The organism is Virgibacillus siamensis, from assembly GCF_900162695.1.
Lineage (GTDB): Bacteria > Bacillota > Bacilli > Bacillales > Amphibacillaceae > Lentibacillus > Lentibacillus siamensis_A.
In genome coordinates, this window is sequence record NZ_FUIH01000006.1 from 402,732 (window position 1) to 460,402 (window position 57,671).

52 protein-coding genes and 1 riboswitch (2 of these 53 cut by a window edge) are annotated in these 57,671 nt (G+C 42.8%); of the genes, 34 read left to right on the forward strand and 18 right to left on the reverse strand.

The genetic code is table 11. The features are described from left to right. On the forward strand, positions 1–199 hold the 3' portion of the coding sequence (locus B1K71_RS02965; RefSeq protein WP_077324505.1) for an excisionase family DNA-binding protein. 32 nt of this gene lie to the left of the window's left edge; only the last 199 of its 231 coding nucleotides appear in the window; its start codon lies off the left edge, out of view; the stop codon is at positions 197–199. 163 nt (positions 200–362) lie between these two features. Here B1K71_RS02965 and B1K71_RS02970 read toward each other — a convergent pair whose 3' ends face one another. From B1K71_RS02970 to B1K71_RS02985, 4 genes are all read right to left on the reverse strand, one after another. Continuing rightward, on the reverse strand, positions 363–1,511 hold the full coding sequence (locus B1K71_RS02970; RefSeq protein ID WP_077324506.1) for a PTS transporter subunit EIIC: 1,149 nt from the start codon (positions 1,509–1,511) through the stop codon (positions 363–365). A gap of 504 nt (positions 1,512–2,015) precedes the next feature. After that, entirely contained in the window at positions 2,016–2,993 is a 978-nt protein-coding gene (locus B1K71_RS02975; protein WP_139343281.1) for a DmpA family aminopeptidase, read from the reverse strand. A 314-nt stretch (positions 2,994–3,307) separates the two neighbouring features. Further along, positions 3,308–4,606: an alkaline phosphatase gene (locus tag B1K71_RS02980; protein WP_245799136.1), complete on the reverse strand. Its 1,299-nt coding sequence runs from the start codon at positions 4,604–4,606 to the stop codon at positions 3,308–3,310. A 334-nt stretch (positions 4,607–4,940) separates the two neighbouring features. Further along, positions 4,941–5,954 (reverse strand): DUF2804 domain-containing protein, encoded by a 1,014-nt coding sequence (locus B1K71_RS02985; protein WP_077324509.1) that lies wholly within the window; start codon positions 5,952–5,954, stop codon positions 4,941–4,943. A 309-nt stretch (positions 5,955–6,263) separates the two neighbouring features. On the opposite strand from B1K71_RS02985, the gene tapA reads away from it, so the two are divergent. The 12 genes from tapA to B1K71_RS03045 all read left to right on the forward strand — a co-directional run bounded on the left by tapA (position 6,264) and on the right by B1K71_RS03045 (position 17,647). Then, the gene (tapA, locus tag B1K71_RS02995; protein ID WP_077324511.1) at positions 6,264–7,208 is read left to right on the forward strand and encodes an amyloid fiber anchoring/assembly protein TapA; all 945 of its coding nucleotides are present in this window, start codon (positions 6,264–6,266) and stop codon (positions 7,206–7,208) included. Then, entirely contained in the window at positions 7,205–7,834 is a 630-nt protein-coding gene (gene sipW / locus B1K71_RS03000) for a signal peptidase I SipW (RefSeq protein ID WP_245799129.1), read from the forward strand. Before tapA ends, sipW begins: the two co-directional genes overlap by 4 nt. 74 nt (positions 7,835–7,908) lie before the next feature. Further along, entirely contained in the window at positions 7,909–8,520 is a 612-nt protein-coding gene (locus tag B1K71_RS03005; protein ID WP_077324512.1) for a TasA family protein, read from the forward strand. A gap of 35 nt (positions 8,521–8,555) precedes the next feature. After that, positions 8,556–9,383: a TasA family protein gene (locus tag B1K71_RS03010; protein ID WP_175631807.1), complete on the forward strand. Its 828-nt coding sequence runs from the start codon at positions 8,556–8,558 to the stop codon at positions 9,381–9,383. A gap of 68 nt (positions 9,384–9,451) precedes the next feature. Beyond that, positions 9,452–10,075 (forward strand): LPXTG cell wall anchor domain-containing protein, encoded by a 624-nt coding sequence (locus tag B1K71_RS03015; RefSeq protein WP_077324514.1) that lies wholly within the window; start codon positions 9,452–9,454, stop codon positions 10,073–10,075. A gap of 343 nt (positions 10,076–10,418) precedes the next feature. Then, on the forward strand, positions 10,419–11,555 hold the full coding sequence (locus B1K71_RS03020) for a PAS domain S-box protein (RefSeq protein ID WP_077324515.1): 1,137 nt from the start codon (positions 10,419–10,421) through the stop codon (positions 11,553–11,555). A 163-nt stretch (positions 11,556–11,718) separates the two neighbouring features. After that, positions 11,719–11,865: riboswitch (FMN riboswitch) on the forward strand. A gap of 158 nt (positions 11,866–12,023) precedes the next feature. Next, a complete protein-coding gene (gene ribD / locus B1K71_RS03025; protein ID WP_139343285.1) occupies positions 12,024–13,112 on the forward strand; it encodes a bifunctional diaminohydroxyphosphoribosylaminopyrimidine deaminase/5-amino-6-(5-phosphoribosylamino)uracil reductase RibD in 1,089 nt (362 codons plus the stop codon). Position 13,113: 1 nt separating this feature from the next. Next, positions 13,114–13,764, forward strand: a complete 651-nt coding sequence (ribE, locus tag B1K71_RS03030) for a riboflavin synthase (protein WP_077324516.1) — start codon at positions 13,114–13,116, stop codon at positions 13,762–13,764. 13 nt (positions 13,765–13,777) lie between these two features. Then, positions 13,778–14,977, forward strand: coding sequence for a bifunctional 3,4-dihydroxy-2-butanone-4-phosphate synthase/GTP cyclohydrolase II (locus tag B1K71_RS03035; protein ID WP_077324517.1), 1,200 nt, complete (start codon positions 13,778–13,780; stop codon positions 14,975–14,977). A gap of 19 nt (positions 14,978–14,996) precedes the next feature. Continuing rightward, positions 14,997–15,467, forward strand: coding sequence for a 6,7-dimethyl-8-ribityllumazine synthase (ribH, locus tag B1K71_RS03040; RefSeq protein WP_077324518.1), 471 nt, complete (start codon positions 14,997–14,999; stop codon positions 15,465–15,467). 116 nt (positions 15,468–15,583) lie between these two features. Further along, positions 15,584–15,754, forward strand: coding sequence for a hypothetical protein (locus B1K71_RS19780; RefSeq protein ID WP_175631808.1), 171 nt, complete (start codon positions 15,584–15,586; stop codon positions 15,752–15,754). A gap of 12 nt (positions 15,755–15,766) precedes the next feature. Continuing rightward, positions 15,767–17,647, forward strand: coding sequence for an ABC-F family ATP-binding cassette domain-containing protein (locus B1K71_RS03045; RefSeq protein ID WP_077324519.1), 1,881 nt, complete (start codon positions 15,767–15,769; stop codon positions 17,645–17,647). A gap of 40 nt (positions 17,648–17,687) precedes the next feature. Here B1K71_RS03045 and B1K71_RS03050 read toward each other — a convergent pair whose 3' ends face one another. Further along, on the reverse strand, positions 17,688–19,409 hold the full coding sequence (locus B1K71_RS03050) for a Yip1 family protein (RefSeq protein ID WP_077324520.1): 1,722 nt from the start codon (positions 19,407–19,409) through the stop codon (positions 17,688–17,690). A gap of 84 nt (positions 19,410–19,493) precedes the next feature. On the opposite strand from B1K71_RS03050, the gene B1K71_RS03055 reads away from it, so the two are divergent. From B1K71_RS03055 to B1K71_RS03065, 3 genes are all read left to right on the forward strand, one after another. Continuing rightward, complete coding sequence (locus B1K71_RS03055; protein ID WP_077324521.1) at positions 19,494–20,546, forward strand: C45 family autoproteolytic acyltransferase/hydolase; 1,053 nt, start codon at positions 19,494–19,496, stop codon at positions 20,544–20,546. A 152-nt stretch (positions 20,547–20,698) separates the two neighbouring features. Then, positions 20,699–21,370 (forward strand): TerC family protein, encoded by a 672-nt coding sequence (locus B1K71_RS03060; protein WP_077324522.1) that lies wholly within the window; start codon positions 20,699–20,701, stop codon positions 21,368–21,370. Between the two features lie 112 nt (positions 21,371–21,482). Beyond that, positions 21,483–22,151, forward strand: coding sequence for a hypothetical protein (locus B1K71_RS03065; protein WP_077324523.1), 669 nt, complete (start codon positions 21,483–21,485; stop codon positions 22,149–22,151). 115 nt (positions 22,152–22,266) lie between these two features. Here the strand turns inward: B1K71_RS03065 and B1K71_RS03070 are convergent, their stop codons facing one another. The 5 genes from B1K71_RS03070 to kynU form a co-directional block, all read right to left on the reverse strand. Then, positions 22,267–23,616: a CoA-disulfide reductase gene (locus tag B1K71_RS03070; RefSeq protein WP_077324524.1), complete on the reverse strand. Its 1,350-nt coding sequence runs from the start codon at positions 23,614–23,616 to the stop codon at positions 22,267–22,269. Between the two features lie 106 nt (positions 23,617–23,722). After that, the gene (locus B1K71_RS03075) at positions 23,723–25,066 is read right to left on the reverse strand and encodes a sodium-dependent transporter (RefSeq protein WP_077324525.1); all 1,344 of its coding nucleotides are present in this window, start codon (positions 25,064–25,066) and stop codon (positions 23,723–23,725) included. Positions 25,067–25,130: 64 nt separating this feature from the next. After that, positions 25,131–25,967, reverse strand: a complete 837-nt coding sequence (gene kynA, locus B1K71_RS03080) for a tryptophan 2,3-dioxygenase (protein ID WP_077324526.1) — start codon at positions 25,965–25,967, stop codon at positions 25,131–25,133. Continuing rightward, positions 25,960–26,610, reverse strand: coding sequence for an arylformamidase (kynB, locus tag B1K71_RS03085; RefSeq protein WP_077324527.1), 651 nt, complete (start codon positions 26,608–26,610; stop codon positions 25,960–25,962). Before kynB ends, kynA begins: the two co-directional genes overlap by 8 nt. Beyond that, entirely contained in the window at positions 26,610–27,881 is a 1,272-nt protein-coding gene (gene kynU, locus B1K71_RS03090; protein ID WP_077324528.1) for a kynureninase, read from the reverse strand. The genes kynB and kynU overlap by 1 nt, the downstream gene beginning before the upstream one ends. 494 nt (positions 27,882–28,375) lie before the next feature. Here kynU and B1K71_RS03095 point away from each other — a divergent pair, with 494 nt between their 5' ends. From B1K71_RS03095 to B1K71_RS03125, 7 genes are all read left to right on the forward strand, one after another. Then, positions 28,376–29,956 (forward strand): Na+/H+ antiporter NhaC family protein, encoded by a 1,581-nt coding sequence (locus B1K71_RS03095; RefSeq protein WP_077324529.1) that lies wholly within the window; start codon positions 28,376–28,378, stop codon positions 29,954–29,956. Between the two features lie 101 nt (positions 29,957–30,057). Further along, positions 30,058–31,239 carry an LL-diaminopimelate aminotransferase gene (locus tag B1K71_RS03100; RefSeq protein WP_077324530.1) on the forward strand — a complete coding sequence of 394 codons (1,182 nt, stop codon included), beginning with the start codon at positions 30,058–30,060 and terminating at the stop codon, positions 31,237–31,239. Beyond that, positions 31,236–32,909 carry a thiamine pyrophosphate-binding protein gene (locus B1K71_RS03105; RefSeq protein WP_077324531.1) on the forward strand — a complete coding sequence of 558 codons (1,674 nt, stop codon included), beginning with the start codon at positions 31,236–31,238 and terminating at the stop codon, positions 32,907–32,909. The genes B1K71_RS03100 and B1K71_RS03105 overlap by 4 nt, the downstream gene beginning before the upstream one ends. Before the next feature lie 21 nt (positions 32,910–32,930). Further along, positions 32,931–34,427: an aldehyde dehydrogenase family protein gene (locus B1K71_RS03110; RefSeq protein ID WP_077324532.1), complete on the forward strand. Its 1,497-nt coding sequence runs from the start codon at positions 32,931–32,933 to the stop codon at positions 34,425–34,427. Between the two features lie 117 nt (positions 34,428–34,544). Then, the gene (locus B1K71_RS03115; protein ID WP_077324533.1) at positions 34,545–35,717 is read left to right on the forward strand and encodes a saccharopine dehydrogenase family protein; all 1,173 of its coding nucleotides are present in this window, start codon (positions 34,545–34,547) and stop codon (positions 35,715–35,717) included. 386 nt (positions 35,718–36,103) lie between these two features. After that, positions 36,104–36,868, forward strand: a complete 765-nt coding sequence (locus tag B1K71_RS03120) for an IclR family transcriptional regulator (protein ID WP_077324534.1) — start codon at positions 36,104–36,106, stop codon at positions 36,866–36,868. Between the two features lie 20 nt (positions 36,869–36,888). After that, positions 36,889–37,200: a DUF3870 domain-containing protein gene (locus B1K71_RS03125; RefSeq protein WP_077324535.1), complete on the forward strand. Its 312-nt coding sequence runs from the start codon at positions 36,889–36,891 to the stop codon at positions 37,198–37,200. A 79-nt stretch (positions 37,201–37,279) separates the two neighbouring features. On the opposite strand, the gene B1K71_RS03130 is transcribed toward B1K71_RS03125, so the two are convergent. From B1K71_RS03130 to mreBH, 5 genes are all read right to left on the reverse strand, one after another. Further along, positions 37,280–38,728 carry an NAD-dependent succinate-semialdehyde dehydrogenase gene (locus tag B1K71_RS03130; RefSeq protein ID WP_077324536.1) on the reverse strand — a complete coding sequence of 483 codons (1,449 nt, stop codon included), beginning with the start codon at positions 38,726–38,728 and terminating at the stop codon, positions 37,280–37,282. 14 nt (positions 38,729–38,742) lie between these two features. Next, positions 38,743–39,933: an acyl-CoA dehydrogenase family protein gene (locus B1K71_RS03135; RefSeq protein ID WP_077324537.1), complete on the reverse strand. Its 1,191-nt coding sequence runs from the start codon at positions 39,931–39,933 to the stop codon at positions 38,743–38,745. A gap of 11 nt (positions 39,934–39,944) precedes the next feature. Continuing rightward, positions 39,945–41,105, reverse strand: a complete 1,161-nt coding sequence (locus B1K71_RS03140) for a CaiB/BaiF CoA transferase family protein (protein WP_175631809.1) — start codon at positions 41,103–41,105, stop codon at positions 39,945–39,947. A 239-nt stretch (positions 41,106–41,344) separates the two neighbouring features. After that, positions 41,345–41,698, reverse strand: a complete 354-nt coding sequence (locus B1K71_RS03145; protein WP_077324538.1) for a DUF1428 family protein — start codon at positions 41,696–41,698, stop codon at positions 41,345–41,347. A 296-nt stretch (positions 41,699–41,994) separates the two neighbouring features. Continuing rightward, the gene (mreBH, locus tag B1K71_RS03150) at positions 41,995–43,002 is read right to left on the reverse strand and encodes a rod-share determining protein MreBH (protein ID WP_077324621.1); all 1,008 of its coding nucleotides are present in this window, start codon (positions 43,000–43,002) and stop codon (positions 41,995–41,997) included. 433 nt (positions 43,003–43,435) lie between these two features. Here mreBH and B1K71_RS03155 point away from each other — a divergent pair, with 433 nt between their 5' ends. The 6 genes from B1K71_RS03155 to B1K71_RS03180 all read left to right on the forward strand — a co-directional run bounded on the left by B1K71_RS03155 (position 43,436) and on the right by B1K71_RS03180 (position 47,931). After that, positions 43,436–44,212: a CAP domain-containing protein gene (locus tag B1K71_RS03155; RefSeq protein WP_077324539.1), complete on the forward strand. Its 777-nt coding sequence runs from the start codon at positions 43,436–43,438 to the stop codon at positions 44,210–44,212. Positions 44,213–44,542: 330 nt separating this feature from the next. Then, on the forward strand, positions 44,543–45,538 hold the full coding sequence (locus B1K71_RS03160) for a glutaminase (protein ID WP_077324540.1): 996 nt from the start codon (positions 44,543–44,545) through the stop codon (positions 45,536–45,538). A gap of 18 nt (positions 45,539–45,556) precedes the next feature. Beyond that, complete coding sequence (locus B1K71_RS03165; RefSeq protein ID WP_077324541.1) at positions 45,557–46,225, forward strand: SOS response-associated peptidase; 669 nt, start codon at positions 45,557–45,559, stop codon at positions 46,223–46,225. A 54-nt stretch (positions 46,226–46,279) separates the two neighbouring features. After that, positions 46,280–46,750 carry a low molecular weight protein-tyrosine-phosphatase gene (locus B1K71_RS03170; RefSeq protein WP_077324542.1) on the forward strand — a complete coding sequence of 157 codons (471 nt, stop codon included), beginning with the start codon at positions 46,280–46,282 and terminating at the stop codon, positions 46,748–46,750. Positions 46,751–46,771: 21 nt separating this feature from the next. After that, positions 46,772–47,080, forward strand: a complete 309-nt coding sequence (locus tag B1K71_RS03175; protein ID WP_077324543.1) for a YtxH domain-containing protein — start codon at positions 46,772–46,774, stop codon at positions 47,078–47,080. Between the two features lie 20 nt (positions 47,081–47,100). Further along, a complete protein-coding gene (locus B1K71_RS03180; protein ID WP_077324544.1) occupies positions 47,101–47,931 on the forward strand; it encodes a YihY/virulence factor BrkB family protein in 831 nt (276 codons plus the stop codon). Between the two features lie 140 nt (positions 47,932–48,071). Here the strand turns inward: B1K71_RS03180 and B1K71_RS03185 are convergent, their stop codons facing one another. Both B1K71_RS03185 and B1K71_RS03190 read right to left on the reverse strand, forming a co-directional pair. Beyond that, entirely contained in the window at positions 48,072–50,003 is a 1,932-nt protein-coding gene (locus tag B1K71_RS03185; RefSeq protein ID WP_077324545.1) for a heavy metal translocating P-type ATPase, read from the reverse strand. 186 nt (positions 50,004–50,189) lie between these two features. After that, complete coding sequence (locus B1K71_RS03190; protein WP_077324546.1) at positions 50,190–51,359, reverse strand: MFS transporter; 1,170 nt, start codon at positions 51,357–51,359, stop codon at positions 50,190–50,192. A gap of 142 nt (positions 51,360–51,501) precedes the next feature. On the opposite strand from B1K71_RS03190, the gene B1K71_RS03195 reads away from it, so the two are divergent. The 5 genes from B1K71_RS03195 (at position 51,502) to mbcS (ending at position 56,960) form a co-directional block, all read left to right on the forward strand. Further along, positions 51,502–51,894 carry an OsmC family protein gene (locus tag B1K71_RS03195; RefSeq protein WP_077324547.1) on the forward strand — a complete coding sequence of 131 codons (393 nt, stop codon included), beginning with the start codon at positions 51,502–51,504 and terminating at the stop codon, positions 51,892–51,894. A 63-nt stretch (positions 51,895–51,957) separates the two neighbouring features. Beyond that, the gene (locus tag B1K71_RS03200) at positions 51,958–52,755 is read left to right on the forward strand and encodes a YfkD famly protein (RefSeq protein WP_077324548.1); all 798 of its coding nucleotides are present in this window, start codon (positions 51,958–51,960) and stop codon (positions 52,753–52,755) included. Between the two features lie 210 nt (positions 52,756–52,965). After that, positions 52,966–54,276 (forward strand): Na+/H+ antiporter family protein, encoded by a 1,311-nt coding sequence (locus tag B1K71_RS03205; protein ID WP_077324549.1) that lies wholly within the window; start codon positions 52,966–52,968, stop codon positions 54,274–54,276. A 54-nt stretch (positions 54,277–54,330) separates the two neighbouring features. After that, on the forward strand, positions 54,331–55,125 hold the full coding sequence (gene pdaA / locus B1K71_RS03210) for a delta-lactam-biosynthetic de-N-acetylase (RefSeq protein WP_077324550.1): 795 nt from the start codon (positions 54,331–54,333) through the stop codon (positions 55,123–55,125). A 260-nt stretch (positions 55,126–55,385) separates the two neighbouring features. Further along, a complete protein-coding gene (gene mbcS, locus B1K71_RS03215) occupies positions 55,386–56,960 on the forward strand; it encodes an acyl-CoA synthetase MbcS (protein WP_077324551.1) in 1,575 nt (524 codons plus the stop codon). 51 nt (positions 56,961–57,011) lie between these two features. Here mbcS and B1K71_RS03220 read toward each other — a convergent pair whose 3' ends face one another. Continuing rightward, positions 57,012–57,671, reverse strand: the 3' portion of a protein-coding gene (locus tag B1K71_RS03220; protein ID WP_077324552.1) for an LCP family protein. The gene runs 348 nt beyond the window's last position; only the last 660 of its 1,008 coding nucleotides appear in the window; its start codon lies beyond the right edge, outside the window; the stop codon is at positions 57,012–57,014.

Sequence of the window (57,671 nt, forward strand, 5' to 3'; positions counted from 1 at the left end):
TCTTGAACTCGATGAAGCTAAAATCCGGGCATTTGTGCTTCAGGGAAAAATCCGTGCTGTTTATGACGGCAAGCAGTACCTCATCAATAAGGATCAGTTCAGCACTCATCTGGAACAAATGGAGAAGTACCGCGAAATGATTCAGGAATATTTGCGTGAACCACTCCCGGAAGATATTGATGTGAAAGATGAGGATTGAGTCGGCTTACCGGGATGGAGCATTTTCAATTTTTCCTTTGAAGGTATTTTCTATTATAAAACATTTACATTAAGCGGGCGTTTTTCTACTTAGAAAGGTGCCCGCTTCATATACAGGGAAAATTTTTTATACACTCATCTCCCTAACCGTGGACGGCTAACTTTTATTTTGTCATATACATAGGGTCGTAATTGTTAACTGTCCGTTTACTTTCATACCCGAAAAGGTACGTTAAAACAAACCCCAAAGCGAAGGCAATTCCAATGCCAAACAGATATTGCAGGATGGGCGAAAAGGCCGGGATTGACAGTACACTCGGAAGCACAAAATCATTCATAACGGTGCCCAGGCTGCCATTGATCGCACCGCCAACAGCTCCTGCAATGGCAGCATAAACCATGGTCCGTTTATAACGCAGTATAATTCCGTAGTTTATTGCCTCCGTTGTTCCCGCCAGAACACCGGGTACAACTCCACTTGCAGCAAGTGCTTTCAGCTGTTTATCCTTTGTTTTTAGTAAAACGACAATTCCTATTCCAACCTGTGCAAACGGTGCTGCTGCCGCCATTGCAATTATTGGATCTGTACCGGTTGATAGATTTGCAATCGCAAGCGGTATGACAGCCCAATGTAACCCCATAATTGTAAGGAATGTCCAAGCGCTTCCCAATACAGCACCAGCCAAAAGACCGCTTTGATCACTTAGGAAACTAATAAGAGAACCAAGTCCTTCACCAAGCATTGATCCTATAGGACCGAATATGAGCATGGTCATCGGGACAATAATCACTAGTGAAATCATTGGGTTAATAAACAGTTGAAGGTCTTTATGTATGGTTCTTTTCAACAATTTATCCAAGCCTGCATAAACAAACATTGCGATGAAAATTGGAAAAACAGTAGAAGAATAGTTTGCTAATAAGACAGGAATGCCTAAAAAGTCAATCGACTCTACACCACCCTCTGCCAGTTTCACAATGTCCGGTGCTAGGATCGAGGCCCCGATAGCCCCTCCGACGTATCCGCTGGCACCAAGTTTAGTCGATATTGAAATACCGAGGAAAACAGGAAGAAAATAGAAAACTGAATCTCCGGCTGCAGATAAAATGATATAGGTACCGCTTTCAGGAGACATCCAACCTAACGTGGATAACACCGATAACAATGCCTTTAAAAGTCCAGCTCCCGCAAGCAGACCGATAATAGGTGCAAAACTTCCTGAAATGACACCTAAAACTTTGGATAATGCTGATTCATTCTCTTCATTTGGCAATTTTGTTTCCCGGGTATTATCTTGCTTTTGATTACTCATAGCTGTTCACCTCTGGATTTATATTTTTGCGAATAATGCAAGGGGGAGGGGAAGTTTAGTTATTCTTCACCAAGTTTTGTTCCTTCTTGTGTTTCATTTTTAGCGCTTTCATTTTGGTAGTTATTAGTTTGTTTGATAAACAAACTAATAACTATATAATATATGTAAGCGTTTTTAATTTCAAGTATTTTTTTAGATTTGTGGATCTAATTGGAGAAAAACTGCTTTAAATGGTTTCAACTTATTCAGGTCATGTTTATCATTGTGGCCTTTTCATGGCTGGATTAAAAGTATTTCTGCTGCGAAAATATGGTGTTGATGGATACGATGAGTTGTTAATTTACAGATAGATTGCCGGGTGGTTTTTCGGGATATTCATCATGGGTATGTACTTTTATACAAATGTTCCCATACAAAAACATTTGGGGAAGTATTACGGGAAACAGCATGACAAGAAGAACTCTGCCCCCGGCTGAGTAAGCATTTAAACTTTCAGGCACCTGCTCACTGGAGCGGTGCCTTTTCTACGATTCTCCCATTTCTTCCTTCTGTTGTCTCTGCACATTTCAGCGATCGGATAACCGCCTCTTCTGTTGATTCAATAACTGCCTGGAAAAGTTTATTCATAACGGGATGATCATCACGAATAAAAGAAAGTGTGCCGGTTGGGGAATCCGATTGATGCGCATATGTATTTGCTGTGGAAAATGCGATTGCAATGTCGCCGCTACCGTTATCAATATGGCTTCCGGTCCTGCCAAGTCCGGCCGCACATCGTTTGGCAAGCCGCTTTAATTGGCGGTCGTATAACGGAGCATCGGTTCCGATTACCATCATAATGGATCCGTCCGGTGTATCCATCTTTACCTTTCCGAAATCCGCAAACAAAGCCTGTTCCCGTTTTCCAAAATTACTCAGGACAAGGCAGCCGACTGTATACCCTTCCACCATTCGGGATGCTGTTCCAATCCCACCTTTATATCCGTAGCAAATCATTCCTTTACCAGCACCAACCGCACCTTCCTGAACAGGTGCCCGACTGGAGTTTTCAATCGCTTTGACAGCATGTTCCGGTTTTACAGCTTGCAGCCGCATGGAGTTTAAGTAACTGTCGTTGCATTCTCCAACTACAATATTCAACGAACTTGCCGTGTCGCCAATTTCTGCGTTCTGCTGCAGCATGTACTGTAAAGTTCCTTGAAGCACAGCACCGACACTAAATGTATTAGTCAGCATGATTGGGGATTCAAGCATTCCCAGCTCATCCACTTGCACCAGTCCCGCTGTCTTGCCATATCCATTTATCACATGACTTGCTGCTCGGGTTTTATGACGAAAAAGATTACCTTCATGCGGCAGAATGGCGGTCACACCGGTACAAATGGTTTCCTTGTCATTTATTTTTTGATAAAGGGTGACGTGCCCGGCCTGTACACCGTCAACATCAGTAATACAGTTGAATTTTCCTTTTTGCAATGCCATGTGAACATTCCTCCTAATGATTGTAATTATAGTATAGCAAACATTGGTTCCTGTATGATGAACAGGGTGGTTGGTTGATATTTCATCCTGGTTGGTTGATTCTTTGCTGATGAAGGTTGATTAATCTCCAGTGAAGGTTGATTTATTCGCCGCACTGGTTGATTATGTGTACTAAGGGTTGATATCTTGTCCACTACGGTTGATAACTCCGGAACGGTTGATATCGGAAACAACAATTAATGTGCCATTCACAGGAGTTTATATAAAAAAGCAGACTGCCTTTACTCAGCAGCCTGCTCCTACATACTTATCGCTTATTTCAAAAAGTTAAAGACTTCATTGGCAATATCGGTATTGTCAATTAATCCGGAGAAGACTTCACTTTTCGGTCCATATGCATAAACCGGAACATCCACACCAGTATGTCCGCCGGTTGTGAACCCTGCACCAGCACGCTTGTTGAATACCTCTGAAATTGTGCTGTACAGTTTGTCAAAGTCATCGGTATCAGCCGCTTGCTCAATGGTGGCCATTTCGTCATCTGTAAATTCGAAGTTTACATATTCGTTTAATACTTCTTCAGTATCAGCACCGTCTATGATCTCCTGTGCCATAAATTCCGGAGTGCGTTCAGCCGCTTTGATTGGTTCAGGATTGAAATTATATTCGCCATCCCGGCCGATGGAGAACCCGCCGGTTGAGTGATCAGCTGTCAGAACAACCTGGGTATGTTTATCCTTTTTGGCAAATTCAACTGCTGCTTCAAATGCCTTCGCAAAGTCTTCCATTTCGCTCATTGCACTTGTCACATCGTTTGCATGACCCGACCAGTCAATCTGGCTTCCTTCCACCATCAGGAAAAATCCGTTTTTCTCCTTATCCAACTGCTCAAGTGCTGCTTTCGTCATTTGTTCCAGGGAAGGGTCGGATTCCGGGCGGTCAATGGCTTTAGGCAAGCCAACCGGGGCGAATAGGCCAAGCATTTGTTCACTGTCGTTTTCCATCATTTCTTCAGTGGAAGTTACATAGTTATAACCGTCACTCTTGAAATCCTTGATAAGATTTCTGTCTTCGCGGTCAAAATAGCTTGTCCCGCCACCAAGCATAACATCCACTTTATGTTCACCATTAATCATGTCGTCAAAATAATCATCAGCAATATCATTATAATTATTTCGTGATACATCATGCGCTCCAAATGCAGCCGGAGTTGCATGATTTATTTGGGAAGTAGCCACAAGTCCGGTTGCCATCCCTTTTTCTTTCGCAGCTTCCAGTACCGTTCCTACGGGCTTGCGATCATTATCGACCGAAATTGCACCATTATAGGTTTTAATACCTGCAGCCATGGAAGTTGCTGCTGCGGCGGAGTCTGTTACATTTTCTTCCTTGTCCTCGGGGTTGGTGCTTGCCATCCCGACAAAATAATTATCAAATGCAGTGCGTTCCATTTTTGGTGTGGAAGGGTCATCATTCATGTAGCGGTATGCTGTTGTATACGCTGGCCCCATACCATCACCAATCATTACGATCACGTTTTTCACTTTTCCATTGTTGGGAGAATTGAACTTGTTCCCAGCGTCTGCGGTGGTGGATTCGGTCCCGCCAGTCATGGTCAAGACACTTCCTGCGATAAGTGCACAAATTCCTAAAACAGCCAAAAGCCTTTTGTACATGTTTCTCCTCCTCAAAAATTTTTTGTTAATCTACTTCAAGCTTAATGGAAAGGGGTTTTTAGATAAATAGTCGAATAGGTTGATATTTTGTCATATAAATTAGTAGGTTTGGAGAATTATAAAGAAAAGGTAAAAAAATAGGAGGAAGGTAGGGATAAAGTTAGATATATCTTAAAAAAGGACTGTATACTGCTGTAAAAACAGTACTTAGGTTGGGGGACGGAAGTATGGTGAGTCAAGTGAAGGCAGACCTTTTAAAAGCCTGCCTTTATTACCATGTGGCGGTGTGGTCCTCAATACATCCGAGCAGTTTATCGATCACAAGGGTATCATCATGACGAAGGGTTATTTCACCATAAAAGTGACCAACTATCTGGTACATGTTTGATTTGATTGCAAGTGCATTGAATGCGGACGTTCTTTTGTAAAATGGCTCAAAGGTCAGCCGTACCTGGTTCGATTGGATGGACCATGGCTGCATTAAATCATGGCGATTATAAATAAAGTCAACATCTTCACTTATTTTTGTAATTACCCCGTTTCGGACTGCAGCATTCTCGGTTGATCCTGTGCCATCGGTCCATTTACCGCCGAAGTTTAACCCAATGACATCATTTCCTTGGCGTCCGGAAGCCATGCCCCAGTTCCATGTACTTTTCCGCGGCCATATCCCGCGTCCAAAATCCAGAACACCGAAGTCCGTCTCAGGATTACATGAAAATGTCTTCGTTCCGATTGAGAAGGATCCATCAGCGGGCAGACAGTGGTGTTTGGCAGTGAACTGAAATTGTTTATCACTCCACGGAACTATCACGTTTAACGTCTCCATGTCTTCAGGATAATGGATGTTAATATCCGCTTTTAATTCTGCTCCCCCAAAGTCTGTACAGTGAATTTTAAGATTCATATAGTCGTTATTCCATATAAAAAATATACCTGTATCTTTACTCATAGCATTGACAGAGTCCAGAATCTCTTCCGGCATTTGAATATCTTTATTAAACGGAATAATAAACGTTTTTTCATGAAATTCCTTTGTCTCATATTCCAAATAATATATGAAGCATACAGCCGCATAATCAAGATGACTGATTGTTGCAGATAACAGTGCTTCCCGGCTGAATACACACCAGTAGTTCCATTTCTTTTTCCGCAGAAAATGACCGGACAGGTTTGCTGTGATGATCGGTTTTTTGGCCCAGCCGACACTGTCATAATTGAGATTTCCGGATTTGTCACATAATAACACAGGTTCTGTTATTTCACGTTCCATATTAACTGTCATGAAAATCACTCCTTTGTAATACCATTCGGGATTCAGCAGAAAAATCCTGCACACGTTTGTTCTATATTGAGCACAAGGATGTTCTTTAAAAAATACAAAATAATAAGTAAAATCGAGTAATTTCTTGATAGCGAACGAAAATGGGGGGTAAATTGGATATTCGGCTGTTTTTGGGGTTTTTCAAAATAGTACTTCTGGCATATACTCTACCTAAGTTCATTATAAAGAACAAAACAAAGAGTGACTTACAACATATTTTTTTACCAATATTGTTCATTAAAAAGAACAAATGTGGAAGGAGGGTTATTCATGCGGAAATCGCGTTTAAGAAAGTTCCGTAATAACTTCAAGCTCATTGTTAACGGTTCACAAATTTTTATGATCTGGTGTTGCCTTTTGATTGCCGGTACTTATTTTAATACGTACACCAATGCCAGTTTCAATGATATTGAAGAAGTAACCGGAAAAATCCATGTTGATTGGGAGCAGGAAATAGAGGATCCGCCTGGTGACGGACAGTGGGATAAAAGTTCATTGGAATCACTTACAGGAAGCGGGGACTATGGTTTCTCTTGTAAGAACGGCGTGTTTGAACTTTATTCCTATATAAAGAACAAGAATGGAAGCGAGCCAATGGCTGGACCATCGAAATTTGAGGTTCAATATGCTCCAGATGGTCAAAAAGGACCGAATAAGCCGCATCCCGGCGAAATTATTTTTGAAGGAGTAATTCCTGCGCTGGATAGCGGGGAGAAGGCAAAATTGGTTTTTGAAACGGATAACCTGCAGCCTGGAAAATATGTTTTTAAAGCCTATCAGCGGCCGGGTCACCCCGGTAAAAGCACACCATGGGGCGGAAAGATAGAGATCACACAGGAAGAAATTGATGCATGCTTTGGTACGCCTGAAACGGAGTCACAAGAAAAGAATAAAACGAAGACCACTAAGCCTGTAACGTCAGATAAACAGGATAAGGCCAAAGCCGAAAAGGAATCATCCAAGAAACCTGCTTCTGAGAAAAAGACGGAAAAGCCAAAAGTGAAAGAAGAAACGGAAAGTCAAAAGTCAAAAACTGACAAACAAGAAGAGCAGCATGATTCACCAGATACAAAAACTGATGTGAATGAAACAGTGAAACCTGAAAAAGAACAAAAGGAAAGTGAACAGACTCCAGAAAAAAAGAAGAATCAGTCAGTGGAGACCAGTAAGCAAGATGAACAAAAGGACTCTGCAAAGGAAGGTGATGCGAAATGACAAAACAAGAAGGAGGCGAACAGAAAGAAGTGAAGCGGATGACAAAGCGAAAAGTTATGAAATTTATCAGCAGCACAATTTCGACACTTCTCATCATTGTATTGGTTGGCATGACATTTCTAGTTATTTCTGCAAGAGCATCAGGTGGAGAACCGCAATTGTTCGGTTATCAGGTGAAAACCGTTTTGTCGGGATCTATGAGTCCCGAATTTGAAACCGGGTCCATCATCCTCGTTGAAAAGCTGAAACAGACGGAAAATCTGCAAAAGGGTGATGTGATTACATTCAAAGAGAACAGCGATCATCTTGTCACACACCGGATAGTCGAAGTGGTTCAACAGGGTGATGCAGTTCAATACCGAACAAAAGGTGATAATAATGAAGCCCCTGATATGAATCTTGTACTGCCGGATAACGTGGTCGCGCAGTACACCGGCTTTACAATCCCGTATGTCGGTTATCTGCTGAGCTATGCAGGGTCGCCAATGGGAGTAGCAGTACTGTTGATTGTTCCGGGATTATTTCTTCTCGGATATTCCATCATCACCATTCGTCAGGCAGTTAAGGCGGTGGAGGAGAAGGCAAAATCAGGAAGTCTGTCAGAAGAGGAAAAGCCAATTTCCTAAGATTGTTTCCCTAATAGTAGGGTTCAATATATATACATACCCAAACAGGGTAAAAAACTAAGGAGGAATCAGAAATGGAATTGAAGAAAAAAATGGGCACAGGTATCTTAGCAGGAGCATTGGGTCTATCACTCATCGCAGGAGGTACATTCGCAGCGTTTAACGATGTGGAAGCAGTCGGTAACTCGTTTGCTGCAGGGACATTGGATTTGGAGACTAGTACAGATGTTCTGTTTGATCTTAGCAACTTGAAGCCGGGTGATCATTTCACGAAGACATTGACACTTTCGAATAATGGAACGCTCGCAATTGATGAGGTTCTATTAAGTTCAGCTTCTGAAGGATGGGTAGACGCCCTTCATCAAAATCTGCCGGATAATGGTGTAAATACCGAAGCGGACTTTTTAAAGCAGTTTGAAGTAGAAGTAATGGGAAGTACTTTCAACTTAAATCAACTTGTTAACTTGCCAGAATCACAAAAAATCTCAACTGAAGGTGCAGGGGTTGCAGCTTTACAACCCGGTGATTCAATGGATTATCAAGTGAAAATTACTTTTAAAGATGATCCGACTAGATATCCTAATTCAAGACTCTTCATACAAAACAAGTACCAAGATGAAGGTACATCAGTTAATCTGAGTTTTGAAGCTACACAAATGCCTGGTGAAGATCGGAGCAATGATTAAGGAAATTATTTAAAAATCGGATGGGGGAAAGTACAATGAAAATTAAAAAGCGATTGGCATCGGGTGCAGTTACTGCAACGCTTGGGATATCCCTTATAGGGGTGGGGACATGGGCAGCTTTTAACGATGTTGAACAGGTTAATGGCAGTGTGGCAGCAGGAACACTGGATCTGGTTTTAAATGAAAGTGGAACAGCAACGAACTTTGACATATCCAAATTGAAGCCCGGCGATCACATGACACGGAATATTGAACTGACGAACGAGGGAACTTTAGCTATTAAAGATGTTCTCCTTTCAATTGAAACAGTAAGCTTCCAGGATTATACCGGTACGGAAGGTGATGGCAACTGGGGAGACAACGATGTACTTGATTATCTGAATGAGTTTACCGTCACAGTTGCAAAGGTTGGAAATGAAGGAAGCGGTGACGGTGAGTTTCCGAAAGAAATTGTTACAAATGTCAGCTTAGGGGACTTTTATTTGGCGTCTGGCACTATGGAAGGGAATCGCGCAGGGGCATCTGCAGCTGAAATTAATGCAGCCCGTCAAAGAGTATGGGGCAGTGTTGATCCGGATTATATAGATACAGCCTCCAATCGTTTGAATGTGGCAACGGTTAACCCGAATGAGTGGACTGGATTGCCGGTGGACCCTCGGGATCCGGACATCTTGCAAATATCGATTGAATTTACGGATGATCAAGCGAAAAATGATGACGGAACCTATGTTCAAAACAAATTCCAGGGAGATTCAGCAAGCATTGAATTTATGTTTGAAGCCCGGCAGTGGGACGGTCAGGACGTTTCGGATGAGGAAGGATATATTGAATCAAACGAACAAGCGGACAATGGCAATTTTTAAGAAAAATCAAAGGTAGAGAGCACTCCTCTCTACCTTACTAGTTCAATCTTGCTGGGGGGGTAGGTTAAATGAAAAAGGTTGTGTTAGCGGTATTAAGTATATTTTTGGTGATCGGTTTTGCTGCAGCAGTTCAGGCCGACGGTGGGGATGGTGCTGATCATACCGATATCCATCTATCAACCCATCCCAGCAAGGTGTTCTTTCATATCGACAATATCAAACCGGGGGATTATGTCATAAAAGATTTGGAAGTAATGAACAAAGGGGATCAGGCATTCAACTATAATTTTACAAATAAATACCTTGATGGATCTCAGAAACTTTATAATGAGCTGCAGGTGGCGATCAAAGCAGGGGGCACTGTTCTTTTTATAGGGAATTTAAAAGACTTTGAGAAAATTGATCCCAGGAATTTGGATGTTGGTGAATCTGAAAAACTAAATGTCCGAATTGACGTGCCATATGAGCTGGGCAATGAATTTCAAGGACTGAGCAGCGAGTTCCAATTTAAATTACAGGCCGACAATGCGGCGGCCGGTGTTCCCACATTTCCTGCTGGGAAACAACTTCCAAACACTGCAACAAACATGTTTGCTTTTATCTTCTTTGGAATTGCTGTATTGTTAGCCGGGTTAGGGCTTTACGGATACAGCCTGCTGAAGGGAAGACGGGACACCAAGGTTCATGATTGAATGCACAATCCTTCATAAAAACATTCCTACACTTCCGAATCCGCTCCACGCCGGAGCGGATTTTTGCATCTTCTCATTGTTTTTGAAAGCGCCCAGTTTGCAATACATATAATAACAAATTTCCGGGTCAGAATGGGGTTAATTGAATTACTACACAAAATACTGAGGCAGAGCAGGTAATCAAATATTCCGAACAGTCCTATTAGTTGAAAAACAGGCGTATTTATACTATCATTAGGAAATAAGTACTAGTTCGCATCTTTTATAATGATTGGAATCTCAACACGACACATATAAAGATATATGTATCATTTGGTTACTTTCGAATAAGGAGAGGTGAGATATGCAGACAACTTTTAATTTGGATAATCCCTCATTATTTATCCATGCTTTTGATCGTGCTTCAATTGGCATGGCTATCGTGGCAACTGATGGGACTCCGTTAAAGGTGAATCGGTCATTATGTGATATTCTGGGTTATCCTGAATCAAAATTACTTTCGATTAAATTTAAGGACATAACACATCCGGATGACATAGAAAGTAATTTATCCCTCATGTACGAGGCACTTAAAGGGATAAGAAAGTCCTACCAGATGGAAAAACGTTTTATACATAAGGATGGCTATCAAGTTTGGGCTCTGCTCAGTGTATCTTTAGTGAGGGATGATCATGATCAACCTCTGTATTTTATTAGCCACATTCAAGATATAACAGATTGGAAATTTGCTGAAGAGAAGTCCGGCGAGGGTGAAAAAAGATTAAACAGTTTGGTTGAGGAGACACCGGAACTTATGTTGAAATTTGAAAAACTGACGGTTGCTGGACAATTGGCCGCAGGGATTGCACATGAGGTTAGAAACCCCTTAACTGCCATTAAAGGATTTCTTCAACTCATGCAAAGTAACCCGACAGACAACAAAGAGTACTCGGAAGTAATCTTCTCAGAGCTGAATCGTATTGAAGAACTCTTAAGTGAACTGTTGGTATTGGCAAGACCACAAAAGGTTAAATCTGTAAAAAGGGGTTTGAAAGTTCTTTTAGCCCAAGTCATTTCTTTAATTGAGACACAAGCTAAACAAAATGACATTAAAATAGAGAAATATATTGAATCAGATTTACCGGACATAAATTGTGATGGAAATCAAATTAAACAGGTGTTTATCAATCTTCTAAAAAATGCAATCGAAGCAATGCCAAATGGTGGAACGATATTCATTTCATTAAAAAAACATAATGCAGATACACTTTTAATTCGAATCGAAGACCAGGGTTATGGGATACCGGATCATCTATTAAGTAAAATAGGGAATCCGTTTTTTACAACAAAGGATGATGGGACAGGTCTGGGAATAATGATTTGTCATCAGATTATCGAAAAGCATAAAGGTGTAATGAAAGTTGCAAGCAGTTCGGAAGGTGCGGTTGTAAAGGTGTATTTACCATTAATCCAGGCATCTTCCAATCGATGTTCATGTTAGCCTTGGCCGAGTCGATTAAAGATCTGTCAATATGATAATGGTTGTCGATTTGTTGAAAAAATTCGGCATAACTAGTAAAATTAGTTCAGCTTATCCTACATAAGCTGAATTGGTTGCGATTCTATCGTGATTAAGGTATAACAAAAATACAATATTATAATGCAAGTTCCTTCGGGGTCGGGTGAAATTCCCAATCGACGGTGATGAAGCGTATGCTTTTTAGTCCGTGACCCGTGCGGTATTATGCCAAGCGGTGGATCCGGTGCAACTCCGGAACCGACAGTTAAAGTCTGGATGGGAGAAGGGATTTATAAGGATTTTTTATGTTGCTGGATGGTTTGTGCAGGTATTTTTACTGTATGCAAACCAGCTTTTTAATCATACGCGTATACCCTTATAAAATTCTGCCCTTGGCCTCTGAAGCTGATTCAGGGGTTTTTTTAATTGGTTAAAGGGAGTGAAATTAATTTGGATGATGAATATTATATGCAAATAGCCTTGAACCTTGCCCGAGCTGTTTCCGGCCAGACCAGTCCCAATCCGCCTGTTGGTGCGGTTGTTGTTAAGAATGGGGAGATTTTAGGTTTCGGTGCACATCTGAAAGCCGGTGAGGCGCATGCAGAAGTACATGCGTTACAAATGGCCGGGGAAAGATCCGGCGGTGCAACCATTTACGTCACACTGGAGCCGTGCAGTCATCATGGGAGAACACCGCCTTGCGCGGATTTGATTGTGAAAAATGGTATCAGCCGGACGGTTGTTGCGGCGACTGATCCGAATAAGAAAGTTGCAGGTCAGGGTTTGGAGAAGCTGCGGAAGGCCGGCATTGAAGTGAAACAGGGTGTTCTGGAAAAAGAAGCGAATGCGGTAAACGCTGCATTTTTCCACTTTATCCAAACGAAAAAACCATACGTAACTGTAAAGTCTGCTGTCAGTTTGGATGGGAAAACGGCAACACATACTGGCGACAGCAAATGGGTAACCGGAGAGGCAGCAAGGCTTGATGTCCACCAGTATCGTCATATGCACGATGCAATTCTGGTTGGTGTAAACACAGTTATCACCGACAATCCAAGTCTGACTGCCAGGCTCCCAAATGGCAGAAAGAACCCAATACGAATTATTTTAGATACATCACTTAAAACGCCGTTGGATGCAACAATTCTGAATGACGGTAAAGCGGAAACATGGATTTTTACAAAAAGTGTCGTGTCGGATGTAGCAGAAAAATCGTACGCTGAAAAAGAGAGTGTTACCATTGTCCGGCTGGAGAAACTGGACGTTGAAAGTGTTTTGCAATATTTGGGGCGTCACGGTATCATGTCTCTCTTTGTCGAAGGCGGCGCTGCAGTGAACGGGTCATTTTTGGAAAGTGGATACATTAATCAGCTGATTACCTACATGGCACCGAAACTAATCGGCGGTCAAGCTGCCCCGACATCGTTTGCCGGAAATGGTTTTTCGTATATGAAAGATACCCTTGAAATGGTAATCCGGCATGTTGAGATGATTGGCAATGATATTAGAATTGTTGCGGAACCACGAAAGGACGATTGACATGTTTACAGGAATCATTGAAGAAAAAGGTATTGTAAAAAAAATGAAGCGTGTATCTGAACAATCAGTTGAAATGACAATTGGTTCGGAAAAAGTTGTGGAAGATGTTCGTCTCGGCGACAGTATCGCTGTCAACGGAATCTGCCTGACCGTCACGAAATTTTCTGCAGCTGATTTTCAAGTTGATGTGATGCCGGAAACAATTAAAGCCACCTCACTGGACTCCTTAACAGCGGGTTCCAGCGTGAACTTGGAAAGGTCGATGCCTGCGAATGGCCGGTTTGGTGGGCACTTTGTGTCCGGACATGTTGATGGAAAAGGCAAAATTATACGAAAAGAAGCAAATGAAAATGCTATTTATTACGATATTGAAATTCCGGAAGAACTGGTTAAATACTTTATGTTAAAAGGTTCGGTAGCTGTTGATGGCGTCAGTTTAACCATTTTCGATGTGATGCCGAATGTATTTACCATCTCACTGATTCCGCATACAGTGTCGGAAACGATTCTGGGTGATAAAAAAGATGGGGATGTTGTAAATATTGAGTGTGATATGCTCGCCAAGCATGTTCATAATATGATTCAAAATCAAAGTATCGGCCAAAAAGAAGGTATTAACCAGGCGTTTTTGAAAAATAACGGATTCATGTGAAGGAAGTGGGACAATGTTTGATACGATAGAAGAGGCAGTTAAGGATTTAAAGGCAGGAAAACCGGTCATCGTGGTCGATGATGAGGACAGGGAAAATGAAGGAGATTTGGTTGCACTTGCTGAGCAGGCAACACCGGATGTTATCAATTTTATGATCACCCATGGAAAAGGTCTTGTCTGTACGTCGATAACGGAGCGGCTGGCGGAAAAGCTGAATCTTCCATTGATGACCAGCCGCAGTACAGATCCGTTTGGTACAGCATTTACCGTAAGTATCGATCATAAGGATACGAAAACTGGAATTAGTGCAGATGAACGTTCCAGGACCATTCAGGCATTGCTGGATCCTGAAGCAAAGGAAATTGATTTTAAACAGCCGGGTCATGTGTTTCCGCTTATTGCCAAAGACGGCGGAGTACTGACGCGCTCCGGTCACACAGAAGCATCGGTTGATCTGGCCATGTTAAGCGGTGCATTTCCGGCAGGGGTGATTTGTGAAATCATTAAGGAAGATGGAACAATGGCACGGGTTCCGGATTTAGAAGCGATGGCAAAAACATTCGATTTGAAACTGATTTCGATTGCTGACTTGGCAGCACATCGCAAACAACACGAAATTCATGTCAGTCGTGTAGTTGAAACAACGCTGCCAACCGAGTTTGGTACATTTAAAGTCTATGGTTACACCAACGATTTGGATGATAAGGAACATATTGCATTGGTGAAAGGGGACGTTGATGCAGCGGATGCAGTTCTGACACGAATTCATTCGGAATGTCTGACTGGTGATGTGTTTGGGTCCTACCGGTGTGATTGTGGTCCTCAGCTGCATGCGGCACTGCAAAAGATAGATGAAGCGGGTGCAGGTGTGTTGGTTTACATGCGTCAGGAAGGCCGTGGTATTGGTTTACTTAATAAGCTTCGGGCATATCAGCTGCAGGATGCCGGTATGGATACTGTCGAAGCGAATGAGCAGCTTGGATTTGCACCTGATCTGCGCGAATACAATTTGAGCGCACAAATATTAACAGATTTGGGTATTAAAAAAGTAGACTTGCTGACCAACAATCCGAAAAAAGTGACAGGACTTGCATCGTATGGAATTGATATCGGTTCGCGTATCCCAATTCAAACTGCTACACGAAAAGAAAATGAAAAATATATGCACACCAAGCTCGATAAAATGGGACACTTATTGAACTTTCATCAGTGATAAAAGGAGATGAAGCAAAATGGGAAAAACGTTTGAAGGAAATCTGGTTGGGACAGATATGAGAATAGGCATTGTAGTAGCGCGGTTTAATGAATTTATTACGAGTAAATTACTTGGTGGTGCCACAGACACTTTAAAACGGCACGGGGTGGATGAAGAAAACATTGATGTTGCCTGGGTTCCCGGCGCATTTGAAATTCCATTGATTGCCCAAAAAATGGCAACTTCCGGCGGTTATGATGCAGTTGTTGCTTTGGGCACCGTAATCCGCGGGTCGACATCACATTATGATTATGTGTGTAATGAAGCGGCAAAGGGTGTATCCAATGCATCCCTTCAATCAGGTAAACCAGTTATTTTCGGTATTTTAACGACTGAAACGATTGAACAGGCTATTGAACGTGCAGGTACTAAAGCAGGCAACAAAGGGGCAGAGGCAGCTGTTGCTGCGATTGAAACTGCGAATGTTGCCAAACAGCTGGAATGGTAAAAAGACCGAGGGGCGGTAGATTGATAAACTGTCCCCGGTCTTTTTTTGATGGAAAAACGAAGCCCTTTAAGATAAACTTGTAACAGAAGGAACAGGAAGATTTGGGGGCAAGGCTTATGAAGTTTTTCGGATATCAGATTCTGGCTATAGGCGTTATTTGGCTTGGGATGACGATCTTTTTTTCAAAGATGGACCAGCTTAGCACGTATATCTACTATGGTGTGACATCATGGTTGTTATTTTTGATTGTTCTTTTTGTAAAGCAATATCTCAGACAGCGGAAATAGGAAGGAAATTATATGCTCACAATAGAGAATTTATATAAATCCTACGGGGAAAAAGTTTTGTTTCAAGATGTAACATGTACCATTAAAAAACAGGATCGAATCGGACTTATTGGTGTAAATGGCACGGGGAAATCCTCATTTTTGAAGGTGCTGGCCGGAATTGACCCGGCGGAGAGCGGCACGATGAATCATCCCAAAGATTACCGGATTGAATATTTGGCTCAGGATCCGGATCTGGATTCAGACAAAACGGTCATCGAACAGATTTATTATGGCGATGCAACCATTATGAAGGTTATGCGTAACTATGAACAGGCATTGCATCGGCTGCAAGATGAATCCAATGATGAACAGGCACAGGAACATCTTCTGAATATGCAGCAACAGATGGATCAGCATGAAGCATGGGAGGCAAACGCTGCAGCTAAAACAATTCTTACAAAGCTTGGCATTACCGATTTTAATAAAAATACAGCGGAACTTTCCGGCGGACAGAAAAAGCGGGTTGCGATTGCCAAAGCACTGATTCAGCCGGCAGATCTCTTGATTCTCGACGAGCCGACTAACCACCTGGATAATGAAACAGTGGAATGGCTCGAGAACTTCCTGGCAACATTTCAAGGGGCCTTGCTGCTTGTAACACACGATCGTTATTTTTTAAACCGGGTGACCAATCATATTTTTGAATTGGATAAAGGCAATTTTTATGTCTATGAAGGCAACTACGAGTTATTCCTGGAGAAGAAGGCTGAACGCGAGGAACTGGAAGCGCAGAATGAACAGAAACATCAAAATACATTGAAACGGGAACTCGCCTGGCTGAAGCGCGGGGCAAGGGCCCGTTCCACCAAACAGAAGGCCCACGTTGAGCGGGTGCATGCTTTACAGGAGAAGAAATTCGATACAAAGCAGCAGAATGTAGCATTCCAGGCAGGGTCAACACGACTTGGGAAAAAGGTAATGGAATTACAGGGAATCCAGAAAACATTTGCGGGAAAAACATTGCTTCATGATTTTGATTTTCTGATTGTGCCTGGTGACCGCCTTGGTATCATCGGGCCGAACGGTTCCGGGAAAACAACTCTGCTGAACATGATGGCAGGACGAATCCAACCGGATCAGGGTGAAATGGAAGTCGGTGAGACGGTAAAAATCGGTTACTACACACAGGGTGATGAAGAACTTGATCCTGATTCCATGGTAGTGGATTACATCAAGGAAGTTGCTGAAGTCATTCACACGAAAAACGGTGAAACGATAACAGCTGAACAAATGCTTGAACGGTTTTTATTCCCGCGTTCGGAGCAGCGGACCTACATCGGCAGGCTTTCCGGCGGGGAAAAGAGACGGCTTTATTTATTGAAAGTCCTAATGCGCGAGCCGAACGTGCTGTTTTTGGATGAACCGACCAATGATTTGGACACGCAAACATTGAGTGTCCTGGAAGAGTACCTTGACCAGTTTCCAGGGGTTGTTATTACAGTTTCCCACGACAGGTATTTCCTGGATCGGGTCATTGACCATTTGCTTGTTTTCAAAAACAACGATAAGATCAAGCATTTTTACGGTAACTACAGTGAATATCTGGAACAGGAAGTCAAACAGGATACCGTGAAGAAAAAAGCGCCGGTTAATGAAAAAACAACAAAATCTTCCCACCGTAAAAAAATGTCATACCGTGATAAAAAGGAATGGGAGACCATTGAGGATGACATAACGGCGCTTGAAACAGAACTGGAAGCATTGCAGGGAAGGATTGAACAGGCTGGAAGTGATCTGGAAAAAGTGCAGGATTACTATACCGAGCAGGAACAGCTTGAAGAAAAACTGGAACAGAAATTGGAACGCTGGGAAGAGCTTTCCGAACTTGCCGAAAGCCTGCGTGGTGAATAAAAAACGTCCTGGAAGGTATAACCCTCCAGGACGTTTTCAGTTATTTCGTCAATCCTTTTATTTCGATTGTCTCGACGATTCCTGTCCCATTCTCACGGACGAGCGCCTCAAATGTTACTTTATCACCGGATTGCAGGAATAGTGCAAGCGGTTCTTTTCCGGCATTAATTGTATAAATGGTCTGGTCATTTTTTAGAATGAATTGGATGACCTGACCGGTTTTTTGGGTGGATGTTACAAGTACACGATTGACGGTTCCTTTTATTTTTTCCAGATTCGATTCACCGCTGGATTCTACATTTCCCGGATCCTGTACAAGCTGTAGACGGTATGCTTCCAGTGTTTCTTTTGCTGTATCTCCAAACACAACAAAGTCAGCATCTCCTGCTTTGATATAGGCGTATTTTTTAAACAGGCCATTCGGGTCAAGTACGTTTACGACCCAGGTTGGATTGCCGTCAATGTTGTACAGTACCGGCATGGAACCTTTCCAGTTCTTTTCCGGGAATTCTTTGTTCACAATTTCCTTTGCACCTTTGCTGTCCATAATTCCGTTGTTTTTCTTGCCGTTATAATACGTCAGCTCCCCGGTGCGGGCGTTGATCATTGTGTATCCGAGTGCTGAATCAATGTTTTCTTTTGGTGATGCCATGTCGGTAAAGTAGTACATATCCCCATTATCATCAAAAATAGGAGTTACACTGCTCTCCGTACCAGATTCATTTGGTATTTTTACATCTTCTTTTCCGAATAGGGAATTGAGCCAGCCGTGCACATATTTTCCAAAGTACTCGTTTTCAGCAGTTGCCATCTCCGAACTGACTGAGCCGTTAATAAATTCGGGTGCATTCTCGGTTTTATATTTGCTGACTTCGCCTGTGACCGGATCAACAACAGCTGCATAAAGATCGCTCATGTCCGGTTTGTTAGTTACTCCAATTGGCTGGTATAACGTTTGAACATACCATGGTTTTCCGTTTTCATCCACTTCAATTTGCGGATCGCCGCTTTGAATATATGTTGGATATGCATTATAAATGGTACGCTGGACATTATCGTTGAAGTAGCTGGAACTGGTATATTTCATCTTGCTTTTGACAAATTCCGGCTGCGCATTAATATTCGTTGCGGATATCGTGAAATAGCCTTCTGTTTCCTTTCCGCGAAAATATTTCCAGAAGCCGGTGAATTCAACCGGCGCAACAAAAACAACCTCATCATTTATCTTCTGCACCTGCAGTTTTCCCAGGTCATAATATTGCGTGTTGGGAACGACACTCATCGATTTTTGCATTTTATTCCGGGCAAATTCCGGTGATACAACAATTGGTGTTGTATCTTTATCCAATGGCTTTGCCTCTTCAACATCTTTCTTAGCAATGGATTCATAGGTGTTATCCAGTGACAGGATCCCCATTATAAAAATTCCCGGTACAGCAATAACTGCCAATAAGATTAAAAACCCTCCAGCAGCCTCATAGGTGCCGCGGACCTTCTTTTGAAATTTGGTGGCGGTCATTCCGTACAATAAAAAGGTTCCAATGGCGGCCATTACAATATTTGCGATCACCATATTCGGGATTGTGATCGGCAGCAGAATAATATAGTTGAGGATACCCCCAATGATAAAAAGGACAATAAAAATAAGCCCTGCTATTTTTGAAGTACGGCTTTTTGCTGTTTTACTGCTGGCAATGATAATGCCGGCAAAAACAGCATACAAAATGAACGATAGGATGGTTGTAAGTAAAATTCCTGTCATGCTTTCAGCTCCTAAGATATGATATGTTACATGTATACATACGTTTAAAGATGGAAATTGGTTTCAGGAATGGGAGAGGTTTTTTTGAAGAACATATATAGTGACATCGTACAGTTCAGAGGATCACACTATGATTTTGGGTATTTGCAGGGGGAATTATTAAAAGATTCCTTTACGATACAAAACCGCAAGAAACAATGGCGCATCAGAAGGCCGCGCTTTACCATTGACCAGAGGGAAGCAAAAGATGCTATCACCAGGGTATCACCGGGTGTTTGGGATGAACTTACAGGTATCGGTGATGCGCTGGAATGGGACATGGATGCAGTACTCCAGGATTTCGGCGGTTACCGTTTGGAATACGTACGGAGCGGTTGTTCCATACTGACGGGAAATGATTATATGGTCCGGAACTATGATTATCACCCAAAAACATATGAAGGACGGTATACATTTTTCCAGCCCAGTGATCAGGGTTACGCCGTTATCGGGCCATCACAACGGATAACCGGCCGAATGGATGGAATGAATGAAAAAGGCTTAGCCCTGGGATATAACTTCATGCACCGGAAAAAGCCCGGCGATGGATTTATCTGTAATATGATTGGAAGACTTGTACTGGAAACATGCGCGGATGTTGGGGAAGCTGTTTCATTGCTTAAGGAAATCCCCCATCGGCATTCTTTCAGCTATATTTTGCTGGACCGTGATGAAGAAACGTATGTTGTTGAAGCGACGCCGCGTGGGGTAATGGTCCGGCAATCAAACGTTTGTACAAATCATTTTGAACTGATGCAAGATGAGAACCGTCACCATTTGACCGATTCGTATAAGCGGCTGGATGCTATGGAGAAGCAGCGGCACTATGTGACAGAGGCATATCAGGCGTTTCGTTTGCTGAATGACACGGACAAAGGGGTTTTTTCCGACCAGTACAAAAATTGGTCCGGAACGATTCACACAGCAGCTTATTTGCCAAAACAGCAAAAAGCCTGGTTTGCACTTGGCGGAGACCGGGATCCCGTCATTTTTGACTTTGGGGCATGGCTGCGCGGCGAACAGGTTTACACAAAGCGAATAATAGGTGAGGTGGATACGGAATTGCCCTTTGTCCACATGGATAAAAATGTGCGATAAGCGTAATAGTAGCAGTATCCAGCGAACAAACGATTATGTCATAAGGTAAATTCGCATCGCCATTTCAATTGTCAGGTTTTATCATTTCTACGAAGACTATCAGAAGTGGTAAAATAGTAATGTTGAGGTTTTTTTGGAAAGGTGGCAGTAACATGTCAGGTTTTGAATTTTCTGCGGAAGCAATATTTGCCTTATTGAATATTATTGCGATTGATATTGTATTATCCGGCGACAATGCGGTTGTCATTGCGATGGCAACACGGGCATTACCGAAACACCAGCGGAATAAAGCGATACTTATCGGTACCGGCGGGGCGGTATTATTACGAATCATATTTGCGATTATCATTGTATATCTGCTGCAAGTTCCACTTGTTCATTTGATAGGTGGTCTGTTGCTCATTTATATTGCTGTTAATCTGCTCGTGGACGATGAGGAGGATACAGAAATAAAATCATCCGGAACCATTCTAAAAGCCGTCGGAACCATAATTATGGCCGATGCGGTCATGAGTCTTGATAATGTGGTGGCGATTGCCGGTGCAGCAAACGGGCATATCGGAATGATTGCAATTGGGGTTGCGGTCAGTATCCCGATCATGATTTTCGGGTCCAAGCTGATTGTCAGGCTAATGGACAAGCATGCCTGGATTGCTTATATAGGTGCTGGTATTCTTGCTTGGACAGCAGGCAGTATGATTGTTGAGGACAGATTCGTGCTGGATTGGCTAAACCTTCATCAAGGACTTGTAACATATTTATGTACTGCACTCATAACAGCTGCAGTGCTGTTGACCGGCTTTTTCAAAAACAGAACAGCATAAAATTTTCTTTCGGTAAAAATTTAAAGATTTACTCTGTTCCATGTTTAAAGTCCATGGTAATATGGGAAAATAAGAGTGACCTAATATATATGTAATTGGGAGGAAGTCAATTATGAAGCTGTTTCAAGTACGAAAAGGACAGTTTGTTTACTACAAAAATGAACTGCACAAAGTTTATTCCGTTAAACCAATGTTCAGACAGTCCGTCCATTTATATCGTTTGAAGGATATGAAGCAGATTTTAACAAGAGCAAGCGAAATTACGCTTTATCGCCCAAAACATAATGATACATTTATTTTTTACGGAAAACGATATACCATAGACAAGGACACAAAGCCTGAAAAAGGGAATTACATTTTAATTATCAAACCAACCCCTGATTTTCTGGATCATTATTCATTGAACGATATTGAAAAAGTGGATAATGTGGAAGATGGCAATGTTGTAACAACAAGAGACAACGGGGTTAAGCACAGTGAATATGTTGTCATGGTTCCCGGCAAGGCGGATGGAAGCAACGAGATTGCATACTTTGATAAAAATCTGGTATCCGAAGAACAGCTGCTGGCGGACGAATCGCCACAGAACATGGATGACAACGATGAACTGAAACCGCTCGTTGGAGACATTTATTTGGATTTGCAAAACAAGACCAAATCCATGATTATCGCAATGACCAGAGAAGAAATCATTTTTGGACATGGTGTCCGTGTTCATGTAAGTGAATTAATGGATGAAACTAAATTCTCAGCCGTATACCGTGTTGCAGATGATCTATAATGGAAAAAGCACCAGAACGTCTTGGTGCTTTTTTTATGGAATAGTGGACCATCCGGCGAAGAAGCGTTATTCGGGCATTCAAGCAGAAATACGATCTTTCCGGAAAAATCCCATATCAGCCCTTGCCATCCAGCATTCCGGATGCTTTGTATCCCAGAATATTGACCGGGTCTTTTGGTGATGAGTATGGTGGTGCATATGCGAGTTCGAGTTGTGCCAGGTCAGCTACGGTCATTTTTCCTTTCATAGCTGTTGAAATAACGGCAATCCGTTTGTCAACACCGCTTTCGCCGACACACTGTGCACCGTAAATGGTACCGACTTTTGCATCAAAAAGTACCTTCAGCGATATCTTGTCCGCACCCGGGTAATATCCGGCATGTGACAACGCTTCATGGGTTGCCTCTTTAAATGAAATTCCCAGTTGTTTCAAAGCAGTTCTATTCAAACCTGTCGCGGCAACATCCAAATCAAAGACTTTAAAAATAGCTGACCCAAGTGTGCCGTTGTATGGAATATCTTTTCCCTCTAAGTGGTTTGCAATAATAAATGACTGTCGATGAGCTGGCCAGGCAAGTGCCACATTGCGTGGATTACGCGTCAGAAAGTCCTCCGTTTCCACAACATCACCGAGAGCATAAATGTCTGGGTCATTGGTCTGCATAAAATCATTTACCTTCAATGCTCCTGTTTTACCAGTTTCCAGCCCGGCTGCTTTGGCAATGTTTGTATTCGGTTTGACTCCTGTTGCCATAATGGTCATGTCAGCCTGCAATGTTTTGCCGCTTTTTAATTGTAATTTGGTTCCGTTATCTGAAAAAGAATCAAGACTCTCTTCCAGCATAACGTGAACACCTTTTTCCTCCAGATGATTTTCAATCGGTTCGGCGATTTCCTTGTCAACCAGCTTCATGACCTGTTTGGACCGGTCGACAATGGTACAATCGATTCCGATATTGGTCAGGTTTTCAACCATTTCCATCCCGATGAAACCAGCACCAATGATGGCACAGTTTTTAGGCTGATGGTTTTGGATATAATGATAAATTTCATCCATATCCGGAATGGTTCGCAATGTGAATGTTCTGTCAGGATTAATGCCTGTGGAATCAGGCGTGACAGCTGTTGCACCCGGAGCATAAATGAGCGTGTCATACGTTTCTTTATGTGTGCCTGATGCATCATTATAGGATACCGATTTACTCACACGGTCAATGGACGTCACTTCCGCATTGGTTCGAACGTCTGCATTGAATTTGTCCGAAAACTTTTCCGTATCGATAAGAAGCTTCTTCCTTTTTTCTACAACGCCGCCAATATAATAAGGCATACCGCAATTGGAAAAACCGATGTAGCTCCCCTTATCAAACAGGATGATTTCGGCATCCGGATCAACCCGTCTGATTTGTGATGTAACAGTCGAGCCGCCGCCGACACCGCCAACAATGACAATTTTTCGTGACAATAATATCTCCTCCCATAATTATTAATTCCCATTCCGTCATTTTTGTAACCTCGGAAACTTCTGAAACTGTTTACCTAAAAAAAGATGCCTGCGGGAGGCATCTTTTTTACAGAATTCCCATTGAGCCCAAAAATACGATAACGATCGTAATCGGCACAAGCCAGCGCATAATCTGGAACCAAAGCTGGTACATGGATGGTGACAGGTTATTGCTGTATGAAAATTCCTGCTTCATTAATGATTTTTCCATACGGATTCCTATAAATAAGGCAATCAGCAAGCATCCGCCTGGAAGTAAAATATTGCTGACCAGAAAATCACTTGCATCAAAAACAGTCAAATTAAAAATCTTTACGTTTTTCATCGTACTTGATGACAGAGCAGCCGGAATACCAGCGATAAACACAATGATTCCGGCAACCCAGGCCACTTTTGTACGGGAGCGGTTTTTATTAACTGTAAATGCTGATGTGATAATTTCCAGCATACTGAAGGATGATGTCAAAATCGCAAATAGAAAAAGTAATAAAAACAGACTTAAAAATACTTCGCCAAATGGCATTTGCGCAAATGCTTCCGGTAAAACCATGAACAATAGTCCAGGTCCCTCAGTTGGTTCCAATCCAAATGAAAAGACGACCGGGAAGATGGCCAGCCCTGCAAGCAGGGAGACAAAGATGTTCATAAATGATACTGACCCCGCCGCAAATGGCAGACTTACATCCTTTCCGAGGTAAGAGCTGTATGTAACCATTACGGAGAAGCCTACAGCGAGTGAAAAGAATGACTGTCCCAATGCATAGAGCACACTTTCACCGCTTAATTTCGAAAAATCCGGCTGCAGGAAAAATTCCAAGCCGGCAGATGCTCCTTCAAATGTGACTGAACGGATAACGAGTATAATGAAAAAGATAAATAAAAGCGGCATCATGATCTTGCTCGCCTTCTCGATTCCGTTTTTGATCCCGAATGAGATAACAACAATATTGATAATCAGAAACAGTCCAAGTCCTGCGATGGTCACAAGCGGGTTGGAAGTTATGTTTCCAAAAAGCTGTTCATAGTTGGCCCCGTTCTTAATAATGAGTCCCGGGATTGATAATAGGCAGTACAAGAGCACCCATCCGCCGACAACACTGTAAAATGAAAGCAGAACGAACGATCCGAAAACACCCCAGCGTCCGATAATAGACCAGCCGCTTTTCGGCGCCAGTTTCTTGTATGCGGATATTGCCTCACGCTCGGCACCCCGTCCGATGACAAATTCAGCAATTAAAAGCGGGAGACCAATCACTACTGTAAACGCGATAAACAGCAGAAAAAAAGCGCCGCCACCGTTCATGCCGGTCATATAAGGAAACTTCCAAATTGCCCCCAGACCTATTGCAGCACCAGCTGATGATAATATAAAGCCGATTCGTGATGACCATTGATCTTTGTTCGCGTCCATTGTTTGCCTCCCAAAAAATATTATTTTTTAGTATAACATATTTGAGGTATATGCAACGATTGATTTATATCTTGGATCGTAAATCCCATAATTCGGGAAAAAAATAGTGGTCAAGGACATGCTTCAGGTATCCGACACCGGATGAGCCGCCTGTTCCTTTTTTATGTCCGATAATCCGCTCGACTGTCTTCATATGCCGGAAACGCCACTGCTGGAACCAGTCCTCGATATCAACCAGTTTTTCTGCAAGCTCATATAGCTCCCAATGGTCTGAGACGTTTTTGTATACGGAAATCCAGGCTGCTTCAACGGATGCATCTTTTTCGTATGTTTTGGAAAAGTCCCTGTTCAATACGTCATCACTGATGTCAAAACCATGCCGAGCCAGTGCATGAATTGCCACATCATACAGCCCTGGTTTGTGATAGGCATCCTCCAAAATCGAATGGATTTCCGGGTTCTTTTTATAAATTTTCAGGATATGCGGCGTTTTATAGCCAAGCACAAATTCTACCAGACGGTACTGATAGGACTGAAAACCGGAAGCATTGCCCAGCTTGTCGCGAAACTCCATATATTCGGCCGGTGTCATTGTTGATAATACATCCCATGCCTGAATAATCTGCGCCTGTGTTTTGGAAACGCGGGAAAGCATTTTAAACGAAGTACGCAAATCATCTTTTTGGATTGCCTCAATGGCTCCCCGGGTTTCATGGATGATCAGCTTTAGCCACAGTTCACTGACATGATGAATAATAATAAACAGCATTTCATCATGATGATCAGAAAGCCGTTTTTGACTGGATAAAAGCTGATCAAGCTGCAAATAATCGCCGTACGTCATTTTTTTCAGAAAATCCGTATGAATTTCTTTTTCATTTTTAAAGCGTTGGTCAGTCATTGTATTCGCTCCCTTTCAGCGGTTTTACCACGGCACGAACCGGGCTTCCGTCAGCTCCATGAAGTGCAAGCGGCAGTGCAATCAGCTCATACATCCCCGGTTGTATCTGATCAAGCATTAGATTTTCCATTATATAAATCCCATTGTCATGCAGGGCATGATGGGTTGCCAGTTCTTTGCTGTCAGGAGCATCAACTGATGGCATATCAACACCAAGTAATTTCACACCTTTTTCGTGCAAATACGCGGCAATACCCGGGTCAAGTTCCGGTAATTTTTTCGGAAAGCGCTTCGGGTTATTGGGTAGGGAAGTGTGTAAAAGCAGGCGCTCCACCCCTTCCAAATCAAACGCAGCCAATACATCAGCAGTAATGTTGTCAGTATGGCTGACGTCTATGATCTTTGTACGGCCAATGTACAAATCGAGTGCGAGCTGGTCGATTGTTTCCCCGGCTGAATCGTAATGAAATGGTGCATCGACATGTGTTCCGGTATGGAGACTGGCTGTTAATTGACCGACATTTGCCGGACCGCCATCTTGTTTGGCAAAGGTCAGTGAATAATCATATGGTGTATCACCCGGAAAATGGGCCATGTCATTTGTCAGCGGCTGCGATATATCAATCCATTGTGCATTTTTCATTATGCAATGATTCCCCTTTTGTTTTCATATTGTTTATATCGTTCTTCTTTTAGGATGGTCTTTAAAATTTGAACAGTTTCCCAAACGTCTTCAAATGTATTATATAGGGCAACCGGTGCAAGCCGGATGCCATTCGGTTTGCGGAAATCGGGGATGACGCCTTCCGCTTTTAATGCTTTACAGATTCTTGCGGCTTCCGGATGTACAAGGAAAACGTGCCCGCCGCGTTTAGCATCATCAATTGGATTGGCGATTTCCAGACCATATTCCGTTAAGTCCGCTTTAATCAGTTTCATCAGATATTGGGTAAGCTGCAGTGATTTGGTTCGAATCTGTTTCATGCCGGCTTCCGCAAACATTTCCAGTGAACCAAGCAATGGAGCGGCGCTCAGTACATGCGGCGTACCAATCTGATAAGCTCCTGCATCTGCAGCTGGCGTCAGGGTGTGTTCCATATCAAACTGTTTTTCCTTGGAGGAACTGAACCATCCGGCAAGACCGGGGTTATTGCCGAAATGTTTCCGATTTACATATAATCCTCCAACACTGCCCGGACCGCCATTCAAATGTTTGTAGGTACACCAGAAAGCAAAATCCACGTCCCATTCAGTCAAATGGTGCGGAATTGCCCCGATGGAATGGCATAAATCGAAACCAATAAGAATGCCGCGTTTATGCGCCTCATTTGTCAGTGTTTTCATATCAAGAATTTGACCGCTTCGGTACAGTACCCCCGGAAGAACAATTAATGCAACATCATCGGTCATCTGGTCAATGATATCCCGGGTTTCAAAGGTATTTCCATCCCTGCTTTTCACCTGGATGAAATGCTCATCCGGATGATATCCTTTTAGTTTTAATTGGCTTTTTAATGCATAAATGTCAGAAGGAAAATTCAGCTCATCAGCAAGAATTTTAGTTCTATTTCCTTCAGGTTTATAGAAACTGGCGGTTAATTGATGCAGGTTGGTAGTTGTTGAGCCAGTTATAATCACTTCATCGCTGTAAGCACCAACCAATGGTGCCGATAATTTCCCTAGTTGCTCGGAAAGGTAATACCACGGATTATTTCCCTCGGTCCAGCCATCAATTGCATACTGTTTCCAAGACTGCATCATATGATCAACTGCTTTTTCAGCGCGTTTTGAAAGTAGTCCAAGTGAATTGCCGTCAAGATAAATGATGTTATTCCGGTTATAAAATTCATTGCGGTAGGTTTTTAGGACATCCTGTTCATCCAGGTAAGTTGCGTAGGATTTTTCGAGATTCAAGATTTTAACACCCCATCCAAAGAAATTTAGTAATCTATTTTTATCTTAACATGCAAATTGTATTAAAAATATTTTTTCATAATAAAAAGGATTTTGAAATATCCGCATCGAATTTTATCGTTAGCGGGAAGAAATTATCGGACAAGGGGAGGAGGGTTAGATGCGGGCATAATAAGGAAAGCCATTGCCATAGAAAAAGGAATCAGTCTTAAAGAAAGGCTCTTTGTTGTTTTACACATGATTTATAAACTGCGACGCAAAAAAGGTAGTGGATTTATAGTATTTAAGATATAGTCCAGCGTAGGAAATACACGAAGACTCCCGCGGGAAAAGCAACAGCTGAAGATCCCGCAGGAAGCGGTTTTTGCTTCCGAGGAAAGCGAAGTGTATTTCCGGAGCGGTGTCATAGCATCTCACATTGGTCGTAGTCTATTAATCAAAAGAAAACAACAATCTTTCAGAAAAAAGAGCCTAACGAAAAAAGGAGGCATACGATGGAGAATACAATTTGGTCGATTGTTCCCCCGTTACTGGCAATTATTATGGTGCTGATTACAAAAAGGGTTCTGTTGTCATTGGGTGTTGGAATTGTTGCAGCTGCATTATTTATTGCAAGTTTTAACATTTTTGAAACACTTGGTCTGATCTGGCAATCATTTAAGGGGATATTTGTGGCGGATGGAGCCCTGAATACATGGAACGTCTACATTCTTCTGTTTGTACTAATGCTTGGAATTATCACCGCATTCATCAGTATGATGGGTGGCACAAAGGCGTTCGGTGACTGGATGATCCGTCGTGTTAAAACCCGAGCCGGTGCCCAGCTCATGACAATGGTGCTGGGAATCATTGTTTTTGTTGATGACTATTTTAACAGTCTAACAGTTGGACAGGTGTGCAAACCGGTTACAGACAAGCACCGTGTTTCCCGGGCCAAACTTGCATATATTGTAGATTCTACTTCTGCACCGGTTTGTGTGATTGCACCGGTTTCAAGCTGGGGTGCCTACATTATCGGGATAATCGGGACTATTATTGCTGCACAGGGGCTGACAGATATTACGGCATTTGGAGCTTTTATGCAGATGATTCCGATGAACTTTTATGTATGGGCTGCATTGGGTGTTGTACTTGTAATTGCATTAAAAGAGGCAGATTTTGGTCCGATGAAAGTACACGAGGTTCGGGCGGCAAGAACAGGTGAGGTACTGGATCCGAATCATAAGGAAAGTGTTGATGTGGAATCAAAACTGCCGGAAAGTGATGCAGGGAAGGTATCTGATCTGGTGATTCCAATTGCCGTTTTATTTGTTGCAACGGTAGGGTTTATGTATTGGACAGGATTGGAAGCGTCCGAGGCAGGGGCATCGCTGGTTGATATTTTTGGAGCTGCCGCTGTGGCGAAATCATTGCTGTACGGCGGCTTAACCGGAATTATCATTACCTTTATCATGTTCTTTCCTCATATGGGGCCGGGGAAATTGTCCGGCAAACATTTTGGCACAGGATTGGCAGAAGGAGCAAAATCAATGCTGCCGGGCTTTACGATCCTGATTTTTGCATGGTCTATTGTATTTTTAATTGGCGAACTGGAAACAGGTGAATTTTTAGCCGGAGTTGTACAATCATCCAATTTATCGTTAACATTGCTGCCGGTAATCGTGTTCATCATGGCCGGGTTTATTGCTTTTGCAACCGGAACATCGTGGGGGGCATTCGGTATTTTGCTGCCGATTGCAGGACAAATTGCTGCAGCAACAGATATTAATCTACTTTTGCCAATGCTTGCTGCTGTATTGGCCGGTTCTGTATTTGGTGATCATTGTTCCCCGATATCCGATACAACCATTCTGTCATCAACTGGATCAAGCTGTCATCATATTGATCATGTGACAACACAATTACCGTATGCTTTTACAGCCGCTGCAATAGCAGGGCTTGGATACATTGTCCTGGGCATTTCCGGCAGTGTTTGGCTTGGACTCGCCATGGTGGCAGCAGCCCTTGTAATTTTCTATGCCGTTATAAAAAAATCCAAAGAAACGGATGCAGCAAGTAATACAATCGCAAAATGAAATCTGTTTATTTTAAACAATTGCAAATCCCCATTTGTTGATTTATACTGTAAGCGGATACATGAAATGGCATTTCAATAAATGAAACAGGTGGGTGAGCGATGGCTTTTGTTTCTGAGAAGGTGAAAAATCTGCCGCCATATTTATTTTCAGAGTTTCAGCGGAAGAAAAAGAAACTCATGGCGGAAGGGATGGATGTTATCGACCTGGGTATAGGTGCCCCTGATTTGCCGGCACCGCAGTTTGTTGTTGATAAACTGACGGAAGAAGCACAGAAACCGGAAAATCACCGATACTCAACTTATAGCGGATGTCAGGAATTCAAAGAGGCGGTGGCTGCCTTTTATAAAAGGCAGTATAACGTGGACTTGGATCCCGATAATGAGGTACTTGCGGTTATCGGGTCAAAAGAAGGCATAGCCAACTTAATGCATGCGGCCATCAACCCGGGCGATACTGTGCTGGTGCCTGATCCGGGATATCCTGTATACCGGACAGCCGTTCACTTGGCCGGCGGGGATAGTGTTTCACTGCCGCTCGATCGTGAGAACGGGTATGTACCATTATTCGGGCAGGTTAATAAGCAAATTGTGCAAAAAGCAAAGGCGATGTTTTTAAATTACCCATCGAATCCGACGGCGGCAACCGTTGATGCCGGCACTTTTATGAAAGCGGTTACGTTTGCTGAAGAGAATGACCTTTTGCTGGTGCATGATGCCGCGTATGACATGGTGACCTTCAATGGCTATACATCACCAAGTGTATTGCAGGCACCAGGTGCAAAAGATGTTGCTGTCGAATTCGGATCATTGTCTAAATCCTTTTCCATGACTGGCTGGCGCATTGGCTATATGGTTGGAAATAAAGAGGTAGTGCAAGCACTTGCCGCATTAAAAAGCAATATAGATACATGCCAATTTTTGCCGGTGCAAAAAGCTGCTGCGGCGGCTTTGAACAGTGACTTCTCCGCTTCCAGAAAAAATAATGTGATTTATCAAAAACGCATGAAAAAACTACATGGCGCGATGGGAAAAATCGGAATGCAGGCAGAGCGGCCGAACGGCACCATTTTTATATGGACCAAGATTCCAAAAGGTTTCACTTCTATGACGTTTGCGGATAAGTTATTGAATGAAGCGGGGGTTATTGTGACACCGGGTAATACATTCGGAAAGCAAGGAGAAGGTTATGTCCGTATTTCGTTGTCCGTTTCGGAAGAACGTTTGGATGAGGTAATTCAACGAATACAAGGACTCCATTTAAAAGAGGTGACGAACGGATGAAAACTTCAGCGGTAGCTGGAACCGAAACAATGTCTGCTGCCCGGGCAATTGTTAAGTCATTGCAGATTGAAGGAATATCCAATGTTTTCTGTGTGCCCGGGGAGAGTTATTTGCCTGTGCTGGATGCCCTGCATGATGAAAACGCCATTCGTGTCATTTCAGCAAGGCATGAAAGTGGTGCGGCATTTATGGCGGAAGGCTATGCCAAATCTTCTCTTAAGCCAGGTATTGTACTTGCAACAAGGGGTGTTGGTGCTGCCAATCTATCTATTGGCGTGCATACAGCTTTTCAGGATTCAACGCCAATGGTTGTATTTCTGGGGCAGGTACATAGCAAGTTCAGAGGGAGAGAAGGTTTTCAGGAGGTGGATCTGGATCGGTTCTTCGGCCATATTGCCAAATGGACTGTCGAGGTGAAAGATCCGGAACGCATGCCGGAACTTGTTCAGCGTGCATTACGGGTTGCACAGACGGGGAGACCTGGACCTGTTGTTGTTTCTCTTCCTGAAGATGTACTTCCGGTGGAGGCCGAAATGCGTTTCGGGCCATCCGCTGTCACGCCAAGGCCAAAACCATCTGATCAGGAAGCGAAAAATTTGGAGGCTTTACTTGCGGCAGCGCAAAAGCCGCTGATCATTGCAGGTGGCGGTGTGAAAAGTTCACAGGCGGAAGCGGAACTGATCGCATTTGCTGAAAAGTTCTCCATACCGGTGATGGCCGCATTTAGGAGGCATGATTGTTTTCCGAATGATCATCCGTTATATGCAGGGCATCTTGGGCTTGGGACAAATCCGAATGTGCTTCAGACAGTGCATGATTCCGATGTAATATTGGCACTTGGAACACGTCTGTCGGAGGTAACCACACAGGACTATACGATTATTACGCCGGACAAAAAGCTGATTCATGTGGATATTGAACAGCAAACAATTGGAAAAGTGTATGCACCTGATTTAGGTATTGTAGCTGATTTAAAAGAAGCATTACATGTTTTGTTTGAAATGGATATAAATCGTTCATGGGTGAAGTGGGCTGATGAACGGCGGGACGCTTACGAGAAAGCAAGCATGCTCCATGTTTCGCATAATGATGTGCTTAACAAGCATATTATAGCAATGGTCGCGGAGGCACTTCCTAAACATGCACTGTTAACGAATGATGCCGGAAACTTTGCGGGATGGCTTCACGCATTTTATCCATTTACCGAAAAACATACGTATGTTGGTCCAACTTCAGGAGCAATGGGTTACGGAATGCCTGCTGCACTTGGTGCCAAACTGGCTTTTCCCGACAAAACGGTTGTGTCTATGTCCGGTGATGGCGGGTTTATGATGACATTTTCCGAATTGGAAACTGCAGTCCGCTGCAACATTCCGATTATCAGTCTGGTGTTCAATAATCAGATGTATGGAACAATCCGGATGCATCAGGAAAAGCATTATCCGGAAAAAGTGATTGCCACTGATCTCGGGAATATCTCATTCCAGGATCTTGCAAAGAGTGTTGGTGCAGATGGTTATCAGGTGAAAACACCTGATCAATTTAAAAAAACATTTGCCCATGCATTAAAAGCTAATAAACCGTGCGTAATTGAAATTTTTACAGATAAAGAACAGATTTCCGTTACATCCACCATTACGCAAATTCGCGATAAAGCGAAAAGGAAATAAACTATTTGGGAGGGCTATGTTATGACGGACGCATTATTGAAAACAGAGAAACTGAGGAACTTTATCGATGGTGAATGGGTTGAAGGCAAGGAATATACAGCTGTTGTTAATCCAGCGAATGGCAAGACAATTGTCGATGTTCCGTTGTCTGACGGGGGAGATGTGAATAAGGCCGTTCAGACTGCTAAAAAGGCACAAAAGGAATGGGCGCTTGTTCCAGCCCCGCAGCGTGCTGAAGTGCTTCTTCGCGTTGGAACCCTGATGAAAGAGCGCAAGGAACGCTTAGCACAGTTACTGACAATGGAAAATGGCAAAGTGCTGGAAGAAGCACGCGGAGAAGTTCAAGAAGGAATTGATATGGCATTCTATATGTCCGGTGAAGGGCGGCGTTTGTTTGGGCAGACAACACCATCCGAGCTGAAGGATAAATTTGCGATGAGCCAGCGCTGTCCAGTAGGTGTGGTTGGAATTATTACACCGTGGAATTTTCCCATTGCTATCGCTACGTGGAAGTCATTTCCGGCAATTGTGGCGGGGAATGCAGTTGTCTGGAAGCCTGCCACCGAAACGCCTATTCTGGCATTTGAACTGGCTAAAATCTTTGAAGAAGCCGGTTTGCCGAAAGGTGTTGTCAATGTTGTATTCGGAAAAGGATCGGCGGTAGGAGATGCAATGGTCCACCATAAGGATATCCGGGTTATTTCATTCACCGGTTCGAATGAGACCGGTCGCGGTATTGCTGCAGAATGCGGACAACAGTTGAAAAAGGTTTCTCTCGAGATGGGCGGTAAAAATGCGGTCATTGTTATGGATGATGCTGATCTGAATCTTGCGGTTGAAGGGATTCTTTGGAGTGCTTTTGGCACAAGCGGCCAGCGCTGTACCGCCTGCAGCAGAGTTATCGTTCATAAGGATGTTAAGGAAACACTGGAGGAGCGCCTGCTCGCTGAAATGGAGAAACTGACAATCGGTGATGGGCTGGATGAGTCCAATAAGGTAGGGCCGATTATTAATAAAGATGGAATCGAAAAAGTTAAACGATATATGGACATCGGAAAAAATGAAGGAGCTAAGCTTCTTGCCGGCGGTTATGTCATGAATGGGGGTAAGTATACGGATGGCAACTATTTTGCACCGACACTCTTTACCGATGTTACGCCTGACATGCGAATCGGTCAGGAAGAAATCTTTGGCCCGGTCGTATCATTGATTCCTGTTGATAGTTTGGAAGAAGCTATCGAGGTGAATAATGGTGTTGAATTCGGCCTGTCCAGTTCAATTTTTACAGGCGATATCAATCGCGTATTCCAGGCACAGCGAGATCTGGATACCGGTATTGTTTACGTAAATGCCGGCACAACCGGTGCTGAAATCCATTTGCCATTCGGGGGAACAAAAGGCACCGGAAACGGCCACCGCGATTCAGGAGTGCAGGCACTCGATGTCTTCACAGAATGGAAAGCTGTCTATATCGATTACAGCGGCAAACTCCAACGCGCACAAATTGATGTAGAGTAATTGGAAAAGCGGAGGTGCCCGCTCAACACGGTGCCTCCGGTAAATAAAATCATGTTCAACCAAAGAAAGGGGCAAACATAAAGGATAGATTAATTTAATTAAGGGAGTGGATGATTCATGAAAATTGGTGTATTGGGATCTGGATTAATGGGAAAGGAAGCTGCCCGCGATTTGGCGGCAAGTGAAGGAGTAACTGCTGTCGGTTTGGCAGATATCGATTTGGAAAGAGCACAACAGGTTTGTGATCAATTGAATTCTCCCAAACTGACAGCCTATAAAGTTAATGCAAGTGATGAGCAGGAATTGGCAAACTACATGACTCAATTTGACGTAATTATTAATGCGTTATTCTATTCGTTTAATGAGGTTGTTGCCAAAACCGCCATTAAGGTGGGTGTGAACTCAGTAGACCTGGGTGGTCATATCGGCCATATGACAGACCGTGTACTAAAATTGCAAGACGAGGCTGCTGAAGCCGGTGTAACCTTAATTCCCGACTTGGGGGTAGCACCTGGTATGATTAATATTCTATCCGGTCATGGCGCAGGCAAACTTGATAAACTGGAAGAAATAAAATTGTACGTAGGGGGAATTCCAGTACGTCCGGAACCACCTTTCGAGTATAATCATGTATTTTCCATGGAAGGGGTATTCGATCATTATACAGATCCTGCCTTAATTATCCGGGATGGAATTAAACAGGAAATACCTTCTTTATCTGAAGTGGAGCGGGTACATTTTGAAAAGTTCGGTCCGCTTGAAGCCTTTCATACATCCGGGGGAACATCAACATTATCCATCTCTTATCCGCATCTGAAGACTCTTGAATATAAAACAATTCGTTATCCGGGGCACGCGGATAAGTTCAAACTGCTCGTTGATCTTAATTTGACCAGAATGGATTATGAGGTCGATGTAAACGGTCAAAAAATCAATCCAAGGGAAGTTCTTTTAAAAGTGCTAGATCCAATTGTCGATTTAAAAGATAAAGATGATGCGGTACTTTTAAGAATTAAAGTGAACGGAGAAAAGGAAGGCAAGCCAAAAACATACGAGTATGAAATGACGACATATAAAGATAGAGAAAATAACGTAACTGCCATGGCCCGTGCCACAGCGAATACCATCTCCGCAGTTGCACAAATGATCGGTAACGGCACAATTACAAAACGCGGTGTCTTCCCGCCGGAGCAGTGTGTCCCCGGTGAGCCATACATGAAGGAAATGAAAAAGCGCGGCGTGATTATCCATGAATCGGAAATTGCTGAAAAAGATAAAGTAAGCATTTAACAAGCAGTGGCTGGGACATTACAAAACGTGTTATTAAAAAGACGAACAATTAGAGAATTAGCGTAGGAAATATACGGAGACTCCTGCGGGAAGTAAAGCCTAGATGAGACCCCGCAGTGCGACGAGCACTACTTCCACCGAATATGCTTCGAGTTGCGAGGAGTGCTGCTTCATTGAAACACTTGCAACACGACGAGCACCCAGCACGAGGAGGCTCAACAGCTGCCCGCGGAAAGCGAAGTATATTTCCGGAGCGGCTAGATGCTCCATTTTCTAATTGGTTGTTCGTTTTTTTCTTTGGATAACACACTTTTGTCCCAGCCCCTTATAATATAGGATATAATTCAGTTAATATAAAGAAGTAATTGCAGCAAGGAGCATCGACTATGAATCAAAGTGTCATGAAAGCATTGAATCTGCTGAACTTTTTTACGGTGGAAACTCCCGAATTAACGTTAAGGGAAATCGCGTCCAAAGCAGGGATTCCGAAACCAACAGCATATCGGTTGCTGACATCACTGGAATCCGGTGATTTTTTGTATAAAACAAAAGAGACCGAACATGACAGCAAATATCGCCTTGGATTAAAACTGCTTGAACTGGGGCAAATTGTTGCTGATCAGCTGGAAGTCCGCACGATTGCATTCCCGTATATGCAGCAGCTGGCACAGGAAATTAATGAGGTAATCCACCTGGTTATTGTAAACCAGAATGAGGCAACATATATTGAAAAAGTGGACAGTTCCAGAGCACTTCGTCTAAACACACGAGTAGGTAAAAGCTCCCCTTTATATGCAGGATCCGGTCCGAAAATGTTGCTGGCAAATATGCCGCAGGATCAACAGCGGGATATTTTGGCCGCAGACACCTTGTACCGGAATAACCAGCCTATAAATAAGCAGCAGTTATTGGAACAATTGGAAAAAATCCGCGAAAATAGGTATGCTTATAGTGTCGGGGAACAGGACGCCGATACAACCGGAATATCTTATCCCGTATACGATTATCGTGACAAGGTTATCGCTGCATTGGCCGTAAGCGGATTGTCCAGCCATTTTGAAGAGGAAAATCTGGAATGGATCAAGGAGAAATCAAAACAAACTGCTGAAGCGATTTCCCGAAAGCTGGGATACAGAGGTCCGGATTTCTAGTTTAAGAGGGAGAGCTATGAATGAATACTGTTTTTATCGCTGGTCACGCACGGCTCCCATCCGGAATGGCTGCCAAAAGCATTTATGACACGTTGACAATCACAGCCGAAATCGATAAGAAATATGGCGTTATCGTAACAGCAGGATGCACCCTGGCAACATTACACGGCCGTGAATTTGTACAACAGCTGTTACGAGGACACAGCCTGCAGGATGGAATTGAGCGGCCGGTTCAGGTAGTTAAAGAACATTATTTGGGGAAAGCAGGCAATGCATTGGAATCCGCTTTAAATGATTTGTACAAGCAATATGAAGAATTCGCAAGAAAATAAACCGTACCGCCAGTTGATAGCTGGTGGTACGGTTTATTTTTCTTAAATCGCGCGGTGAGCGCCCCAGATTGCGATTCAATCATTTAATCCCCATTGATATATATTTTTTCTCCAAAAACTCATCCATGCCATAATGGCCGCCTTCTTTACCGACACCAGATTGTTTGATGCCGCCGAATGGTGCCTCGGCCAGGGCAGGGAATACATCATTTACACCGACAATTCCGTATTCAAGTTTTTCGGATACGCGAATGGCGCGGTTAGTTGTTTCGGTGAATATATATGCTGCGAGTCCATAGTCGGTATCATTGGCTTTATCAATGGCAACATCCTCATCTGTAAATGTTTGAATTGGCATAAGCGGGCCAAACGTCTCTTCATTCATAATAAGCATGTCGTCATCGATTGCTGACAGAATGGTAGGTTCATAGAAATAACCGTCCATACCGCCGTTCCACTTTTTGCCGCCATGAATAATATTTGCTCCTTTTTTCACAGCATCATCCAGCTGATTTTGAACTTTTTCCGATGCCTGTTCATTGATAAGCGGACCAAGATCTGTTTCTTCATGAAGCCCATTTCCGACTTTTAGCTGTTTCACTTTTTCAGTCAGCTTTTTTGAGAAGGCATCCTTCACGGAATCATGTACATAAATCCGGTTGGCGCAAATACATGTTTGGCCATTGTTCCGGAACTTGCTCGCTAATGTTAATGCAGCGGCTTTATCCAGGTCGGCATCATCAAACACAATAATCGGTGCATGCCCGCCAAGTTCAAGGGAAATTTTCTTCACATGATCTGCGCTTTCCCGCATCAAATGTTTTCCGACTTCAGTGGATCCTGTAAAAGTTATCAATCTAACATCTTTGTTGGTGAGCATTGCAGTGCCAATTTGTTCCGCATCTCCAGTAACAAGGTTTACGACACCCTCAGGCATGCCGGCACGCTCCAGGATTTTGACGATCTCAATTGCTGACAGTGGTGTTTCCGGAGCGGGTTTCAAAACAACTGTACATCCTGCTGCAAGTGCGGGTGCAATTTTTCTCGTTATCATAGAGGCAGGGAAGTTCCATGGTGTGATGGCGCCGACCACGCCAACCGGCTGCGGAATCACAAGCAGCCGTTTCGAACTTACGGAAGAAGGAATCCATTCCCCATATGCCCGGCTCGCTTCTTCTGCATACCAAAGCAGAAAATTGGCGGCACCTTTAATTTCTCCTTTTGCTTCTTTTAACGGCTTTCCCTGCTCAGTTGTTAAAATTTCACCAAGCCGGTTCACCTCTTCCAGCATCAATTCATATGCTTTGTACAAAACACGGGATCGTTTCCGTCCGGTCATTTCACTCCATGTTTTAAAAGCTTTATTTGCCGTCTGGATTGCTTCTGTTGCTTCGGACTTACCACCAGATGCAATCTTTGTGATTGGCTCAAGTGTCGCCGGGTTATAGACCGTGTCCGTATTCTGGGAATCAACCGCCCGCCATTTCCCATTGATAAAAATACTTTGCGTTTCATTTTCAAATTTCATCTAAAAGCCTCCTTTTATTTTCCTTCCCATGCGGGCAGCATTTTGTTGAGCTGTTTATCTTGACGATAGCCAAGAACATAATCTGCTTGCATCAGAGTGTGGACTTCGCGCGTTCCTTCGTATATGACGGGGGCTTTCGAGTTCCGCAAATACCGCTCAACAGGGTATTCATCGGAATAACCATACGCACCGTGAACCTGGACAGCATCATCAGCCGCTTTGTTGGCAAAATCACATGCCTGCCACTTTGCCAGCGATGTTTCGCGAGTGTTGCGCTTGCCTTCGTTTTTCATTTCCCCCGCTCGATAGACAAGCAAACTGCTCATTTGCAGACCTGCCTCCATATTGGAAATCATCTGTTTTACAAGCTGATGCTGACCAATCGGTTTGCCGAATGTTTCCCGCTCATGACAGTATTTTACGCTTGCCTCGAGACAAGCTCTGATCTGTCCGACTGCCCCCGCTGCAACGGTAAATCTTCCATTATCGAGTGATGCCATTGCGATTTTAAATCCTTCACCTTCCTCGCCAAGCAGGTTTTCTTTCGGCACTTTTACATTGTCAAAAAATAATTCTCCGGTATTTCCGGATCGAATCCCCAGTTTTCCTTTCGTTGCTTTTGATGAAAAACCTTCAAATGTACGCTCCACAATAAAGGCCGAAATCCCGTGGTGCTTTTTCTCTTTATCGGTATAGGCGAAAACGAGAAAGTGGTCCGCACTGTCACAAAGTGAGATCCATGATTTCTGTCCATTTAAAATATAATGGTCACCGTCTCTTTTTGCTGTCGTCCCAAGTGCGACAACGTCAGAACCAGCGCCAGGCTCTGTCAGTCCAAATGCGCCGACTTTTTCTCCTTTTGCTTGTGGTACCAGGTATTTCTGCTTCTGTTCTTCTGTTCCCCATTGAAGAACAGACATGCTGTTTAAACCGGTATGAACGGAGACGGACGTACGGAAGGCTGTATCTCCACGTTCCAGCTCCTCACAAACAATGGCAAGCGCATTATAGTCCATCCCGCTGCCGCCGTATTCTTCCGGGATGCATACTCCCATTAGGCCCAGTTCAGCAAGCCGGTTCATAATGGAAGGATCAAACTTCCCTTCCCGATCCCACTCGGCGATATTTGGCATAATCTCTTTATCGACAAAGCTTCTGACTGTACTTCTAAGCATCTGCTGTTCTTCTGAAAAATTAAAATCCATTGTATCAACTCCTAATGATTTGTTTTGGTTAAACCTAATTGTTTTAAAATCTCTTCTGTATGTTCACCAGGATCCGGCGGGTGATGATTTAGCTGAAATGGTGTCCGCGAAAGGTTTAGCGGGCTGCCAACCATTCGGATTGGTCCGGCAGTCGGATGTTCACTATTGATGAACATATTACGCGCCCTCAGCTGCGGATCACTGACTACTTCATCGATTGTATGAATCGGTCCGCATGGGATCTTGTTTTCCTGACATTTTTCGCGCCAGTATTCAGTAGGTTTTTGCAAAAATTCTTCCTGAAGAAGCGGAATCAATGCTTCACGGTTTGCGACCCGGTCTGGATTCGTCTGGAAACGTTCATCCAAAGCATATTCCGGTTTACCCAGGAGTGAGCAAAGCATTTTGAACTGGTTATCATTGCCGACAGCAATGACCATCTCCCCGTCCATCGTTCGGAATGTTTGGTAGGGGACAATATTGGCATGCTGATTACCAAGGCGTTCCGGGATTTTTTCGGACATCAAATAGTTACTGCCTATATTCACGAGTGAACTCACTGCAGCATCATAAAGGGAAATGTCCAGTTTTTGTCCTTTTTGCGATTGTACCCGTTCAAGCAATGCACCCTGAATGCCAATACACGCATATAACCCGGTTAAGATATCCGTGATCGCAACACCAAGCTTTTGCGGACCAGAATCTTTGTCACCGGTTATACTCATCAATCCGCTCATTGCCTGGATAATAAAATCATAGCCGGGAAAATCCTTATAAGGTCCGGTTTCGCCGAATCCGGTTATCGAACAGTAGACAATTCCCGGGTTTATTTCGGCGAGCGTCTCATAGTCAAGACCGAATCGTTTCATCGTGCCGGATTTGAAGTTATTTATAATGACATCGCTTTCATTCACGAGCGTTTTAATAACCTCTACACCTTCGTCACTTTTTAGGTCTACCGTGATACTTTTCTTATTCCGGTTCGCACAAAGATAATAAGCACTTACTCCATTTTGAAAAGGGGGACCCCATTTCCGGGTTTCGTCGCTGCCGCCCGGGGCTTCCACTTTAATAACTTCCGCACCAAGATCACCAAGAATCATTGTACAGTACGGACCAGCGAGCACACGTGATAAATCAAGCACTTTGATATTTTCGAGTGCGCCAGACACAACATCACTCCTCTCGTAAATTAAAATAAACCACTCCAAAATGACTACAGAATACTCCGGAGTCAGATTGAACTGGCATTTATCCGTTGGAACAGAACTGGGGTTGGACTGTAAACAGATTAGGCAGCATGGGATGTTAAGTTTATCATGATACGACATCATGTTTGGCAGACGTGGCATCGTCTTCACATGATTCTATAATTATTATATAGTATTCAGAAAAATTTGTAAACAAAAAATTACAAATCCGTTGAAAAAGTGGATGTGATGACTTTCGAGAAGTCCACTGTATGTTTCATTTCGTCAAATAGTTCATTAATTTCCGGATCCTCATTTACCTGATCCAAGACTTCATTATAGTGCGATTTATTGCGAAATACGGATTGTCCGAACACTACTGCTTCATCTTCAGCAACGTCAATGAATTCCAGAAGTCCCTTACACCCGTGATTTCCATTCAGATCATCTGCTAAATAGGTCATATCCTCAAGGGCGCCACTTGCCAAATATATCTCACTTGCCTTTTCATTTATATCGATAAAATTCTGCAGTTTCTCCTGTTTGATCCGGTATAAATAAATAACCGTATACACGTAATCACCTCATCATTCATGCTCTCTATAATATTCAATACCATCTATGAAAAATCCTTCATTTTTAACAGAAAAATTTCTCTTCATCGACAAAATAGCAACTTTTATTGTTCGATTGGGAAAGAATCGAGAGGGAGAGGGGAGTCAGCAGTCGTTTTCTGCGAAAAAAAACCGTGCCCAAAAAAGGCACGGTTTTATTAATGATTAGATTACCGAATGAGCCACGTCCAGCTCCAGCGCCCAGCAACTAGCAAACTTCACACTCCTCATTACGATAAAGAAGACTTGCCGATTGTCTATTTTGCTGCTTTTTGCAGTTTGGAGATCATTTTAAGTGCTTTACCGGTTCCGACCGCTACTGATTCGAGCGGATTCGGTGCAATGTGGACAGGCACAATAATTACTTCGGAAAGCCAGTCCTGCATTCCGTTTAGTAATGAGCCGCCGCCGGTCAACACGATTCCGCGGTCCACAATATCCCCGCTCAGTTCAGGAGGGCAGTTTTCCAGTGTTGCACGAACAGCTTCCAGGATTTGTTCCAACGATTCTTTTAATGCGGAATAAACTTCTTTTGATGAAACTGTCACTGTTTTTGGAAGGCCGGTAACCATATCGCGTCCGCGCACATCCATTGTTTGCTCTTTGTGATCCTCATAGGCAAAGCCGATTTCCATTTTAATGTTTTCCGCGGTACGTTCACCAATCAGGATATTATAGTTTTTGCGGATATAATGAATGATTTCTTCATCCATTTTATCCCCGCCGATGCGGATGGAATTACAGGAAACAACTCCGCCGAATGAGATAATTCCAACTTCACATGTTCCGCCGCCGATATCCACGATCACGTTAGCGATAGGCTCATCAACGGGGAGATCAGCACCAATTGCCGCTGCAACAGGCTCTTCAATCAAATGAACATGCTTTGCCCCATAACTTGTTACCGCATTATGAATGGCGCGGCGCTCAACAGTTGTGCTGCCGGATGGTGTGCATACGACAACTGTCGGCTTGCGCATGGAAAGTCCCATTTTTTTGCTTACCTTTTTCAAGAATTCTTTCAGCATCTGTGCAGTGACATCGTAATCAGCAATCACTCCATCACGCAATGGACGAATCGGGATAATATTTTGCGGTGTTTTACCGACCATTTCTTTTGCTTCTGACCCTACGGCGACCACATTTTTAGTGTTCATGTCAATAGCAACGACAGATGGTTCATTTAATACGATTCCTTTTGTCTTTGAATATATCAATATATTAGCTGTACCTAGATCAATTCCAATTTCCGCATTCGATAACATAGACATAATAAGGTTCCTCCAATGATGTATCAGTTTTCTATCATATTTCACTTTTTACAGACGAAAAAAATACAGTATTTCATTATATATTCTTTCTATACTTTACCATACTTTCTGGGGGTAGATAAACATCTTATATATATTGATTTGACAGTATTTACATGGAAAAAACAGGTTGAAATAATCAAGTAACATTTATATTACATTTTTGTCATCTTTGTAATATAACAGAGCCGTTTTAGCAGGTGTCAATAGAAATATATTTGAAATTACTTCCAGTGCAATGAAAATTTTCCTGTTTCCTCATATCCTAAACACTATGTTTATAGTAATACGGGTATGAAATCTAGTCTATGGCAATGCCTTCCATAATTATTACATGAATCGCATGGTATGATAATTTTGCAAATTAAAACACAGGAGAGGTGACAAGATGCTAAACAAAGTAGTAGTAACAACCGTTTCGGCAGCAGTATTGCTAGGTGGTGCCTTTCAATCTTCTGCTGATGCATCAGCAAATATAGATAAATCTCAGAATCAATCACAACCAACAAGTGATTGTTTCCAAGATTCCTCAAAGAATCTTGATAGTCTTATCAATAAGTATTTCGGTGACGTAAACTGGAATAAAGTGGAGACTGGTCAACAGGAACAAGCTGTACCAGAACAGGAAACACAGAAACAGCCAGAAGGAAATCAACAGGCTGAACAACAGGAAAAACCTGCTGAACAAGCAGAAGCGCCTGCACAAAACCAACAAACTGAAGCACCTGCTAAGCAAGAACAGCCGGAGCAGACTTCACAACAGCAAAGTCAAAATCAATCACAGCAATTAAGTCAGTATGAACAGCAAGTTGTTCAATTAACAAATAAAGAACGTACTGAACGTGGGCTTTCTGAACTTAAAGTAAGCACAGAATTAAGTAAGGTTGCACGTGAGAAATCCCGTGATATGGCTGAGAACAACTATTTTTCTCATAACAGCCCAACGTATGGTTCCCCGTTTGATATGATGAAACAGTTTGGAATTTCATATCGCACTGCCGGTGAAAACATTGCAAAAGGCCAGCGTACACCGCAAGAGGTAGTAAATGCATGGATGAACAGTGAAGGTCACCGCAAAAATATTCTTAACCCAAGCTTCACACACATTGGAGTAGGGTATGTCGAAAACGGCAATATTTGGACACAGCAATTTATTGGAAAATAAAATGGAAACACAGTATAAAAGGTGCTGATCATACAAGATCAGCACCTTTTTTTATGTCTTGTTTGAGCTGTTTAAATAAGTGGAATTGATTCCTGACAATGTCAAACCTGTATTTACACGGATAAAGTGCTCCATCAGCGCTGAAGCACATAATCCCTATGTGAACGGGGGAAACTTTGAAAATATCCTATAATACCTGTATGTTTCGGATTGATTTATTGGCAATACATATGTTTTTATAGTTATGGTTAGTGACTTACTGGCGGTTTCTGAAAGTAACTATCAACGTTTTCTTCTTAAAAATAACATACTTAAATCGAGGTGAGTGAAATGGTACAGGGCATAGCAAACTGGAACACGGAACAGACGGAAGAGTGGCTTCAGGAATATGTTGATGACTGGGTGGCTTTTTACCATGATCGTACAAGTGATGGGAATGTTGCTTCCTATATTCCGGAACTGAAAAAAGCTGATCCGAATGATCTTGGGATAACGATTCTGGGAAAAAGCGGGATGACCATCAGTTCCGGGGACACGGAAACTCCATTTACGATTCAAAGTATCTCCAAAGTCATCAGTTTCATTGTAGCGTGTATGGAACGGGGTGTTGCCTACATGCTTGATAAAGTGGATGTGGAACCGACAGGAGAAGCTTTTAATTCCATCATGCACCTGGAAATGCGGCAGGTCAAAAAACCTTTCAATCCATTGGTAAATGCAGGTGCGATTACGGTATCATCAATTTTGGAGGGACGGACTTCTGATGAAAAGATGAATCCGATTTTTGAACTTCTGGAAAATATGCTCGGTTATCGCCCGGCTATTAATGTGGATGTGTATGAATCGGAACGGGATACATCGATACGAAATCGCGCTATTGGTTACTATTTGCTGGAGACAGGTTTTCTGGAGTCTGATTTGAACATAACGCTGGAAACTTACTTTAAACAGTGCTCCATTGAAGTAACCGTTAATGATCTTGCCCAAATCGGACTAATACTCGCCAACGATGGAATCGATCCGGAAACGAGGGAAGAAGTTATTCCGAGGCAGGTTGCAAGAATCGCAAAGGCGCTTATGCTAACATGTGGGATGTACGATGCATCGGGGAAATTTGCTACCTATGTTGGGGTGCCGGCAAAAAGTGGTGTATCCGGCGGTATCATTGCAGCAGTTCCACCAAGGGTACGTGAAGAAGAATTGCCATTTATGGATGGTTGTGGAATTGGGGTTTATGGACCAGCATTGGATGACAAAGGCAACAGTATTGCCGGTATTCGCCTTCTTCGACATATCGCCAGCCAGTGGGATTTAAGTATTTTTTAATGATGGGGGAGATCAGTCATGTGTGGACGTTACACGTTATTGGCGGATGAATTGGAGATTTTACGTGAGTTTGATCTGGAACAACCGATTGATTCGTATCAGTCAAGCTTCAACATAGCACCAGGACAAAATGTGCTCGCAATCATCCATGATGGAAAGAAAAAGCGAGCAGGATATTTGCGCTGGGGACTTGTTCCATCTTGGGCAAAGGATGAAAAAATCGGTTATAAGATGATTAACGCCCGCAGTGAAACAGCACATGAAAAACCCAGTTTCAAAAAATTAATGGCCCGTAAACGCTGCTTGATTGTGGCGGACAGTTTCTATGAATGGAAACGCGATGGGAAAGAAAAGCAGCCTAAACGGATTCAATTGGCGGATAGGAAATTATTTGCTTTCGCCGGTTTGTGGGATAAATGGGAGCGGGAAGACAAGGACTTGTTTACATGCACTATTTTAACGAAAGATGCTAATGCATACATGCAGGAGATTCATCACCGTATGCCGATTATTCTTCCCAAGGGAAAAGAGGACGAGTGGATTGCATCAGGTGAAAAAGATCCACAGCAATGGCATCAATTTTTGCAAACACTGGAAGCGGACACGTTTTCGTCTTATAATGTGGATACGTATGTCAATGCTGCCAAAAATAATGATGCTGCATGTATTGAGCCGCTTGCAGAGTAGGTCGGCGTTTACACATCATACAATGCGGGGAAAGAAAAGATAAGGAGTTTTTGCATGATAAAGGTTTTATTTATCTGTTTGGGGAATATTTGCAGATCCCCGATGGCTGAAGCAATATTCCGGGATCTTGTGGAAAAGGATAAGCTGTCGGACAAATTAATGGTTGATTCTGCGGGCATTGGTCATTGGCACAGCGGTGAACCACCACATGCGGGAACCCGGACAATGCTTGATAAGCTGGATATTTCCTATAAGGACATGAAAGCAAGACAGGTACATACGAATGACTGGCAGGATTTTGATTATATTATTGCTATGGATGATCAAAATATTAGCGATCTCCGGGAAATCAATGACGGAACCAGTGGAGTCAAAATCGCAAAACTGATGGATTTTGTTGAGGATCCGGATGATGTGAATGTGCCGGATCCCTATTTCACAGGCAACTTTGATTATACCTATGAACTCGTATCAAAAGGGTGTAAAGAATTGCTTGCGTATATTAAAAAAGTTGAAAACATATAAAGTTAAAGGAGCGTAACAGAAATGGGTAAACAGAAATTATTTCTAGGTGTTTTTGCAGGTGCAGTTGCAGGAGGGCTGGTATCACTGATTAACCGTGATACAAGGGATTACACAAAACAAAAAATGAGCGATGTGAAAGAGCGCTCCGGATATTACGTGAAAAACCCTTCAGACGCCGTCCAAACAGCAAGAACCAAATTTGATTCATTTAATAAGAAATTTGCCAACGGAACGGAAAGTGCACTCAAAGCATTGGATCAGGTTGAAAACACGCTGGACAAATATGCTGACAAAAAACAGAAGAAGCTGGAGGATCCGAACAACAACTAAACAAAAGGGGATGATGGACTTTGAGGAAAGTAAAAGCATTTGGAAAGCAGATATTTGAACAAATCACGGAACATGATGTGTTCGGGATTGCAGCACAACTTGCTTATTTTTTCCTGTTATCTCTTTTCCCCTTTCTTTTATTTTTAATGACACTTGTTGGATTTTTACCGATTGATGATCAGACGGTAATCAGTTTTATTGAAACCTATGCACCAGGCGGCATCGCTGAAATGATCAATGAAAATGTCAGTGAGCTTGTCAACAATCGCAACGGTTCATTATTATCTATCGGTGTAATTGGTACGTTATGGTCGGCATCAAACGCAATCAACGCTATTATGAAAGGGTTTAACAGGGCATATGATGTGGATGAGGACCGTTCATTTATTGTGGCACGGTTAATTGCGATTATTTTGACGCTGGCTATGATTTTCGTTATTTGCATGGCATTTCTATTGCCGGTGTTTGGAAAAGTGATTGGGGAATTTCTTTTTACGTTTGTCGGAATGTCTCAAGGCTTTCTCAATGCCTGGGAAACTTTTCGATGGGTGATTTCATCCATCACGTTTTTCATCGTCCTGCTGGCATTGTATAAACTCGCCCCCAATATGAAGATTTACTTCAGAAATGCTGTCTGGGGCGCATTGTTCGCTACTGTCGGCTGGCAGCTTGTATCATTGGCGTTTTCCTACTATGTTAATTCAATGGGAAATTATGCGGCAACATACGGCAGTCTTGGGACAGTAATTGTGTTGATGATTTGGTTTTATTTAACTGGAATTATAATTTTAATCGGCGGCGTTATCAATGCCGTATTGCGCAGAAATAATATTAAGGAGATTAAGGAATAGTGTTAAGGAAACAAATCCCGTACCACATTGAATGTGATATGGAATTTGTTATATGGTTTTTTGAAAATATTGTTGTTGTATACAAAATTTATAAATTGCGACACGGGAAACATCAGCCGATTTGTAATACTTTGGTGCGGCTATTTCAGCAATCTCAAGCCGTTTAAAATAACAAGGATGGTGCTTCCTTCGTGTCCGATTACTCCGAGCGGTAAATCCAGTACCTGCAGAAAATTGGATGCAATCAACAGCAGAATGACACTCATCGAAAAGATCACATTTTGTTTGACGATGCGATTCATCCGTTCTGACAAAAGGATGGCGTTCGTTATTTTCGGAAGGTCATTTTTCATAAGTACAATATCCGCGGTTTCCAATGCTGCATCTGTTCCTTTTCCCATGGCAATTCCGATATTGGCAGTTGCCAGTGCAGGGGCGTCATTAATTCCGTCACCAACCATTGCAACATTTCCATATTTATTCCGAAGTGCTTTGACGTGATTGACTTTCTCTTCAGGAAGACACGTTGCAATATAATCGTCAATGCCGGCTTCCGCAGCAATTGCCTTGGCAGTTGTTTCATTATCACCGGTAAGCATAATGGTATGAATCCCTTGTTTGTGGAGGGTTTTAATCGCTTTTTTGGCTTCTTTACGGATCGTATCTTTTAATGCGTACATCGCAATGATATGTTGATTTCGTTTGACGAACACAATTGTTTTTCCCTGTGCAGCCATTTTTTCTGCGATTCCGTTTTGAAAGTGGCTTGCTGCTGATTCCCCTACAAACCCGGCTTTGCCAATTTTCCACGTCTCATTATCGATAATTGCTGTAATCCCATTGCCGCTCCATGTTTTTACTTCCTGTACATTTACCTTGGAAAAGTCCATTCCGCTGCTGTTACTGGTAATTGCTTCTGCCAGTGGATGTGTCGATTCTTTTTCGATGGCGCCGGCATGAAGAAGAATAAATTCTTTTTCCACATTTGGTTCAGTATACAGGTCGGTCACTTCCGGAGTCCCATTTGTTAATGTACCGGTTTTGTCGAATGCAATAGCTTTCATATGACTTAAATTCTCTGCATGAACACCGCCTTTAAACAATACACCGCGTTTGGCGCTGTTTGAAATGGCCGATAATGTTGCAGGCATAATGGAAGCAACAAGGGCACATGGCGATGCTACAACGAGCAGAATCATGGCCCGGTAAATGCTTTCCGAGAGAGACCAGCTGAATAGTAGTGTTGGCAAAAACATCATAACGGCGACAACCGCCAGCACAACTTTTACATAGGTTCCTTCAAACCGCTCGATAAACAGTTGTGACGGTGACTTTTCCTCCTGGGCAGTCTGAACCATCTGAATGATTTTTTGAAAAAGTGTTTCACTGGCAGGCTTGGTGATTTTGATTGAAATGGATCCGTCCAATGCTACTGTACCGGCAAAAACTTCCTCACTGTTTTGTTTGCTTACCGGAATGGACTCCCCCGTAATTGCACTTTCATCAATCGCAGTTGATCCTTTCGTAATCATGCCGTCAGCCGGAATCCGTTCACCAGCCCGGACGGCAACAATGTCTTCCACTTTTAATTTCGATACCGGGACAACTTTTTCCTGTCCATCCGAGATTAAGAGTGCCTGTTCCGGCTGCAGATTCATAAGTGCGGAAATCTCTTTATTGCTTTTGTTCATGGTGTACGTTTCCAGCGCTCCAGATAATGCGAAAATAAAAATCAGGATGGCGCCTTCTGTCCAGTAACCAATGGCTGCTGAGCCGATTGCGGCAAATACCATCAGCATTTCAACGTTTAATTCCTTATTTGCGATTGTCTCCTGGATTCCTTCTTTTGCTTTCGCATAGCCGCCTATTGCAAACGCAATTAAATGCAAAATGACCCACATTGTTTGCGACAGGTGATCACTGAGGAGCCATGTGATCAGTATAAGCAAGCCGCTGAATAAGGCTGCAATTAATTCGAGATGTGGAGAAATACGGGATAAGAATGATGTTTCAAAAAACGATTTAAACGGATTATGTTTAGGTGACTGCAATGTTTCCGAACCGGTTGTCATGTATTTTACCTCCTCAGATTATAATTATTATAAATAAATATTTATTATTATATTACCATTATAATTAATAAAGTCAACAAGGAAATAAGCCTATTTTAATGACCAAAAAAAAGACACCCGCTTTAGCAGATGCCTCATACGAGCGTGCGTCGGAAAACACAGTTCTTCACAAAAAAACACAATCGCCTACACAATGTGCCGGGCTTCCGGTTCTTTTTTGAAGTAAATGGCTGCAAGTATCAGTACCAACATGCCTGCTATCATATAAAAGAAAGAAATGCCCGGGATGAATTCAATAAACAGTCCTCCTAAATAGGGACCGCTGATGCTCCCAATGCTGAAAGAAATTCCCGTCATAAGATTTCCTGCAGGCAATAGGAAGGGCGGCAGGATATCCGCAAGGTATGTAATACTTAATGAATAAAGTGAACCGACAAACATCCCCGCGGTTGCAAAGGAAATAAACAATGCTGTTACAGATGTCTCCATGATTGCTGCAATAAGAAAACTGACGATACCGAGCGTCAAAACACCCAATAAAATATTGCGTCTGCCATAGCGGTCACTGTACATGCCTAAAGGGATTTGCGTAATGATGCTCCCGGCCGCAAAGCACGGGATAATCAGTGAAAGAATTTCCACATCATGCCCGATGCGTAATCCGTATATTGGAAATATGCCATGCAGCGTTGCCTCCAGGAAGCCGTAACCAAAAGCGGGGAGCAGTGCCACCCAGGCTATTTTTCCAGTTTTTATAAATCTTCCAATTGAAGTGGAAGTTCCGGTTTCAATTGAATCGTCAGCTTCCGGCCAATAATTTCGTACAAAAAACATGGAGGACCAGACAAGCATGCTGAGGAATGCTGATAATAAAAATGGCAATGCTTCATGAATGGCAAGCAGCCTTGTCATTAACGGTCCCACCGTAAAACCGAGCCCAAAAAACAAGCCGTAGAAAGCGATGTTTTTCCCGCGGGATTGTTTGGAACTTGTTGTTGTAATCCATGTTTGTGTACCAAGATGGAGCATATTATCGCCAATCCCGATTGTTACCCGCAGAATGAACCAGAACCAAAGCGACTCCCAAAACGGAAACAATGCCATTGATATAAATACAAGTGCACCGCCGACCAGAATAATTGGTTTAAATCCGTATTTTCGCATCGGCTTTTCGATAAAAGGAGAAGCTAATAAGACACCAACATACAAGCCGGTGGCGTGCAGTCCGTTAACAGAAGATGATATACCGTTTTGTTCCAGAATAATGGCTAATAACGGCAGTAGCATCCCCTGTGAAAAGCCTGAAATGGAAACAAGTGAAATTAAAATCCAAAATCTTGTCTTAATAGATACCACGATAAAAATCCCCCAAAATGAAACGAAAATGACTTTTCTAACAATGTAGCTTTTTTTGCAGCAATCTGCAATACAATTGTTTATCATGTTGGTTATAATGGATATATAAATACTGAATAATGATGTAAAGGAGCGGTTACGAATGGAGTTCTATCTGAAAGATAATGGCATGCACACTAAATTGGATTATGGGGAGCTGGCGATTTCCGGAAATGAAGAATTTGGCTACCGGCCATTTCAATTGATGGTGGCGTCGATAGCCGGATGCAGCGGTTCCGTTTTCCGTAAAATTCTGGTTAAACAGCGGACCGATTTTGAGGATTTGATTATTTCCGCGGAGGTGGAGCGCAATCCGCAGGAAGCAAACCGGATCGAAAAAATTGTGCTGCATTATACCGTAAAGGGCCGAAATCTGAACTACGAAAAACTGGATAAAAATTTGAAAATTTCCAGACAAAATTGCTCCATGATTCGTTCTGTTGAAAATTCGATTGATATTGAAGAGACAATCGAAGCAATTGAGCTAAGTGAGTAAATTTGCAGCGTATAAATTTCATGTGTCCGAAAAAACTAAGCTAAAAGGAAAGGAATGGGATACATGAAAAAAAGATCATTCATTATTACATTAATTTTATCCGCACTTGTCTTAACGCTTCCCTTTTCTGCGTATGGTAAAGAAAAGCAGAAGAAAGAAGATGAGACGAAGGTTCCAAGCCATGTGCTGAACATATCAAAAGAAAACACATACCCAAATTCGACGGAAGATCAGGAAATAGTCGAACCGAGTGAATTCACGAAAGAAATGATCTCGGAACTAGATATTCCGATTGAAAACCCCGAGTTGATTAAAATGCTTAATGAAACATCGATAAATCCATCACCAATTGCATTTGGTTACCGGGGAATGGTTTATATTGGACGCTGGCCGCTCAACTATAAATCAAAAGAGACGAACATTAATTGGGAATATCAGAAGATCAACACAAATGAAGTGAATAACATGGGGGGAGATAAAGAACAGAAACTGCATTATATTCAGCACAATAAAAAGGAAATACAAGGTGCATTGACAAATAAAATTGCCAATCCCAATGATATTAAAAAAATGATGCTGTTAAAGGCAAAGGAGAAAATTGAACTCCCGCTGGCATACAGTACCGTAATTGGAAAAGATACCAAAAAGGATAACTCGTACTCTATCCCGCCAGATAAATTTGGTAAATTACAAACCTATGCCCCAGCAGTTAATGAAAAAGGGCAGGTGACATTCGGGGAAGTTTATTTTCAATTGAAAGGCCCCAACAAAGCAATCGTCATTAAAAATGTGACCAAACAAGGAATAGGTGCGTGGATTCCGATTCAGGATTACGTATCGTTCTCATTCCAGCTGAAATAATGCTAACCCGCCTCGCTCACAGGCGGGTTTTTCTTTTACCTTATAAGTGGTAAGCGGCACGTTGTTGGGCAAGCAGTAACCCGAATGAGCACATCCTGAATTTTCCACCATGCTGCAATCGACAAAAAATAAAAAAAGGGTTGATTTCTCCACTTTAATACTTTATCATAGTGAAGTGTTAAAGAAAGATTGGCAGAGAGGGGAAAGACAATGGAATGGGTTGTGGTTATCTCAGTTTTGGTGATGACAATACTAAGTTTATTTCGTGTGAACGTTGTTTTAGCAATTATCATTGCGGCGATTACTGCCGGTGTATTGTCAGGCCAGTCAATTGTTGAATCAATAAATATGATGATAGATGGAATGGGCGGACAGGCAGAAACGGCTCTAAGTTATATTTTACTCGGTGCTTTCGCAGTAGCGATCAGCTATACCGGAATCACCGCTATATTAGTTAATTTCCTGATCCGGGTATTAACCGGAAAGAAAACGATGATGCTGCTCGTGATTGCCGGTGTCGCATCACTTTCGCAAAACGTGGTACCTGTTCATATTGCGTTTATACCAATATTAATACCACCATTATTAAAATTATTTGATGATATGAAAGTGGACCGCCGCGGAATAGCAGCTGCATTGACATTTGGGCTCAAAGCGCCTTATATCATGATTCCTGCAGGCTTTGGGCTTATTTTCCACGGAATTATTGTGAAGGGTATGGAGCAAAATGGTGTTGAAATCAGCATGTCGGAAACAGCGCTTTCCATGCTTATTCCGGGCGCGGGAATGATTCTTGGTTTGCTGATAGCTATTTTTATTACGTACCGGAAAGAACGGGTAGCGCAGCCTGGTGCTGGCGGGGGAGAGGTCCAGTTTAACCCTCCGGAGATGGTAAAAGTTACATTTAATCGGAAACATTTCCTCACACTTGTGGCCATTGCAGCAGCGCTGGTTGTTCAAATCATTACACAAAACTTGGTTGCAGGGGCATTAACCGGATTGCTTCTCATGTTTATTCTGGTTGCCGTTCCATTTAAGAATGGTGATCAGATAATGACAGAGGGCATTTCCATGATGGGGACGATTGCTTTTGTTATGCTCGTAGCTTCGGGTTACGGACACATTCTTACCAAAACTGGATCAGTCGATGCATTGGTTGAGGTTTCTTCGGGGTTTCTGGGGGATAATAAAGCCCTGATTGCCTTTCTTTTGCTGCTGGTTGGGTTGGTAGTGACGATGGGAATCGGTTCTTCATTCGGAACGATTCCAATTATCGCTTCATTATATGTGCCGATTTGTCTTGCCGCCGGTTTTTCACCAATGGCAATTGCAACGCTGATCGGTACATCAGGTGCGCTTGGTGATGCAGGTTCACCAGCATCAGACAGTACACTCGGGCCAACTTCAGGCCTAAATGCTGATGGAAAACACCACCACATTTGGGACACCTGTGTACCAACTTTCATGCACTATAACATCCCGCTGTTTATTTTCGGATGGGTCGGTGCAATGGTTTTATAATTGAATAGCTTTTCCCGATTTGGCAAAAAGTAAGGAAAAATGAGGTGGGTTGATATGAGGAAATTGCAGTTTTCTGTTTCAATCATCATGCTATTCCTTGCTTTTCTGTTGGTTGCAGGACATGTGAACGCGGAAGGACACGGCTGGGGTTATAAGAAAAATACAGACCATACCATCCCGGAAATTGGCAAATACAAGGAACTTCTTGATAAATACGGTGCCTATTTTGCTGATAATTCCGGTGAAAAGGTGATCTATCTGACGTTTGATAATGGCTATGAGGAAGGCTATACAGACGATATTTTGGATGTATTGAAAAAAGAAGATGTCCCGGCAACATTTTTTGTAACCGGCCATTATGTGAAAAGTAAGCCAAAACTGGTGAAGCGGATGGTCAATGAAGGGCATATAATCGGAAATCACTCGTACCATCATCCGGATTTTACAACGGTAACGAAGAAATCAATGAAAAAAGAACTGGAATCACTGGAAGATGCGGTAGCTAAAGTTTCGGACCAGGAAGAATTAAAATATTTGCGGCCGCCCCGAGGTATGTTTAATGAAAATACATTGAAATGGTCAAATGAACTAGGATATATTCACATATTCTGGTCGCTCGCCTTTAAAGATTGGGAGACGGATCACCAGCAGGGATGGAAATATGCATACAATAATATTATGGACCAAATCCATCCAGGTGCCATCGTACTTCTTCATACTGTTTCATCTGATAATGCTGAGGCATTGGATAAAGTAATTACCTCGCTGAAAAAGAAAGGATATCAGTTCAAAAGCCTGGACTATTTGGTCATGAAAGATTTGCTGCCACGACCAGTGTTCGGTTATTAATGCCAAACTGCCCAACTTGATTGGGCAGTTTTTGCGTTGAAAACGCACCCCGCTGAACGAAATGCATAATCCGCCGAACAAAAGCCGAATTCCGCTGAACGAAACACGCAATCCGCCGAACAAAAGCCGAATTCCGCTGAACGAAAAACGCAATGCGCTGAACAAAAGCGGCACCCCAATCCAAAGTCACAGGATTCTTGTTTATAATTTTCCGAACCTTTGCTATAATAAAACTATCTACAAGAATTGGAGTTGATAGAATGAACAGGGATGATTTGATTGCTCCGAAAACCTACAACATTGTGATGGAGATGGAGCGTTTTGCAAAAGACCCGAACCGAAAAGCGCTTATTTGGCAAAACGATGCCGGGGAGTCAAAAGAAATTACGTATGAACAATTAATAAAAAATGTGAACAAAATAGGCAACGCTTTTCTTGAGCATGGATTGAAACGTGGAGACAAAATTCTCATTATGATTCCAAGGCTGATTGAAGCGTATGAAACATATCTGGCTGCACTGAAGACGGGGATTATCATTATACCAAGTTCGGAAATGCTGAAAACAAAAGACCTGCAATACCGGATCAGCCATGGGGAAGTAAGTGGAGTTGTCAGCTATTATCCATTTGTCGACCAGTACACAGCTATTAACGAATATGATGATTTGAAGTTGTTTTCCGTTGGTAAGCAGGTTGATGGCTGGCTTCATTTGGATGACTTGAAGGAAAAAGCATCAGATGAATTGGGAATGGCGGATACGGAAAGCGACGATATCGCATTTTTACCGTATACATCCGGAACAACCGGAAACCCAAAAGGCGTAGTACATACACATGGCTGGGGCTATGCGCATTTAAAAACCGCATCAGCTAACTGGCTGTCCATTAATGAAGGGGATAAGGTCTGGGCAACTGCGGGTCCCGGCTGGCAAAAATGGATCTGGAGTCCGTTTCTGTCTGTATTGGGTGCTGGTGCAACCGGATTTGTTTACAATGGAAAATTCGATCCGAAAACATATCTTGGATTGCTGCAGGACCATGATATTAATGTGCTGTGCTGTACACCGACAGAGTACCGCCTGATGGCAAAAGTGGACAACCTGGCTGATTATCAGTTGCCTGCGCTTCACAGTGCAGTGTCCGCCGGCGAACCACTCAACAGGGAAGTGATTGATATATTCCAGAAATATTTCAATGTAACTGTTCGTGATGGATACGGCCAAACTGAAAATACATTACTCCTTGGATTTATGAAAGATACGAAAGTAAAACCTGGGGCAATGGGTAAACCAACTCCGGGGAATGAAGTTGAAGTTGTCGATGAAAATGGTGAACTGGTACCAGTGGGGGAAGTCGGGGACATCGCGGTGAAGCTGAATTGTCCTGCACTTTTCCGGGAATACTTCAAGGATTCCGAGCGTACGAATATGTCCAAACGTGGTGATTACTATATTACCGGGGACCAGGCCTCCAAAGACAACGAAGGATACTTCTGGTTCGAAGGCCGCGGTGATGACATTATTATTAGTTCCGGCTATACGATCGGGCCGTTTGAAGTGGAGGATGCACTTGTGAAGCATCCATCTGTACAGGAATGTGCTGTTGTGGCAAGCCCGCATGAAATCCGCGGAAATATAGTGAAGGCATATATAGTACTGCAGCCGGGTGTTACTGGAAATGATGAAGTCGTGAAAGAGCTTCAGGACCATGTGAAAGCTTTAACCGCGCCATATAAATATCCGCGGGAAATTGAATTTATTGAAGAATTGCCGAAAACAACATCCGGTAAAATCAGACGTATCGAACTTAGGCAAAAGGAAAAAGCAAATCAGTAATTTCCAAAAAGAACCCGGGACAGCCTTGACTGTACCCGGGTTCTTTTTTCCTTATTGTATATCCAATGCTTCTTTCAACTGACCGGTTGCTTGCTGCAGTCCCGCTTCGGACGGAATAAAATAGAGTGTTCCGCCTATCCGCTGGTCAATACCCTCAATTTCAATGGTTTTGACTTCTTTGGAGTTGAGGGAAGTGTACGTTTTCATCAGACTGAATATTTCTTTTGGCCGAAGACTTGTCTCGGTATTTTTGCCGAGAATGTCCGAGATATCACCGAGATTTAACAACGTTCGGACGGAAATTGCTTTGTCCACTGCAGCTTGAATAAATTGCCGCTGTCTTGCATCCCTCGGATAAACCGTATTGACATCACGCTTGCGCATCCGCACAAAAGCAAGTGCCTCCTCACCATTTAATGTTGTTTTTCCTTCTTTAAAATAAATCCGTTTATTATCGTTGAAAATATTTTTTTCCCAAAAACCTTTCTTAATATCAACCGTAACGCCGCCAAGTGCATCGACAATATTTCGGAAACCTTTAAAGTTTACTGCAATATAGCCGTCGATTGGAATATCCAGCATTTCCTCGACCGATTCCACCGTAAGTTTATTGCTGCCGTACCCGGAGATGGCCCCAAATGTATAGGCTGCATTTATTTTATGGTAACCGGCATATTGTCCAACAGCTTCAGCCGGCAAATCTACCCGTGT

Excerpts from the sequence above, each read along its gene's own strand:
- sipW (WP_245799129.1), top strand. The coding sequence starts at position 7,205 with ATGACAAAACAAGAAGGAGGCGAACAGAAAGAAGTGAAGCGGATGACA.
- B1K71_RS03185 (WP_077324545.1), bottom strand. The coding sequence starts at position 50,003 with ATGACAACCGGTTCGGAAACATTGCAGTCACCTAAACATAATCCGTTT.
- B1K71_RS03010 (WP_175631807.1), top strand. The coding sequence starts at position 8,556 with ATGAAAATTAAAAAGCGATTGGCATCGGGTGCAGTTACTGCAACGCTT.
- B1K71_RS03115 (WP_077324533.1), top strand. The coding sequence starts at position 34,545 with ATGAAAATTGGTGTATTGGGATCTGGATTAATGGGAAAGGAAGCTGCC.
- B1K71_RS03020 (WP_077324515.1), top strand. The coding sequence starts at position 10,419 with ATGCAGACAACTTTTAATTTGGATAATCCCTCATTATTTATCCATGCT.
- B1K71_RS03200 (WP_077324548.1), top strand. The coding sequence starts at position 51,958 with ATGAAAAAAAGATCATTCATTATTACATTAATTTTATCCGCACTTGTC.
- ribE (WP_077324516.1), top strand. The coding sequence starts at position 13,114 with ATGTTTACAGGAATCATTGAAGAAAAAGGTATTGTAAAAAAAATGAAG.
- B1K71_RS03105 (WP_077324531.1), top strand. The coding sequence starts at position 31,236 with ATGAAAACTTCAGCGGTAGCTGGAACCGAAACAATGTCTGCTGCCCGG.
- mreBH (WP_077324621.1), bottom strand. The coding sequence starts at position 43,002 with ATGTTATCGAATGCGGAAATTGGAATTGATCTAGGTACAGCTAATATA.
- B1K71_RS03075 (WP_077324525.1), bottom strand. The coding sequence starts at position 25,066 with ATGGACGCGAACAAAGATCAATGGTCATCACGAATCGGCTTTATATTA.
- B1K71_RS03170 (WP_077324542.1), top strand. The coding sequence starts at position 46,280 with ATGATAAAGGTTTTATTTATCTGTTTGGGGAATATTTGCAGATCCCCG.
- ribH (WP_077324518.1), top strand. The coding sequence starts at position 14,997 with ATGGGAAAAACGTTTGAAGGAAATCTGGTTGGGACAGATATGAGAATA.
- B1K71_RS03035 (WP_077324517.1), top strand. The coding sequence starts at position 13,778 with ATGTTTGATACGATAGAAGAGGCAGTTAAGGATTTAAAGGCAGGAAAA.
- B1K71_RS02970 (WP_077324506.1), bottom strand. The coding sequence starts at position 1,511 with ATGAGTAATCAAAAGCAAGATAATACCCGGGAAACAAAATTGCCAAAT.
- B1K71_RS03195 (WP_077324547.1), top strand. The coding sequence starts at position 51,502 with ATGGAGTTCTATCTGAAAGATAATGGCATGCACACTAAATTGGATTAT.
- B1K71_RS03175 (WP_077324543.1), top strand. The coding sequence starts at position 46,772 with ATGGGTAAACAGAAATTATTTCTAGGTGTTTTTGCAGGTGCAGTTGCA.
- B1K71_RS03130 (WP_077324536.1), bottom strand. The coding sequence starts at position 38,728 with ATGAAATTTGAAAATGAAACGCAAAGTATTTTTATCAATGGGAAATGG.
- B1K71_RS03165 (WP_077324541.1), top strand. The coding sequence starts at position 45,557 with ATGTGTGGACGTTACACGTTATTGGCGGATGAATTGGAGATTTTACGT.
- B1K71_RS03095 (WP_077324529.1), top strand. The coding sequence starts at position 28,376 with ATGGAGAATACAATTTGGTCGATTGTTCCCCCGTTACTGGCAATTATT.
- B1K71_RS03125 (WP_077324535.1), top strand. The coding sequence starts at position 36,889 with ATGAATACTGTTTTTATCGCTGGTCACGCACGGCTCCCATCCGGAATG.
- B1K71_RS03005 (WP_077324512.1), top strand. The coding sequence starts at position 7,909 with ATGGAATTGAAGAAAAAAATGGGCACAGGTATCTTAGCAGGAGCATTG.
- B1K71_RS03060 (WP_077324522.1), top strand. The coding sequence starts at position 20,699 with ATGTCAGGTTTTGAATTTTCTGCGGAAGCAATATTTGCCTTATTGAAT.
- B1K71_RS03205 (WP_077324549.1), top strand. The coding sequence starts at position 52,966 with ATGGAATGGGTTGTGGTTATCTCAGTTTTGGTGATGACAATACTAAGT.
- mbcS (WP_077324551.1), top strand. The coding sequence starts at position 55,386 with ATGAACAGGGATGATTTGATTGCTCCGAAAACCTACAACATTGTGATG.
- B1K71_RS03015 (WP_077324514.1), top strand. The coding sequence starts at position 9,452 with ATGAAAAAGGTTGTGTTAGCGGTATTAAGTATATTTTTGGTGATCGGT.
- B1K71_RS03155 (WP_077324539.1), top strand. The coding sequence starts at position 43,436 with ATGCTAAACAAAGTAGTAGTAACAACCGTTTCGGCAGCAGTATTGCTA.
- B1K71_RS03065 (WP_077324523.1), top strand. The coding sequence starts at position 21,483 with ATGAAGCTGTTTCAAGTACGAAAAGGACAGTTTGTTTACTACAAAAAT.
- pdaA (WP_077324550.1), top strand. The coding sequence starts at position 54,331 with ATGAGGAAATTGCAGTTTTCTGTTTCAATCATCATGCTATTCCTTGCT.
- B1K71_RS03160 (WP_077324540.1), top strand. The coding sequence starts at position 44,543 with ATGGTACAGGGCATAGCAAACTGGAACACGGAACAGACGGAAGAGTGG.
- B1K71_RS02985 (WP_077324509.1), bottom strand. The coding sequence starts at position 5,954 with ATGACAGTTAATATGGAACGTGAAATAACAGAACCTGTGTTATTATGT.
- B1K71_RS03120 (WP_077324534.1), top strand. The coding sequence starts at position 36,104 with ATGAATCAAAGTGTCATGAAAGCATTGAATCTGCTGAACTTTTTTACG.
- B1K71_RS02980 (WP_245799136.1), bottom strand. The coding sequence starts at position 4,606 with ATGACTGGCGGGACCGAATCCACCACCGCAGACGCTGGGAACAAGTTC.
- B1K71_RS03100 (WP_077324530.1), top strand. The coding sequence starts at position 30,058 with ATGGCTTTTGTTTCTGAGAAGGTGAAAAATCTGCCGCCATATTTATTT.
- kynB (WP_077324527.1), bottom strand. The coding sequence starts at position 26,610 with ATGAAAAATGCACAATGGATTGATATATCGCAGCCGCTGACAAATGAC.
- B1K71_RS03050 (WP_077324520.1), bottom strand. The coding sequence starts at position 19,409 with ATGACAGGAATTTTACTTACAACCATCCTATCGTTCATTTTGTATGCT.
- B1K71_RS19780 (WP_175631808.1), top strand. The coding sequence starts at position 15,584 with ATGAAGTTTTTCGGATATCAGATTCTGGCTATAGGCGTTATTTGGCTT.
- B1K71_RS03045 (WP_077324519.1), top strand. The coding sequence starts at position 15,767 with ATGCTCACAATAGAGAATTTATATAAATCCTACGGGGAAAAAGTTTTG.
- tapA (WP_077324511.1), top strand. The coding sequence starts at position 6,264 with ATGCGGAAATCGCGTTTAAGAAAGTTCCGTAATAACTTCAAGCTCATT.
- kynA (WP_077324526.1), bottom strand. The coding sequence starts at position 25,967 with ATGACTGACCAACGCTTTAAAAATGAAAAAGAAATTCATACGGATTTT.
- B1K71_RS02975 (WP_139343281.1), bottom strand. The coding sequence starts at position 2,993 with ATGGCATTGCAAAAAGGAAAATTCAACTGTATTACTGATGTTGACGGT.
- B1K71_RS03135 (WP_077324537.1), bottom strand. The coding sequence starts at position 39,933 with ATGGATTTTAATTTTTCAGAAGAACAGCAGATGCTTAGAAGTACAGTC.
- B1K71_RS03110 (WP_077324532.1), top strand. The coding sequence starts at position 32,931 with ATGACGGACGCATTATTGAAAACAGAGAAACTGAGGAACTTTATCGAT.